Source organism: Bacteroidales bacterium (assembly GCA_035299085.1).
In the GTDB taxonomy this organism is placed as follows: domain Bacteria; phylum Bacteroidota; class Bacteroidia; order Bacteroidales; family UBA10428; genus UBA5072.
Map to the genome: position 1 here is coordinate 1 of DATGXG010000014.1, position 57,671 is coordinate 57,671.

Here is a 57,671-nt window from a genome sequence, read left to right on the forward strand (position 1 = left end):
TGTAAAAAAAAGGGATGACAAGGAAAATATTTATTTCACTCATAGCATTTGTTTCAGTCGCACTGCCGGTTAAAAGCCAGACTGCCTGGGAAAAGGATATCCGCCAGTTCGAAAAGCTTGATTCGGCTGAAACATATTCCCCTAATGCTGTATTGTTTGCCGGCAGTTCGAGTATCCGGTTATGGTCGACCATAAAACGGGATATGGCCCCGTATGAAATCATTCAGCGGGGTTTCGGAGGTTCGAAGCTGAGTGACCTTGTTGTTTATGCCGACAGGATTATTGCGCCTCATCCCTGCAGCGCCGTTGTGCTGTTTGTTGCCAATGACATCACGGGGAGTGCCGATGATAAAACTCCGCAACAGGTGGCTGATTTATTCAGCCAGGTATTGCAGATCATCCGGAAATCGCATCCGAAAACCCCTGTGTTCTGGATTGAGATAACACCGACGCCGTCGAGGTGGAAGGTTTGGGATAAGGCAACTGAAGCAAACCAGATTATTAAAAATATGTGTGATAAAAAGAATAACACCTATTATATAGCCACCAGCCAGGCGTTTATTGGAAAGGACAGATTGCCTGTAAAAGATTATTTCATGCCGGATATGCTGCATCTTAATGAACAGGGATATAAGATATGGAGCGGTGTGATTAAGAAGAGGCTGGGGGAGGTTGTGCATCCTTAGATAAGGCGTCATTGCGAGGAGCGTACAAATCATTGATTATAGTAGAATTATTAGTCGACGAAGCAATCTGCCTGAACAGGAAGGGCGCTGCAAAGAGATAGAGTTGTTGAGGTAAATGTCCTGGTAAAGTAATGCCTGTGCGGACAGATTGCTTCGTCGACAATTAATAGATCAATAATCATAAATTCTACATGCTCCTCGCAATGACGATCTCTTTTTTGCAATTTTTTTTCTCATCTAGTTGCATTTGATAAAAAAACATCTACCTTTGCAAGCCAATTTTGAAGAAAAAAGAATTACAAATAAAGCATAAATGCCAACGATTCAGCAATTAGTAAGAAAGGGCAGATCAACGATCGAGGATAAAAGTAAGGCTCCGGCATTAAACTCTTGTCCCCAAAAACGAGGTGTTTGTACCCGTGTTTATACAACCACGCCCAAGAAACCTAACTCAGCTATGCGTAAGGTAGCCAGGGTAAGGCTTCAGCATGGAATTGAAGTTACAGCTTACATTCCGGGTGAAGGTCATAATCTGCAGGAACACTCCATCGTTATGATCCGCGGCGGCAGGGTAAAGGATTTACCGGGCGTTCGTTACCATATCATCAGGGGTGCTCTTGATACCTCCGGAGTAGAAGGACGCAACCAGCGCCGTTCGAAATATGGCACAAAAAGACCTAAAAAATAAGTTTTTGAATAGACCAATACAATGAGAAAGTCTAAACCAAAAAAAAGAATATTGTTACCGGATCCGAAGTACAATGATACACTGGTAACACGTTTTGTGAACAATATGATGATTCAGGGTAAGAAGAGCACAGCCTATGATGTTTTTTACGAAGCTCTTGACCTGGTTGCCAAAAAAGCAAAGGATATTGAAAGTTCACCGCTTGACATCTGGAAAAAAGCGTTGGAAAATATAACACCTCAGGTTGAGGTAAAAAGTCGCAGGGTTGGTGGTGCCACATTCCAGGTTCCCACGGAAATCCGTCCCGACAGGAAGATCTCGATCAGCATGAAGAACCTGATTCTTTATTCACAGAAAAGAACCGGCAATTCAATGAGCGATAAGCTCGCTGCTGAAATACTTGCCGCCTTTAAAGAAGAAGGCGCAGCATTTAAAAAGAAAGAAGATACTCATAAAATGGCAGAAGCTAACAAGGCATTTGCGCATTTCAGGTTCTAGTAAAAGGATATTTGACATTGCGGTTTAGCCTATAGTTACACTAGCTGATAATTAGTGCGAGAATGAATTTTGATTTGAATTATACCAGGAATATTGGCATTATGGCCCATATAGACGCCGGTAAGACTACCACTACCGAGCGCATCCTGTTCTATACTGGTATAACTCACCGGATAGGGGAGGTACACGAAGGCACAGCCACCATGGACTGGATGGTGCAGGAGCAGGAAAGAGGAATTACGATAACATCCGCTGCCACTACGGCGTTTTGGGATTATCAGAACAAGAATTACAAAATCAACATTATAGATACCCCGGGTCACGTTGACTTCACTGTTGAAGTGGAAAGGTCATTGCGTGTACTCGATGGTTGCATTGCGGTTTTTTGTGCTGTAGGCGGTGTTCAGCCCCAGTCGGAAACCGTATGGCGTCAGGCTAACAAGTATAATGTTCCGCGTATTGCATTCATCAACAAGATGGACCGCACAGGCGCCGACTTTTTCCATGTTGTAAAACAGATTAAGGAGAAGCTCGGTTCCAATCCCGTTCCCATGCAGATCCCCATTGGTTCTGAAGATAATTTCAAGGGACTTGTTGATTTGATTGAGCGTCGTGCTATCGTTTGGGTTCCTGATGAAAAACTCGGAATGAGGTATGAGTATACCGAAATTCCCGAAGATATGATTGAACTTGTTGAGGAATGGCGCGAGAAGCTGATCGAGGCAGTATGTTATACCGACGATGATCTTCTTGAAAGATTCCTTGAAGACAGGACTTCAATCACAGTTGAGGAATTTATGGAACATACCCGTAATGCCGTCATCAGCCAGCAGGTTGTACCGGTATTATGCGGTGCTTCATTCAAAAATAAAGGTATTCAGCGGCTTCTTGATGCCATTTGCGCATTATTGCCTAGTCCGCTTGATATCCCCACGGTTAAGGGACACAATCCTTACACCGATAAAACCGAAGAACGCAAGGCCGACGAAAACGAGCCGCTCACTGCTCTGGCTTTCAAAATTGCAACCGATCCCTATGTAGGCCGTCTGACCTACCTCCGGGTTTACTCGGGTGCCATTGATGCCGGAATGCAGGTGTTGAATCCGCGTACAGGTAAAAAAGAAAGAATTAACCGGTTATACCAGATGCATGCGAACAAGCAGAATCCGCGCGACAGGATTGAAGCCGGAGACATCTGCGGTGTGGTTGGTTTAAAGGAAGTGGTTACCGGTGATACACTTTGCGATTTGAAGAGTCCCGTGTACCTGGAGAGCATGACATTCCCCGATCCCGTTATCGGAGTTGCCATTGAGCCCAAAACACAGGCCGATGTTGACAAGCTTGGAAACGCGCTTGCTAAGCTTTCGGAAGAAGATCCTACGTTCAAGGTGAAGGTAGATGAAGATTCAGGTCAGACCGTTATCAGCGGAATGGGGGAATTGCATCTTGAGATCCTGATGGACAGGCTTAAACGTGAATTCGGCGTAGAATGCAGCCAGGGTGCTCCGCAGGTGGCATACAAGGAAGCTCTTACGAGCCCCGTTAAACATCGCGAAATATTCAAAAAACAAACCGGTGGCCGCGGTAAATTTGCCGACATCCAGTTTGAACTGGCCCCTGCAGAAAAAGGCGTTACAGGGCTTGTATTTATTGATGAAATCAAAGGCGGTAATATTCCGCGTGAATATATTCCCTCCATTGAAAAAGGTTTCCGTGAGGCCATGCGCAACGGTGTTCTTGCCGGTTTCGCCATGGACAGCCTCCAGGTGACTATTAAGGATGGTTCATTCCATCCGGTTGACTCCGATTCATTCTCATTTGAGATTTGCGCCAGGCAGGGTTTCAAGCACGGGCTCAAAAAGGGAAAGGTTACTTTACTTGAACCAATTATGAAGGTTGAAGTGGTAACGCCCGAAGAGTATATGGGTGACATCATCGGCGATTTTAACCGCAGGCGCGGTCAGATTACCGGAATGGAATCGCAGGCTTCATTGAGAATTATACTGGCCAATGTGCCCCTGGCCGAGATGTTTGGTTACGTAACCGTACTTCGCACTCTCTCGTCAGGCAGGGCTACCTCCACCATGGAGTTCTCGCACTACGATGCGGTTCCTCCCTCATTGGCAGCTGAAGTAATTGAAAAGATAACAGGTACTAAGATTTTAGTATAAAGATTGTAAGACCAACATAAATGAGCCAGAAAATCAGAATTAAGCTTAAATCGTATGATCACAATCTCGTTGACAAGTCAGCAGAGAAAATTGTGAAGACGGTTAAGACTACAGGTGCTGTGGTTAGCGGCCCGATTCCCCTGCCCACACATAAAAGGATTTTTACCGTATTACGGTCGCCTTTTGTGAATAAGAAATCAAGAGAGCAATTTCAGCTTTCATCGCACAAACGGTTGCTGGATATTTACAGTTCCACGCCCAAGACCATTGATGCGCTGATGAAATTAGAATTGCCCAGTGGTGTGGAAGTTGAAATCAAAGTCTGAACCATTTAATTAGGAAGAAATGCCAGGATTAGTTGGAAAGAAGGTCGGAATGACCTCAATATTCGATGAGAACGGTGTGAATGTTCCCTGCACGGTTCTCGAAGTTGGTCCCTGTACCGTTACACAGGTTAAGACCAAGGAAACTGACGGCTATAAAGCATTACAGCTTGCCTTCGACGATAAGAAGGAAAAGAATACACCTGCCGCCATGAAGGGTCATTTTAAGAAAGCCAACGCCACCCCCAAGAGGAAAGTGGTTGAGCTTACCGGTTTCATTCGCGACTGGAAGCTGGGTGATGTGATCACCGTTGATTATTTCAAGGATGACGAATGGCTTGATGTAACCTCAGTTTCTAAAGGTAAGGGATTCCAGGGTGTTGTAACGCGTCACGGTTTTGGTGGTATCGGTGATTCCACTCACGGACAACACGACAGGTCGAGAGCACCCGGTTCTTTGGGCGGATCATCATGGCCTTCACGCGTTCTGAGAGGCATGCGTATGGCCGGCCAAACCGGAAGCAAGAATGTAAAAGTTCTCAACCTGAAAGTGGTTAAGATCATTCCCGAAAATAATCTCTTATTATTAAAAGGATCAATACCGGGGGCAAAAGGATCCTACGTAATTATTGAAAGTCCCGACAGAACATAATAAACTGTGAACAATGGAATTAGCAGTATTGAATAAAACAGGAAAGGAAACCGGCCGTAAGGTTGAGCTTAAGGAAACCATTTTTTCCATTGAGCCCAATGACCACGCCATATACCTGGACGTGAAACAGCATCTGGCCAATAAACGCCAGGGTACTCATAAATCGAAAGAGCGCAATGAAGTATCGGGAAGTACCCGTAAGCTGAAAAAACAAAAAGGCACAGGCGGTGCCCGTGCAGGAAGTATCAAAAATCCTTTGTTCACCGGTGGTGGCAGGGTATTTGGTCCTCAGCCCCGTGATTATGATTTCAAGCTTAATAAGAAGGTAAAACAACTGGCCCGTAAGTCGGCTCTCACTTACAAAGCAAGGAACAATGAAATCGTGGTTCTGGAAGACTTCACATTGGAAGCTCCTAAGACAAAGGACTATGTAGCCTTTCTTACCGACCTGAAAATCGACGGTAAAAAGTCGTTAGTAGTTCTGAATGAACCAAATAAAAATATATATTTGTCGTCCCGGAATTTATCTGGCACAAGAGTCGTAACTGCTTCGGAATTAACTACTTACGATATCCTAAATAGCACTTCTCTTGTATTTTTTGAGAGTTCACTCGACAATATTCAGAAGAGTCTGTAACCGTCTAAAAGTTTAGAAATGGATATTATTGTAAAGCCGGTAGTAACTGAAAAGATGAATGCCCAGGCAGAAGGCCTGAAGAAATATGGCTTCATCGTAAATAAGAAGGCCAACAAAGTACAGATAAAAAAGGCCGTTGAAGATCTTTATGGCGTTACGGTCGAGTCGGTTAATACCATGTATTATGCCGGAAAACGCAAAGCAAGATTTACCCGTACCGGATATGTAGCCGGACAAAGAAATGCTTTCAAAAAAGCAGTGATCACCTTGCGGGAGGGCGATGTAATAGACTTTTATAGCAATATTTAATAGTATATTATGGCTGTAAGAAAATTAAAACCTGTAACACCGGGTCAGCGACACGCAGTTGTTGCTTCCTTTGACGACATCACCAGCAGTACACCGGTCAAATCGCTGATGAGGCCACTGCAGAAATCTGGTGGCCGCAACAGTGACGGTAAAATGACAATGAGGTACCTTGGCGGTGGCCATAAAAAGATGTACCGTATCATTGACTTCATCAGGAATAAAGACGGAATGAACGCAACGGTAAAGACGATCGAATACGATCCGAACCGTTCCGCACGCATTGCACTTGTTGTATATGAAGATGGTGAAAAGCGCTATATTATTGCACCTGCCGGTTTAAAGGTTGGTCAGGAAATCCGTTCGGGATCCGGTGTGGCTCCTGAAATCGGAAACTGTCTGACACTGGGTGAAATTCCCCTGGGTACTCTTGTACACAATATCGAGCTTCAGCCTGGCAAGGGTGGTGCAATGGCACGCAGTGCAGGATCTTATGCACAGCTTACCTCACGCGACGGAAAGTATGCCATTGTGAAGCTTCCTTCAGGTGAATCGAGAATGATTCTTGTAACCTGCAGGGCTACTATCGGCACGGTTTCCAATCCTGATCACGGTCTTGTAAGATCAGGCAAAGCCGGTCGCACACGCTGGCTGGGTCGCAGACCCCGTGTTCGCGGTGTAGCCATGAACCCGGTTGACCATCCAATGGGCGGTGGTGAAGGTAAGGCATCCGGCGGACATCCAAGGTCACGCAAAGGTTTGTATGCAAAAGGCATGAAAACCCGCAGGAAAAAGAATCCTACAACAAGGTTCATCATTGAAAAACGGAAAAAATAATTGACTTTATATTATGAGCAGGTCATTAAAAAAAGGTCCCTTTATTGAATTCAAGCTCGAAAAACGCGTGCTTGATATGAATAAGTCCGGCAAGAAATCAGTTATCAAAACATGGTCGAGGCGGTCGCTGATCTCTCCCGATTTCGTAGGGCATACCATTGCTGTGCATAACGGTAACAAGTTTATCCCGGTATATGTAACTGAAAACATGGTAGGACACCGTCTGGGCGAGTTTTCACCCACACGTACCTTCAGGGGCCATGCAGGAAGATCCAAGGAATAATAGAAATCCATTAAAATAAATATCAATGGGTGCACGTAAGCGAATAGCAGCAGACCAACGAAAAGAAGAAAACAAGACAAAAGCAATGGCAGTTCTGAACAACTGCCCGAGTTCACCGCGTAAAATGCGCCTGGTTGTAGATATGATCAGGGGTGTTGAAGTGAACAGAGCACTTGATATTCTTCGTTACAGCACAAAAGAGCCTTCTAAGAAAGTTGAAAAGCTTTTATTGTCGGCCATAGCCAACTGGCAGAAAAAAAATGAAGATGCAAGGGTTGAAAAGTCGAACCTCTTTGTAAAGGAAGTATTTGTTGATGGCGGCCGCCAGTTAAAGAGGCTGCGCCCGGCACCCCAGGGAAGAGGTTACAGGATCCGTAAACGTTCGAATCATGTGACGATCATACTCGACAGTCTGGTAAATATAGAGGAAGCACAAACTGAAGTAAAACAATCTAATTAATGGGACAGAAAGTCAATCCGATTAGCAATCGCCTCGGAATCATCAAAGGTTGGGATTCCAATTGGTACGGCGGAAGAAATTATTCCGAAAAACTGGTCGAAGATTACAAGATCAGGGAATATCTGACTGCCAGGTTGGCAAAGGCCAGCATTTCCAAGATCGTTATCGAGCGTACGCTGAAACTGATCACGGTTACTGTCAACACGGCCCGTCCGGGTATCATTATTGGAAAAGGCGGACAAGAGGTTGATAAGCTCAAGGAAGAATTGAAGAAGATCACAAGCAAGGAAGTTCAAATCAATATATTTGAAGTAAAAAGGCCCGAACTTGACGCTGTTATTGTTGCCAACAACGTGGCAAGGCAGCTCGAAGGTAAGGTTTCTTACCGCCGTGCGATCAAGATGGCAATTGCTTCAACCATCCGCATGGGTGCTGAGGGAATTAAGGTGCAGGTGTCAGGCCGCTTAGGTGGTGCTGAAATGGCCAGGACCGAGATTATCAAGGAAGGAAGAATTCCTCTGCATACATTCCGTGCTGACATTGATTATGCACTGGGTGAGGCACTCACAAAAGTCGGACTGATTGGTGTGAAGGTTTGGATATGCAAAGGTGAGATTTACGGAAAACGTGATCTTGCTCCGAACATCGGCGCCAAATCAGCCAAACCGAAGAGCAATTTTAAAAAAGGTCGCAGAAAATAAGTGGTTTACACGATATAACAGGATAACATTATGTTACAACCGAAAAAATCAAAATTCAGGAGGCAGCAGAAGGGCAGAATGAAAGGCAATGCCCAGAGAGGTCATGACCTTGCCTTCGGATCGTTTGGGATCAAGGCTCTTGATAAAGCATGGATCACAGGACGGCAGATTGAAGCAGCCCGTCAGGCTGTAACCCGCCATATGAAACGTGAAGGACAGATCTGGATCAGGATATTTCCCGACAAGCCGATCACCAAGAAGCCTGCTGAAGTACGTATGGGTAAAGGTAAAGGCGCTCCCGAAGGATTCGTTGCTCCGGTAACCCCGGGACGTATTCTCATCGAAGCTGACGGTGTTCCTTTTGATGTAGCCAAAGAAGCTCTCCGGCTGGCTGCTCAGAAGCTCCCCATTGCCACCAAGTTTATCATCCGCAGAGATTACGTCGAAATTTAATTAACATAGTTCATGAAGACTTCCGAGATACGCGAATTATCCGCCAAAGAAATTGAAGAGCGGATTGAAAATGAAAAAACACTCATTTTCAAGCAGCAAATGAACCATGCCATTTCTCCCCTTGACAACCCTATGAAAATAAGGGAAACCAGGAGAAACATTGCCCGGCTGGAAACCATACTTCGTCAGAAACAGAAAGAAGCCAAGTAAAATGGAAAACAGAAATTTAAGGAAAGAAAGGGTCGGTATTGTTGTAAGTAACAAGATGGACAAAACCATCGTGGTAGCTGAAAAACGTAAGGTTAAGCACCCCATTTATGGTAAATTCATCAACCGTACCACCAAGTTCATGGCCCATGATGACAGTAACAACTGCAATATCGGCGACACTGTAAAAATCATGGAAACCCGTCCGCTGAGCAAAAATAAAACCTGGAGAGTAGTTGAAATCATCGAAAGAGCTAAATAACCATGATACAGCAAGAAAGTAGATTAACGGTTGCGGATAACAGCGGTGCAAAAGAAGTACTTTGTATCCGTGTACTCGGTGGCACAGGCAGAAGGTATGCCTCTGTCGGCGACAAGATCGTAGTGACCGTAAAAAGCGCCCTTCCTGCAAGCGAAGTTAAAAAAGGAACCGTAAGCAAGGCGGTAGTGGTACGTACAAGCAAGGAAATCAGGAGACCTGACGGATCATATATCAGGTTCGATGACAATGCCTGTGTACTGCTTAACAATGCCGATGAAATCAGAGGCACCCGTATCTTTGGTCCCGTTGCCAGGGAACTGCGTGACAAGTATATGAAAATTGTATCACTTGCGCCTGAAGTGTTATAATACTTAAAAATCAATTCAATGCAGAAGAAACTCAATATCAAGAAAGGCGATACCGTTTTCGTAAATGCCGGTGAAAATAAAGGTCAGCAGGGAAGAGTCCTTGAAGTGATCCGTAAAACCGACCGCGCCATTGTTGAAGGTATCAACCTGGTTAGCAAACATACCAAGCCGAATGCAAAAAGCCCACAGGGCGGTATTGTTAAGAAAGAAGCACCAGTGCATATTTCAAATCTTATGGTCGTTGATCCGGCTTCAGGAAAGCCAACCCGCGTTGGACGCAGGTTAAACGACAAGGGATCGCTTGTAAGATATTCAAAAAAATCAGGAGAGGAGATTAAGTAATGGCTCATATACCTAACCTCAGAACAAAGTACCAGGAAGAGATTATCCCGGCACTTACAAAAGAGTTCAGCTACCACACTGTTATGCAGGTGCCGAAGCTTGAGAAGATCGTGATCAACCAGGGAGTAGGACAGGCAGTAACCGATAAGAAAATCGTGGACACAGCTGCTGAAGAACTCACCATGATAACCGGTCAGAAAGCCATTCAGACCATGTCGCGCAAGGACATCAGTAACTTCAAGCTGAGGCGCAAAATGCCCATCGGTGTAAAGGTTACCCTCCGCCGCGACACCATGTATGAATTCCTCGAAAGACTGATTTCAGTTGCTCTTCCCCGCATCAGGGATTTCAAGGGCATCAACAGCAAATTCGACGGCAAGGGAAATTATACTCTTGGAATCACCGAACAGATTATTTTCCCGGAGATCGACATCGACAAGATCAGCAAGATCCTGGGTATGGAAATAACCTTTGTAACATCGGCCAGGTCTGATGAAGAAGCTTTTGCCCTGTTACGCGAATTTGGATTACCATTTAAGAATACTAAAAAGAGTTAATATATATGGCTAAAGAATCATTGAAAGCCCGCGAAGTAAAGCGCAAGCAGCTTGTTGAGAAATTTGCTGCCAAAAGAGCCAAGCTGAAAGCTGAAGGTGACTTCCAGGAACTGAGCCGCCTGCCCAGGAACTCTAACCCCATTCGGTTACATAACCGTTGCAAACTCACAGGAAGACCAAAAGGCTATATCCGCCAGTTCGGAATCAGCAGAATAGTGTTCAGGGAGCTTGCTTCAAAGGGATTAATTCCCGGTGTAAAAAAGGCCAGCTGGTAATAAAGAATCAAGAGAAAATTATACAGAAATGACAGATCCGATAGCAGATTATTTGACCCGGTTGAGGAACGCGATTTCCGCCCGTCATAAAGTGGTTGAAATACCGTCATCCAACCTGAAAAAGAACCTCACGAAGATTCTTTTCGACAAAGGTTATATACTGAATTATAAGTTTGTCGATGAAGACAAAAAACAGGGAAGCATCAAGATAGCCCTGAAATATCATGCTGAAACCAAGCAGCCCGCCATTCGTTCACTCGAGCGGGTCAGTTCACCGGGCCTTCGCAGGTACGTCGGTTCTGAAGAACTTCCCAGGGTATTAAATGGTCTTGGCATTGCCATCGTTTCCACTTCCAGGGGTGTGATGACCGATAAGGAAGCACGGAATCTGAATATTGGCGGCGAAGTATTGTGTTACGTTTATTAACGGAGGAATTATCAATGTCACGAATTGGAAAACTGCCGATTAAATTGCCCCAGGGCGTAACGGCAACTGTAAAGCCCGATAATACGGTTTCAGTGAAAGGCCCGAAAGGTGAACTTAGCCAGGCTATCGATCCTGATATCAAGGTCGATGTAAAAGACGGCATCGTAAATGTTGAGCGTCCTACAGAGCAAAAGCGTCATAAAGCCATGCACGGCTTGTACCGCGCTCTGATCAACAATATGGTACACGGAGTTTCACAGGGATATGAAATCAAAATGGAAGTAGTGGGTGTAGGTTACAAGGCTGAAGCAAAAGGCCAGATCCTTGAACTCAGCCTCGGTTATTCCCATGATATTCATTTCCAGGTTCCTGATGAAGTAAAAGTGGAAGCCAAAACCGAAAGAAGAAGTAACCCGGTTATAACACTCACCAGCAATGACAAACAGCTGATCGGACAGGTAGCTGCAAAGATCAGGTCATTCCGTGAACCCGAACCCTATAAAGGTAAAGGTATTAAATTCGTGGGCGAAGTGCTCAGGAAGAAGGCCGGTAAATCTGCAACAGCCAAATAATACATAAAAAACTGAAGTATGGCTTTAACAAAAATTGAACGCAGGAAAAGAATAAAAATGCGTATCCGTAAAGAGCTTTACGGAACAAAGGAAGTTCCCCGCCTGACGGTTTTCAGGAGCAACAAGCAGATCTATATTCAGATCATTGACGACTCCGAGGGAAAAACATTGTTATCTGTTTCCTCAACGGTTAAGGAAATTGCCGAAAAGAAAGGGTTAACCAAGGTTGATCAGGCTAAGCTGGTTGGTAAACTGGCCGCTGAAAAATCAAAGGAAAGCGGAATCACCTCGGTGATATTCGACCGCAATGGTTACCTGTATCACGGTAGAGTAAAAGCACTGGCTGAAGCTGCCAGGGAAGGTGGACTTAAATTTTAACTATTATTATGTCAAACGTAAGCATTAGAAGAGTAAAGACTACAGACCTCGATCTGAAAGACCGTCTGGTTAGTATTCAACGTGTGACCAAGGTTACAAAAGGAGGTCGGACCTTCAGTTTCTCTGCCATTGTTGTGGTTGGCAATGAAGACGGCATAGTAGGTTACGGATTGGGTAAAGCCAATGAGGTTACCACAGCCATTGCCAAAGGCGTAGAGGATGCAAAAAAGAATCTTATCAAGGTTCCGGTATATAAAGGTACTATTCCTCACGAACAGCTTGCCAAATACGGCGGTGCACAAGTATTCCTGAAACCCGCATCAAGCGGTACAGGTGTTAAGGCCGGCGGTGCTATGCGCGCTGTTCTTGAAAGTGTGGGAGTGCATGACGTGCTTGCCAAATCGAAAGGTTCATCAAACCCCCATAATTTGGTAAAAGCAACTTTCAATGCACTGCTGCTTATGCGTGATGCCTATACCATCGCACAGCATCGCGGTATCACTATGGACAAGGTATTTAACGGTTAATGCAGACAATTATACCAATGGCTAAAATACGAATCACACAGGTTAGAAGCAGGATTCACTGCACCAAAAGGCAAAAACTCAATCTTGATGCCCTTGGACTCAGAAAACTTAATGCATCTGTAGAGCATGAAGCTACTCCCCAGATCTTAGGTATGGTGAACAAAGCAAAACATTTGGTTACAGTAACAGAACTCTAATTTTAAAGATATTTTACTACTATGGATCTTAGTAATTTAAAACCAGCCAAAGGATCAATCAAGAAGAGCAAGCGACTCGGCCGCGGCCAGGGATCAGGAAGAGGCGGAACTTCTGCAAGAGGTCATAAAGGCGGACAATCAAGATCAGGGTATACCCGGAAGATTGGTTTTGAAGGAGGACAGATGCCTTTGCAGCGCCGTGTTCCGAAATTCGGTTTCAATAACATCAGCCGCAAAGAATACAAGGGCATTAATATTTCTACCCTTCAGACACTTGCTGATTCCAGGAAATTATCAGCCATTGATGTTCAGACCCTTGCTGAGGCAGGTCTGATTTCAAGGAACGATCTTGTGAAGATTCTGGGTAACGGTACTCTCACCGCTAAACTCGATGTAAAAGCTCATGCGTTCTCTAAATCAGCCAAAGCCGCAATCGAAGCTTTACAGGGAACAGCAACCATAATCTGATACCCTCATGAAATCATTTATCCAGACACTAAAGAACATTTACAAGATTGAGGAACTGCGGACAAGGATTCTTTATACCTTGTTTATCATTCTCGTTTACAGGCTCGGATCAAAAATCGTTTTACCCGGTGTTGATCCCGCCATGCTTGAAGCATTTGCATCAAGAACACAGCAGGGAGTCCTCGGATTGCTTGATATGTTTTCAGGAGGTGCTTTCTCAAGGGCATCTATTTTCGCATTGGGAATCATGCCCTATATCTCGGCATCCATTATCATTCAGCTGCTCACTATAGCGGTCCCTTACTTCCAGCGTATGCAGAAGGAAGGTGAAAGCGGACGCCGCAAGATGAACCAGATTACACGCTATCTTACCGTGGTTGTGCTTGTTCTCCAGGCACCCGCTTATCTTACACAGATTCCGGTAGATGCCAGGGTTCTCAAGCCGGTAATGTTCCAGTTCTCTTCCATAGCCATTCTAACGGCCGGTACAATTTTTGTCATGTGGCTGGGCGAACGTATAACAGAAAAAGGTATCGGTAACGGTATTTCTCTGATCATTATGATTGGTATTATTGCCCGCCTTCCTTTCGCGTTGTCGAGCGAACTTACCGATCGACTGAACGGTCAGGGCGGCCTTGTTGCTTTCCTGGTTGAAATTGTTTTCCTGCTGGTGGTTATTGCGGTGAGCATACTCCTTGTGCAGGGAACCCGCAGAATACCGGTACAATATGCCAAACGTATCGTAGGCAATAAACAGTATGGCGGCGTTCGTCAGTATATCCCTCTTAAGGTAAATGCTGCCGGTGTTATGCCCATTATCTTTGCCCAGGCCATCATGTTTCTCCCGCTCTCTTTTGCCCGTTACACAGGCAACGGAGCCATGAGCAACTTTTTGGCGGCCTTTTCACGGTACACCAGTGTTTGGTACAATGTCATTTTTGCGCTGTTAATCATACTTTTTACGTATTTTTACACCGCAATTATCATGAATCCGACCCAGATGGCGGAGGATATGAAGAAAAACGGCGGTTTTATACCGGGTGTAAAACCCGGAAAAAAGACAAGCGAGTTTATTGATTCGGTCATGTCGAAAATTACATTACCCGGTTCAATATTCCTGGCAATTGTTGCAATCCTTCCGGCCTTCGCGGGTTTGGTGGGAATACAGCAAAGTTTTGCCCAATTCTTCGGAGGCACATCGCTTCTGATTCTTGTGGGCGTTGTGCTGGATACTCTGCAGCAGATAGAAAGCCATTTGCTGATGAGGCATTATGACGGACTGATGAAGTCGGGTCGTGTAAAAGGAAGAGCAGGCGGTATCGCCTCTTCCATGTAAAAAACAGGTTGAAGTTCTTTGATGATTCATTATAAAACAGCGGAAGAAATCGAATTGCTAAGAGCAAGCAATTTGCTGGTCTCCAAAGCCCTGGCTGAGGTTGCCAAGCGAATTGCACCCGGTGTGACCACACTGGAGCTCGACAACGTAGCCGAACAGTTCATTCGCGACAATCATGCCATACCGGCATTCCTGGGATATAAAGGATACCCGAAAACCCTGTGCACTTCGGTGAATCAACAGGTAGTTCACGGAATCCCTTCAGGATATACATTGAAAGATGGCGACATCGTTTCGGTTGATTGCGGCGCGCTTTTCCAGGGCTATTATGGCGATTCGGCATATACATTTGCTGTCGGAGAAATTCCCGAACGTGTTAAGCTGTTGCTGAAAACTACCCGCGAGTCGCTTTTCAAAGGCATCGAACAGGCCATTGACGGTAAACGGGTTGGTGATATAAGCAACGCGGTACAGGAACACTGTGAACTTCAGAAGTTTTCTGTTGTTCGTGAGATGGTCGGACACGGAATAGGGAAGGGATTGCATGAAGCACCTGAAGTGCCTAACTACGGCAAACGCGGACACGGTCCAAGATTGCAGAGCGGCATGGTGATCTGTATCGAACCCATGATCAACATGGGAAAAAAAGACATCACACAGGATTCAGACGGTTGGACAATCCAGACAGCAGACAGGCAACCTTCAGCCCATTTTGAATTGTGTGTGGCTATAGGAAAAATCAAAGCCGATATTCTTTCAACATTTGAATACATTGAAGCAGTATATAAAAATTAAAACCGCGAAGATCATATATGTCAAAACAACCATCCATTGAACAAGATGGAGTGATTAAGGAAGCTCTTTCAAATGCAATGTTCCGCGTGGAATTGCAGAACGGGCACATAATTACGGCTCACATATCAGGGAAAATGAGGATGCACTATATCAAGATCCTTCCCGGCGATAAAGTGAGGGTTGAGATGTCACCCTATGATCTTACAAAAGGTAGAATAACATTCAGGTACAAATAATTTACTGATCAACATGAAAGTAAAAACATCCATTAAGAAACGCACTGCCGACTGCAAAATCGTACGCAGAAAGGGACGTTTATACGTGATTAACAAAAAGAATCCCAAGTATAAACAGCGCCAGGGCTGATAACATTGTTAACATTTTAATTATATAAAAATTATATGGCTAGAATCGTTGGTGTCGATTTACCAAAGAATAAAAGGGGTGAAATAGGCCTGACCTATATTTTCGGTCTGGGACGCAGCTCAGCACAGAAAATTCTGGAAAAAGCAGGCGTTGACAGGAATGTAAAAGTAAAAGACTGGACTGATGAGCAGGTTAACCTGATCAGAAAAGTGATCAATGAAAATTACAAGGTGGAAGGTGAACTTCGTTCGAATGTTCAGCTGAATATTAAACGCCTGATGGACATTGGTTGCTACCGGGGAGTCAGACATCGTCTGGGACTGCCTGTAAGAGGCCAGAGTACGAAAAACAATGCCCGTACCCGTAAAGGTCGCAGGAAAACTGTTGCTAACAAAAAGAAGGCTACCAAATAAGGAATAAATTATGGCAAAGAAAGCTGGAATTACAAAAAAGAAAGTTGTTAAGGTTGACCCTGTAGGCCAGGCACACGTGCATGCCTCATTCAACAACATCATCATTTCACTTACAAACAGCCAGGGACAGGTTATATCCTGGGCCTCTGCAGGTAAAATGGGCTTTAAGGGTTCAAAAAAGAACACTCCTTATGCTGCCCAGGTAGCCGCTGCAGATTGTGCAAAAGCAGCATTTGACATGGGCCTTCGCAAGGTAAAAGCTTTTGTTAAAGGTCCCGGCGCCGGCAGGGAATCAGCTATCAGAACCATTCATACAGCAGGTATAGAGGTTACTGAAATCGTTGATGTTACTCCTCTTCCTCATAACGGTTGCAGGGCACCCGGAAGAAGAAGGGTATAATTGAATTCGGCAATATATTAGAGAATAATAATTTACTTTAACAATGGCAAGATATACTGGACCTAAAACCAAGATAGCAAGAAAATTTGGAGATCCCATTTACGGACCGGATAAGAGTTACGATAAGAAGAATTATCCCCCGGGACAACATGGTGCCAATAAGAAAAGAAAGAAATCATCAGAATACGGCATTCAGCTTCGTGAAAAGCAGAAAGCCAAATATACTTACGGCGTGCTCGAAAGACAGTTTGCAAACCTTTTCGATAAAGCACAGCGCAGCAAGGGTGTTACCGGTGAGGTATTGCTCCAGCTTCTCGAATCACGTCTCGACAACGTGGTTTTCAGGCTTGGCATTTCACCTTCACGTTCAGGTGCCCGTCAGCTTGTTTCACACCGTCATATAACCGTTAACGGTGAAGTGGTTAACATCCCTTCATTCTCCGTTAAACCCGGTGACATTGTGGGCGTTCGTGAAAAATCAAAATCTCTCGAAGTCATTCATAATTCCCTTGGTTCACGCAGGGTTAACGTAACCTGGCTCGAGTGGGACGGTGCACAGATGGCCGGTAAGCTCATCAACCGCCCCGAACGCGACCAGATTCCGGAAACCATTAAGGAACAGTTGATCGTTGAGTTGTATTCCAAGTAATAGAATAGAAGAATATTCTAATAATCGAAATCTTAAATAAACAATATGGCCATATTAGCTTTTCAGAAGCCCGATAAGGTGATTATGATCGAATCGGACGACAGGTTCGGTAAGTTCGAATTTCGTCCGCTGGAACCCGGATACGGTATTACCATCGGTAATTCCCTTCGCAGGATCCTTCTTTCATCCCTTGAGGGTTACGCGATAACAGCTATCAAAATTGACGGAGTTGAACATGAGTTTGCCTCCATCACCGGCGTCATTGAGGATGTGGTTGAAATCATCCTCAATCTGAAACAGATCAGGTTCAAACGCCTGGCAGACGACGTGAATGATGAAAAAATAATGGTGACACTGTCGGACCAGACTTCATTCAAAGCCGGTGACCTGAACCGTTTCCTCAGCAACTTCGAAGTGCTGAATCCCGAACTGGTGATCTGCCATATGGAAAAGGATGTGGAACTCCGCATGGAATTCCATGTAAACAAGGGCAGGGGATATGTTCCGGCAGAAGAGAACAAACCCTTTGATGCCGAATTCGGTCTCATTCCTATCGATTCTATCTTCACACCCATTAAGAATGTGAAGTATTCAGTTGAAAATTACCGCGTAGAGCAGAAAACCGACTATGAAAAACTCCTTATGGAAATTCTTACCGATGGTTCGATCCATCCGAAAGACGCCCTCAAGGAAGCAGCTAAAATTCTGATCTACCACTTCATGCTCTTCTCCGATGAAAAGATCACTCTTGATTCCGAAGAAAGAGCCGCCAACGAGGAATTCGATGAAGAAGTTCTCCATATGAGGCAACTGCTCAAAACCAAACTCGTTGATCTTGACCTTTCAGTCAGGGCACTGAACTGCCTTAAAGCTGCTGAAGTTGAAACTCTTGGTGATCTTGTTAAATTTAACAAAAACGACCTCCTGAAATTCAGGAATTTCGGTAAGAAATCGCTCACTGAGCTTGATGAACTGCTCGAAACCATGAATCTTTCATTTGGGATGGATATTGCCAAGTATAAGCTCGACAGAGATTAATTTTAACCTTACAGGGAACAAAAGAGATACCCACTGATTAAATTTTAGGATTATCATGCGACATAATAATACAAATAATAATTTAGGACGAAAAAGCGCTCACCGTAAGGCTATGCTTTCGAACATGGCATCTTCACTGATACTTCACAAGCGCATTAAAACCACCACTGCCAAAGCAAGGGCATTGAGGGTTTTCATTGAGCCGATTCTTACCAAATCGAAAGAGGATTCAACGCATTCACGCCGGTTGGCTTTCACCTACCTGCAGGATAAGGATGCCGTTTCAACTCTCTTCAGGGATGTATCGCCGAAGATTGCTGACAGACCGGGTGGATATACCCGTATTCTGAAAATCGGAGCCCGCGCTGGTGACGCTGCTGATATGTGCTATATCGAGCTCGTTGATTTCAACGAAGCCATGCTGGGTGCAACCGCAGCTGCCGAAACCAAGACAACCCGCCGCAGCCGCAGAGGTTCAAAGAAAGGTACCGCTGAAGCCAAGCCCGCCGCTGAAAAGGAACCGAAAGCTGCAAAAAAAGCAGCTCCCAAAGCAGCCGCTAAGGAAGAAAAGGCTCCCGAACAGCCCGCAGAAGGCGATGCAACAGAAACAAAAGAATAATTTCTAAAGCCTAAAAATAAACTATCATGGGACAAATAGCACATGTTCATGCACGTGAAATCCTTGATTCAAGAGGTAATCCTACTATTGAAGTTGAAGTGATTCTCGAAAGCGGTTTTGTCGGCCGTGCCGCTGTTCCGTCAGGAGCATCCACAGGTGAAAACGAAGCCCTCGAACTTCGTGACGGCGACAAGAAAAGATACCTTGGAAAAGGCGTTCTTAAAGCCGTTGATAATGTTAATAACATCATTGCAAAAGAAATCATCGGCATGAATGCCCTTGACCAGGTTGCCATTGATAAAAAAATGCTCGCTCTCGACGGAACAAAAACCAAGAGCAAGCTCGGTGCCAACGCTATCCTCGGTGTTTCACTGGCCACGGCAAAAGCTGCCGCCATGTTTCATGATATGCCACTGTACCGCTATATCGGAGGTGTAAACGCTAAAGTTCTCCCCGTTCCGATGATGAACATCATTAACGGTGGTTCGCACAGCGATGCCCCCATTGCATTCCAGGAATTCATGATCCGCCCCATCGGCGCTCCCAGTTTCCGCGAAGGCCTCCGCATGGGCGCTGAAGTTTTCCATTCATTGAAAAAAGTATTAAAAGAACGGGGTCTCAGCACTGCAGTTGGCGATGAAGGTGGTTTCGCACCCACTCTCAAAGGCACTGAAGATGCTCTCGAATCCATTATAAAAGCTATTGAAGCAGCCGGCTACAAACCCGGACGTGCTTCCGAAGGCGGACAGGTTTCAATCGGCCTCGACTGTGCAGCTTCCGAATTCTACGAAAACGGCAAATACAACTATGCCAAATTCGAAGGACCAAACGGTGCAGTTCGTTCATCTGCCGAACAGGTTGCTTTCCTCGAAAGCCTGATTAACAAATATCCCATTGACTCGGTTGAAGACGGAATGTCGGAACACGACTGGGATGGCTGGAAACTGCTTACCGAAAAAGTCGGCAGCCGCTGCCAGCTCGTTGGTGATGATTTATTTGTAACCAATGTTGAATTCCTTAAGAAAGGTATCGATATGGGTTGCGCCAATTCAATCCTGATCAAGGTTAACCAGATCGGATCACTCACCGAAACTCTTGATGCTATCGAAATGGCACACAGAGCTGGTTATACAACGGTCACTTCACACCGCTCGGGCGAAACTGAAGATGCCACTATCGCTGACATCGCAGTAGCTACCAATTCGGGTCAGATAAAGACCGGTTCACTGAGCCGCTCCGACCGTATGGCCAAGTACAACCAGCTTCTCCGCATTGAGGAAGAACTGGGCGATCTGGCGATTTACGGATATAAGAAGTAATACTAAGCCGTCATTACGCCTGCACAGGCAATACGCAATAAGTAGAACAACATCAAGGGCTGTCCAACAGGACAGCCTTTTTTATTTTCGGCTTAAGCCACCCAAATTACGGTTTACATCATCTGAACTATTGCCCGGGCTTTTGTTCTAACTGGTATTGACATCCCCTTATATATTAACTAACTTTAGTTAGAATATCCGGAAAGTCCGCCACTGATGGTTAGGGTTCTTGGATAATTTTCTGACGCCCTTTCAGGGCTGAAGAAGGATTTCGGCCAATTACACAGGGTTACACCCTGTGCTGGGTTATGCCGCCCTTTCAGGGCTATTCATAAGAATTATCTGGTGAATAAAGAGTCAACCTGAAAGGGTGAAATATACAGGCACAGGGTTAAACCCTGTGTTTTCAGCCATTGCGTCCCTATCGTTCCTATGGTCCCTAACGTCCCTAAAACAAAAAAATGCTTAAATTTTATTTAACTTTTACTGTCTCACACTTAAACAAAACAACCGTTAGGCTGTTTTATTTTTAATGAACGAGTCCCTGGTTGTTCCTGATTCATTAAAACTAATTCATATTCCTAATTTAAAAATTATTTCCCATGGCCGGACTTAAGGAAACTCTCTACCGAAAGATTCAGACCTGGCGCCCCAGGATTAAGAATCTGATGGATGAGCACAGTGATGTTGTGGTGGACACCGTAACAATTGGAAAATTGTTGGGAGGCATGCGTGAACTGAAGTGCCTGGTGACCGACATTTCGTATCTCGATCCGAATGAAGGAATTCGGTACAGAAATTACACACTTCCTGAACTGTTCGCGAAACTTCCACGCCCCAAAGGCTCTGAAATGCCTTACGTAGAAGGTGTGTTTTATCTTCTTCTTACCGGCGATCTTCCCACCGAGGAAAATGTAGCCGATGTACTCGACGAATTCAAGAAACGGCGGGTTCTTCCCAGGTATATTATTGAAATCATCGATGCCTTTCCGAAGGGTACACCGCCTATGGTGATCTTTTCAGCGTCTATACTGGCCATGCACAGGGAATCATTTTTTGCAAGGAAATATGATGCAGGGCTTAAAAAGGAAGATTACTGGGATCCGACATATGAAGATGCCATGAACCTCCTGGCCAAGCTTCCCGAGATAGCAGCCTGTATTTATCATAAAGCATACCGTGAAGGCCACAGGGAATTTTCTGACCCCAACCTCGACATGGGAGCGAACTTTGCCCATATGCTGGGCATTCCCAAACCCTACGATGATGTATCAAGAATGCATTTCATATTGCACAGTGACCATGAAAGCGGCAACGTGAGTGCACACGCCGGGCATCTTGTTGCCAGTTCGCTTTCGGATATCTACCTGGCCATATCATCCATGATCAACGGCCTGGCTGGTCCGTTGCACGGACTTGCCAACCAGGAGGTGCTGCGCTGGTTACATGACCTGCGCGAAAAAGTCGGACAGGATGAGCCTACCGAGGAACAGGTGAAGAAATTCGTGTGGGATACCCTTAAATCGGGCCAGGTTATCCCCGGGTTCGGCCACGCCGTATTGCGCATCACCGATCCCCGTTATATGATACAGCGCGAATTCGCCCTGAAACACATGTCAGATGACCTTATATTCAAATATGTCGATCTGCTATATAAAGTGGTGCCTCCGATATTAAGGGAACAGGGTAAGGCAAAGAACCCCTGGCCGAATGTGGATGCACATTCCGGCGCCATTCAATGGCATTATGGAGTTAAAGAATACGATTTTTACACAGTATTGTTCGGAATAGGCCGTTCTATCGGTATTTGCGCAAATATTATATGGGACCGCGCCCTGAATTATCCGCTTGAGCGACCTAAATCGGTAACCACTGAAATGCTTGAAAAAATAGCCCTGGGACAAAAGGTGGAATTGGAATAGAAAGCCGCATGCTGTAAGTTTGCTATTGTATAAGAAATTAACTACTTTAATAGTTTCAAACTTACGGATTCATGCGGGCAGGCCGGCTTTATATTCTTTTTCTGAACTTGCTCATTGTCAATTTACTGCAAGCTCAGAACTATCTTGCTCCTGAAGTCCTTTCGGCAGGTGACGGTTTGTCCTCGAGACAGGTTAACTCTTTAACATTTGATAACGACGGCTTCTTGTGGGCCGGTACGAATAACGGGTTGAACCGGTATGATGGCTACCGGTTCACTCATTTTTTTACTCCTGCATCCGGAAACGGTTATCCGGGAATTCATCACATTATTAAGGTATTAACCGACGAATCGGGCAATATATGGTCGCTTAACAAGGGAGGAATAAATCGCATTGATAATCGCACAGGCGCTATAATAAAAATTCCGGTATCACAATTTGACAACCAGTATCCTAAAGATGCCGTATTGCGTGACGCCTGTTCGGCGGACGGAAATTTGTGGATCCTTACTGACCGGTCGCTTACGCTTGTTGATAAAAGTTTGACTGTATCAACCTATATCATCCCGCCCGAGCTGATGAGCGGTGTGAGCACAACATGCGTAGCTTCCGATTTGAGCCGCAATATATGGATAGGTACCAGCGGGGGCATTCTCCTTTATAACATTCCCGAAAATACTTTTAAGCAGGTGGTGGGAATTAATGAATCGGGGCTCTTGAGCAATAATACGGTGCAATGTCTTTTCTACGACGGTGAAAATGGAATGTGGGCCGGCACGCAAAACGGGCTTAACCGCATTGACGTCGACTATAATCCATATGCGTGGTATCCGGGAGGATCGCGTTTGGCAGTATCTCAGAACAGTATCACCGATATCCGGAGGATTGACAGTAAGCAGCTTATTATTGCATCATCCGGAGGTATAGTGCAATTCGACGAATCTTCAAGGGTGTTTTCCCGGATCAGTATACCACCTGATATTAAAGTCAGTTCAGTTACTGTGGACTCATTCGGGAATATCTGGGCAGGTGCCGCACAGGGAATCATAAAGATCCGGCGAGCTGAAATGGTTATCCGTAATTATAATTCAGCTTCCGAAGGTCTCAGGCTGGCTCACAATGATATTACCGCACTCAGGGTGTATGATAGGGATAACAAGCTGTTCACAGGTTACAGAAACGACGGGTTCAGTGTTGCCGATCTCAAAACCCTGAAGACCGAACATTTCAGCTCCATTGACGGTAGTCCTGTTAAAGGATTTTACCCATTCAAGCCCGAAGAGTACTTTGTGGTTTCCGAACATGATATTGAGGTATACATTGCGGGTGGCCGGCGGGCCAGTTTGTTCAGCCTCTACCCTTTTATGAACCGGGAACTGGTAAAAAATGTGAGGATCAATTGCCTTTTTTATAATAATGAAGCGGCCTTATGGCTTGGCACTTCAGACGGATTACAGAGTGTCCGGATCGACTCATCAAGGCATTATACGATTGAATCGGTTACGAAGAACGGTCAGCATATCCCTGTGGAACAAGTGTATGATATTGAGGATGACGCTGCAGGTAATCTCTGGCTCGGCACTGAAAACGGGTTAGTGTTATACAATCCCGTACATCACGAATATAACCGGTATACACCGTATGACGTTAACATACTGAATACCGATCAAAAAGCCGTTTACTCCATTGCTTCTGATAATGGATTTTTCTGGTTAGGTACTTCAATGGGAGCATACCGGTTCGATCTGAGATCAAAACAGTTTACAGCGCTTACCGATCGTCCTGAAGTCATGAATATGGTAATCACGGCGATCACAATGGACGAACAGGGGAACATCTGGCTCGGCACGGAAACCGGTTTATATGTCTATAACAAGGTCACCGAAGCAACCAGAAAACTGGATATCAGTGAGGGACTTGTGAATGAATCGTATTCGGCATTGGCGGGTGATTCAAAAGGAAATATCTATGTAGGAGGTCCGATGGGACTTTCCGTCGTTTCACCAGATACAGCCAGACTGAAAAAAGCCGCCTCTCATATAGCCATCACTGGAATCCGGTATACGAAGAATATTTCGGAAAACACCGAACTCTTTAACCGGGTAGCAGACACGATTACAATTCCGTGGAAAAGAATACCCGTTATAATTGAGTTTGCTGTGCTTAATCTTTCCCGTCCCGAACTGAATGAATACCGGTATAGTTTTGAGAAAAGCAAACGTGAACCCATATGGCATAGTTTGGGTAACCGGCATTTTATTCTTCTTGACAGGTATTCTCCCGGAAAATACAGGCTCAACATTTCAGGTGCCTTTACCGGTGACCAGGTAAGCCAGACTTCATTAATTGTCATTGTTGAAGCTCCTTACTGGAGATCCCGCCTTGGCTTGGGTGCCATGGTGCTTGCTGCAATGGTTCTTGTATTTCTTTTTGTACGCTTCTGGATCAGGCAATTCTTTAACCTTAGCCGTGAGAACCAGGAACGCGAAATGATTGCCCGGCAGATCATGTCGCAGAAAGAAGAGCTGACACTGAAAAACAAAGCCATTACCGACAGTATTAATTACGCCAAGCGTATTCAGACAGCCATGCTTCCGCCTTACAAACTGTTTAAATCCATATTTCCTTCTTCGTTCATCCTGTTTATGCCCAAAGACATCGTCAGCGGAGATTTTTACTGGGTGAACAAGGTGGGAAACCGCATTTTTGTGGCTGCAGTGGATTGCACCGGACATGGGGTACCGGGGGCTTTTATGTCGATCATCGGGTTTGAATTATTCAGGAAGATCACCAATATCGAAGGACTGACAAGGCCATCAGATATCCTGAACAGGCTGAACGACGATTTTCATGAGATTTTCAAAGATGTGGACAACGTGGTTTTGAGAGACGGAATGGATGTGGCCTTCTGTTCGATCGACAAGAAAGATATGATCCTTGAATTTGCAGGGGCTTTTAACCCGCTTTACCTGATACGCGACAATAAAATCATGGAGGTAAAAGGCGACAGGTTTGCCATAGGTCTTGATGAAACCAATTTCAGGGAACAAACCTTCAAGAATCACCTGATACCCATACAAAAAGGAGACATTATTTACATATTCTCCGATGGTTTTGCAGACCAGTTCGGCGGTCCCGACGGTAAGAAATACAAATACCGCCGTTTCAGGCACCTGCTGTTAAACCTGCACCAGCTCCCGATGGAAAAGCAGCATGAAATTCTTGAAAACAATGTAATGGAGTGGCGCGGGGAGCAGGATCAGGTGGATGATATTCTCGTTATTGGAATTAAAATTGACTTTTAAAAATGTGCTAATGTGCTAATGTGCTAATGTGCCAATTCAATATGCCAATTTGCCAATGGGTCAATGTGCCAATGAAAAACTGAGACACCTCATTAGCACATTAGCACATTACCTTATTAGCACATTAGTTTAGTCTTCAAGTAGCATCTTCATCTTATTCACAAGCACTTCAACCTGGAAAGGCTTACTGATGTAGTCATTCATGCCGGCGGCGAGACAGGTTTCTTTGTCGCCTGACAGAGCGTTGGCTGTTATGGCAATGATCGGAGTCTGTGTATTTGAAGTGGCTTCGAGTTCACGAATTTTCTTTGTGGCGGCGATACCGTTTATTACAGGCATCTGGATATCCATGAGGATGAGGTGATATTTTGTGGTGCCGAATTTATCAAGTGCGTCCTTTCCGTTATTGGCAATATCGATATTACGGACATGGTTTTTAAGTGAAAGAATAATGATTTTCTGGTTGATGGCATTATCTTCAACAAGCAGGATATTGGCATTCTTAAGCTCCACTTTGTTTTTACTCTGGATCAGCTGGGCTGTATCTTTATCGATCTCGGGTTTGGGAGCGCCTGTAATTCCTTTCTTCAGTTTAAAGCTGAATCTCAGGGTTGTCAGTCCGTTTGCAGTTTCAATCTTGAGTTCGCCGCCGTGATATTCGATAATTTTTTTGGCAATGGTGAAATCAATAAAATAGTCATCGGGTTGATAGGAGCCATCGCTAATCATTCCCGGCTCCGGATGAGCATAAAAGTTCCCGAAATCATCCGATTCAAGTCGGAGCTGAGGGCAGCGGATATTGAAAAAAAGATCCGATTCATGTTCCGAGTCGCTTAACAGGTCCACATCAATGTCAATCATCAGTTTACCCGAAGGATTGGCCTTTATGATGTTTTCGATAATATTGAGAAAGATCTGTTTGATGCGGATGGGGTCGCCAATGTATTGGTTTTTAATGTTTCTTGAAACTTTCAGATTCACATCAAGTCGGTCTTTATGCTGATCCTTGAACAACTTCAAAGTATTATCAATTGACGAATTCAAGTCGAAATTCACCATACTGCCGAGTTCCTTTTCTATCTTAACCTCAGAAACCTTGACAATGTTGTTGACTACATTGATAAGGTTGATTGTTGACGCCATAATGGTATCAAACAGATCCCTGAGTTCGGCGTCAAGTTTTGACCGGTTAACAAGGTTTGAGACCACTGTAAGGTTATTCAGCGGGGTCCTGATCTGGTGTGAAAGTTTTGAAAGGAAATCATCTTTCTGACGGGTTTCATTCCTTGATTCAATCAGGGATCTCTCCATGGATGAATAGTTATGCAATTTAAGGAACTCATTCATATAAACCAGGAGATGAATTACAGTATATGCACCCAGCAATTTAATGATCACAGGTAAACTATACAGGTGTTCAACATGAAGTTGTTTCTGAACTGAAAAAAATACAACGGCAAGAACAAAAAGGATAAATGAAATAAAATTTCCAAGGCTTAATCCGAACAGAGGGATGCAAAACGTCGGAAAAATGAGAATACAGTACATTTCAATACCTGTTGTATCTCCCTTGTAAAGCAGGTAAAAAATAGAAACGGCAGCTATACTGGTGATAGCTATCCTTGTAACATTAAGTTTTTTTGTTATGTTCAGAAAAATGAAAACGAGAATAAGACCTACGGATACGCAAAGGAAAAACCATGCAAGCGGGTAGTCACCTGATTTTAAAGTAATCACCGCATATACAAGCGAAGCAATGATTGACGTTATATTAATGAAATATACAATGAGAAGTTTATTTACAACGTCAAGATCCGCTTGTAATTCAAGCTTTTTCATAAGGCGTGCCAGCAGTCGGTATAGAGGATTCATTCGTTTATAGTATCAATAATGATGGTGGAATATTAACCCTGAAACTCATTATCTGAGTTAAATATAAGAATTATTCTGCTAAAATGAGCATTCAATCATACCGGATATTTGACACCTGAATGGCCCGATTTTTGAAAACGGATTTTGACATAAGATTCTTACGGTTCATAAATTAAGGCTATTTTTGTAATACGCTAAAGCATATGCAAATGTTTCTGATTCGCTTTATTAAAGCTCTTCCAGCTGTTGCTTTTCTGAATCTCTCATTTTTATTGTATGCTCAGGAAGCAGGTACAGTGAAATATACGCCTGACTTTAAATTCAAGGAAGGTATCTATCTTAATTTTGACCAGGTCAAACGGAACGCCCCGATTTTAAAATCGCGGATTATTACCCAGGTGGCTTATGACAACCCTGATTTTTTTGAGCTGATCCTTAAGGAAAAAAAATTGCAGTTGTTTGATGACCTGGGGTCGAAGCAGGAAATACAAACCAAAAATATATGGGGGTTTTCACGTAACGGAGTTTTATATATCAACCTGAATGACGGCTATTTCCGTATAACCATCGTGGGAAATATCTGTCACTTTGTGGCCAGTATGACTACCTATAATTCCGACAGGTACCCGTATTACGGATACGGTTACCCCTATTATTACTCACCTTATTACTCGCCCTATTATTCACCTTATTCTTCAGGAAGCTCAAATGTTGAGATGAAACAGTTCCTGCTCGATTTTAAGACGGGAAACGTGCTTGAGTATAATGAAGAGAGCGTGGAATTGCTGCTGATGCCCGATCCGCAACTTCATGATGAATTTGCATCTTTAAGCAAAAAGAAACGTAAACAGATGAAATTTCTTTACATCCGGAAGTTTAATGAAAAAAATCCCTTATATTTTCCTGTAAGTTAAAAATAACCGGTTATGAAAAAACTCTCACTTTTTGTTTTTCTGCTATGTGCAGTGTTACAGATGCGTGCACAGGGATATGTTCCTTCACGTGAAGATGTGAATACCTTTTTTACAACCAAGACCCTCGTTGTTCTCGAAGATAATCCGCTGATGGAATATAATTCCATTATTAAAAAAGTGATGCAGCAGGAATGGAACATCACACCATTTGAATTTATAAGCAACAAGGAATTTGAAAGCAAACGGATGGATGCACAGTATTCCTTTATTTATATGTCGAAAGTTCAGTTTGAAGCTGATAAGACCGATGCTTCCTACCGGTTTCTGAATCTTTCACTTGGCGGCGATTATTTCCGTCTGAATGAAATGCCCGATATCGCATCAGTTCCTCTTGCCTATTATGATGTGGATGAAGAAGGATATGCTTACAAGCTTGGAATTCTGGTTCGTTTCCTGCAAAATCATGCAAAGCTGATTCATGAACATCCGGAAATCATTTCGGCCAATGTTTTCAAGCACTATAATGATAATATAAAAGATATAAAGGGTAAAACTTTATACCTGCTTCAGGATGAACTGGCTCCACAGGTAAACACCGAGGCAAAAATTAAAAAGGTATATCCCTTTCCGTTTAAGCTTGTTAGCATGGAGGATATTGAAGAAGCCATTGCCGACCGCAATCCTGATGTCGTTTTCCTTCATAAAGTGGGACCTGAGGGAACTAAGCTTGATGCCCGTTGCTATAACGTGATCATTGGCGCTGCAGATGCCATGTTCTATTATTTCGATTATCACCGGATCAGCGACAAGAATCCGGATGGCTTCCTGGAATCCGATTTCAGGAATCTGGTTAAAAAGGAGCAATAATAACGTGTTGTATACGAAAATTTAGTATTTTCAGATCAGCAAATCATTACACAATTTGAATTCCGGAATTAAAATATCGGTCCTGCTGTTGCTCATTTTTTCACTGTGTATGGAGGTTGTGGCACAGGATGAGGCCAGGATGGATGCCCTGCTTAAGGAGGCAGACGTCTTGATAGCGTCCGGTAATTTACCGGCTGCTCTTGAAAAAACAAAACAGGCAGTTGATATTTCACCTTCGTATCATCCTGCGGCTATTAAAGAAATCAATATTCTGTTCCTGATGAAGGATGAGAAGCAATCCATCAATATGGTGGATGATGCCATCCGAAAGTATCCTGATGTGGCCGGTTACTATTATATGCGCGGGATCATCAATAATGGACGGGCCCGGTACAGTAAAGCGCTTGATGATTTTTCAAGGGCAATAGAACTCAATCAGCAGGATATCCTTTACAGGTGTTACCTGGGCCGGGGTGTAAGCTATTATAACCTTCTTGAATATGAAAATGCACTGGCTGACCTTGCAGTGTCAATCCAGAAAAATGATACGGTTGCCAGTGCCTATTATACACGGGGCATAGTGAATTACGATATCAAGGATTATGAAGCGGCTGCAGAGGATTTCCAGAAATCGCTTCAGTATTCCGAAGGCAATGCAGCGTTGTATTTCAACCTTGGGATGTCGTATTACCGGCTTGAACAAAAAGACAAAGCCTGTCCAAACTTCAATAAAGCCTGTACCCTGGGAAACACCAATGCCTGTCGCATGTCACTGATGGAATGCGCCAAGGCAATACCGAGCCCAAGTAAGAAGTAAGTAAGGTCGTCATTGCGAGGAGCCTGACAATGTTACAGCATAGGACAATGTAACTGCGACGAAGCAATCTGCCCGCACAGGAAGTCCATAGCTAAAAGCACCAAACGCAAATCATCAGTATATCTGAATTTTACATTGGTCTGTCTTTGGTAAGTACTGCCGGTGCGGGCAGATTGCTTCGTCGACTTTTGATCGTACTATAATCATTTATTGTTCACGCTCCTCGCAATGACGGGCGTTGTTCATCCAGTATCCAGTAACCAACATCCAGTATCCAGCATCCAGTATCCAGTATCCAACATCCAGCATCTGCCTTCTTTTTTACTATCTTTGGGCATGGACCTGTCAGTAATCATTGTCAATTACAACGTCAAATACTTTCTTGAGCAGTGCCTGCATTCGGTTATGAAAGCCATTGAAGGCATAAGGGCTGAGGTATTTGTTGTTGACAATCATTCGGCTGACGGTTCGGTACAAATGGTCCGTGATAAGTTTCCTGATGTTAAACTCATTGCCAACGCAGTGAATGCCGGTTTTGCAAAGGCCAATAACCAAGCGGTCAGGATGGCAACCGGACGTTATGTACTTTTGTTGAATCCCGATACCGTTGTGCAGGAGGATTCATTTACTTCGTGCATCAGTTATATGGATTCAAACCCTGATGCCGGATGCCTGGGCGTTAAAATGATAGACGGTAAGGGAAGATTTCTTCCCGAATCGAAAAGAGCTTTACCTACACCCGCAGTTGCCTTTTATAAAATCTTCGGTCTCTCGGCCCTTTTCCCCCATTCGCATCGTTTCGGAAAGTATCATTTAGGGTTTCTCGACAAGGATAAAATTCATGATGTGGATGTTATATCCGGCGCGTACATGTTTATGCGCCGCTCGGCGCTCGAGAAAACAGGGTTGCTCGATGAAACCTTTTTCATGTACGGTGAAGACATTGATATGTCGTACCGTTTCAATCTCGCCGGTTTCAGGAACGTGTATTATCCGCGAACAACAATTATCCATTACAAAGGCGAAAGCACACGAAAAGGAAGTATTAATTACGTGCTTGTTTTCTACAGGGCTATGATCATTTTTGCCCAAAAACATTTTAAGGGTAACTCATTTCGGCTTTATTCCTTTTTAATCCACCTGGCCATTTATTTCAGGGCCGGTTTTTCAATATTGACGAGGTTTATCTCCGGAACAATTACCGCGGTCTTCGATGCACTGCTGATCTATTGTGGTTTCCTGTTTATTCTTCCGTTATGGGAGCAGCATCATTTTGGTTACCGGGGTTATTATCCCTCTGAATATCTTAGCTTTGCTGTTCCCTCCTATATTTTCATCTGGCTGGTTTCAATCTACTTTACAACAGGCTATGATAAAAAAGTAAAATTAAATGACCTTGTCAGGGGTGTGCTTATGGGATCACTTGTGATCCTTGTGATCTATGCCCTTTTACCCGAAACATGGCGATTTTCAAGAGCTTTGATTGTTTTGGGAAGTTTTTGGGTGATTATTTCAACAATTTTAACAAGGTATTTGTTACATATCCTTAATAAAGGAGCTTTTTCACTTGAAATTTCCCGGAAAAAAAAGCGGATCATTATTATCGGCGATACCCAGGAGGGCGAAAGAGTGTATTCAATAATAAAGCAGACACAGGTTTTGCCTGAACTCGTAGGTTATGTTGATCCCTTCTCCGGGGGGAATATAAGATCAATTGGGCATCTCGATCAGATTGATGAGATTGTGAGAATAAACCAGGTAGACGAACTCATTTTTTGCTCAGCCTCAGTGAGTTCAGAGCAGATTATCCGCACCATGTTAAGGTTCAACGACAGCGGCCTGGAATTTAAAATAGCCCCTCCTGCAAGCCTTTCCGTGATCGGAAGCAATTCAATCGATACAACCGGTGAATTATATGTATTGCATTTCAACACCCTGTCGCGTAAGTCAAGCAGGCACAAAAAGCGGTTTCTTGATGTAGTGATCTCAATTCTTTTCCTTGTGTTCTCTCCTGTTATGCTGTTTATGGTAAGGAACAAGCCGGGTTATTTCAGAAATGCCTTCAGCGTGCTGGCGGGTTTCAGTTCGTGGGTGGGCTATTATGGCTCAACCGGGGGCGAGCATCCCGGACTTCCAAAAATTAAAAAGGGGATACTTACTCCGGTGGACGGCATGATCCCGGGTGCTGAACTGGTAAACCAGATGAATCTCTCATATGCCAAGGATTACAGGCTGACCAATGACCTGAGGATTATTGCACATAACCTAAAAAACCTGGGACAAGATAGTTCTTCTGTTAACCATACTGAAACCGCATTTGGAAAAGAAAGGAAAATATGAGCTTGTTTTGCCCGCAATGGGCGAAGGCATAATAGAGGCTACCATTACAAAATGGCTTGTTTCCGTGGGCCAGCATATAGTGAAAGATCAGCCCCTTGTTGAAGTGGCTACCGATAAAGTGGATTCGGAAATCCCGTCGCCTGTTGAAGGTTCAATAGGAAAACTGGTATATCGCGAAGGGGAAATACCGAAGGTGGGCGAAGTGATCGCCCTGATTGAAACAGCAGGCAGTGCTGCTGAAACCCTTGATATCACAGGTTCACGTATTTCATCCGGCTTAGCGGAATCCCAGGTAACAACATCCGCTCCGGCCCGCCAGTATAAAGAGGGAGAAGAGACACAAATTACGCCCTTAATCCGCATGCTGGCAAAACAAAGAGGGATTACATCTTCTGAACTGAGTTTGGTGCAGGGTACGGGTGAAGGGAATACCGTTACAAAAGACGACCTGAATCAGTATCTCATTAGCAGGCCGCTGCTTAACGGCGAATCCGGCAACCGGTTTATTCCTGTGAAGAGTGCTGAAACCCGGGCAACGCCTGAAATTATAAATGCCGGTGCGGATGATGAGGTGATTGAAATGGACAGGATGCGGAAGATCATTGCCTCACACATGACAGCCTCAAAGCAGATTGCCGCTCATGTTACATCATTCCTCGAGGCAGATGTCACAGCCCTTGTAAAATGGAGAGAAACTCATAAAGACGAATTTTATAAAAACGAAGGCACAAAATTCACTTACACTCCTGTATTTATTGAAGCCGTAGTGAGGGCACTTAAGCAATTTCCGCGAATTAACGTCACTGTCGCCGGGGATTCAATCATCATTCATAAAGGAATTCATATAGGGGTGGCCACAGCACTGGCTGACGGCAACCTGATAGTACCTGTAATCCGTAATGCCGACCGTGAGAATATCGGGGGACTGGCACGGCGGCTGACTGATTTGGCTGCAAGGGCCCGGAACGGTGGCCTTCTGCCGGAAGAGGTCAGGGGAGGCACGTTTACAATCACCAATATAGGTCAATATAACAATCTCACCGGTACACCGATAATTAATCAACCGGAGTCTGCAATCCTTGCTTTCGGCACCATTCTCAAAAAACCATGGGCAGTAAAAACACCTGAGGGTTATGGAGTGGCGGTACGTGACATTATGATGCTCGCGTTATCTTACGATCACCGTGTTATTGACGGGGCGCTTGGCGGAAGCTTCCTAAGTGCGGTGGCTAAATACCTGGAAGGGTTTGAAAACGTTTGAAAGGTTTCATGTTGTTTCATGTCAAAGTTGTTCCAAATGGTTCCAAATGGTTCCAAATGATACGCATTGCGATAAACAAAACAATATAAACGCGAAGCATGAAACGCGAAGCATGAAACAATATGAAACGCAAAGCGCAGTCTGTTGATAAATACCCCATCATAACTACCGGATCATACTTGCGTATATTGATTAATTATTAAATTTGTTTGTCATAATCATAATTATGAAACCCTATTCTGTATTCCAGCCAAAATTGATAGCTTTTATTTTTTTATTACTTCTTCCTGCAATGATATTTTGCCAGGATGAAGAAAAAATAAGAAGCTTATTTGTAGAGGCAGAATCCTATTTTCTTTTCGAAGAATATAAGGATGCTTTGCCGCTTTACCAGCGTATACTTGCCGTTAACCCCGATAACTACAACATCAGTTATAAAATTGGTATTTGTTACCTGAATGATAACTACCAGAAATCAAAATCGACAAGCTACCTTGAGAAAGCGGTCAAAGGAACCAGCGCTCAGAGCAAGCCTACAAGCTTCAAGGAAACCAAAGCCCCGCTTGAGGCGCTCTATTACCTGGGTAATGCGTACAGGGTGAATAACCGTCTTAAAGACGCAATTGAAGCGTATGAACAATTTAAGCTCGTGCTTGATCCCGCAGTCTATGATGTGGCTCTTGTGGATGAACAGATCAGCGCCTGTAAGATAGCTGCCGAACAGCAGCGGAATCCGATGTATTTTATTTCGAACAGCCTGGGAAATAAGATCAATGACCGTTTTGAAGAAAGCAATCCTGTTGTTTCAGGTGATGAGACAGTGATTGCATTTACCCGTAAACTCCAGTTCTATGATGCCGTGTTTGTAAGTCGCAAGGTTAACGGAGAATGGACCGACCCTGTGAATCTTACGCAGGATTTTGCCGTTGACGGCAATACATATACAACCGGGCTTTCATACGACGGTGATGATATTTACGTATACCGCAGTGATAATTTTGACGGCAATCTCTATACAAGCCATTATAAAAATGGCAAATGGTCCAAACTGGATAAGCTCAACGGGAATATTAACACCAAGTATTGGGAATCAGCTGCCTCGGTATCAAAGGACGGAAAAACGCTTTATTTCACCAGCAACCGTGAAGGCGGATATGGCGGTCTGGATATTTATAAATCCCAGAAAGGCCGGAATGGTGAATGGGGGCCTGCCGTAAATCTTGGTCCGGTTATCAATTCAAAATACAATGAGGAAACTCCGTTTATCACTGATGATGAAAGCACATTGTATTTCAGTTCGATGGGCCATTACAATATGGGTGGCTATGATATTTTCTACAGTACAAGGCTTGATAACGGACAGTGGTCTAAACCTGTAAACGCCGGGTATCCCCTGAATACAACCGCAGATGATATTTTCTTCTTTCCTCTTCGTGACGGTGCTTTTGCCTATTATTCAAAATATGATCCGGTCAATTCTCTGGGAATGGCGGATATATACAGACTTGAAGTTTTTACAGCACTGCATCCCAGGAAATTTATCCTGAACGGTGTGGCCCATGTTGACGGCAAAGTGAATCCTACATACACACGTTACACAGCCTCGCTGATTGACTCCCGCACAGGCAAAACAATTGATCAGATAAAGCTGAATCCGGATGGTACCTTTAAACTGGATGCCCTGGCAGGCGATTTTAAGCTTGAAATAAGCGGAGAAGGTATTGCTGATAAGACAGAAGCCCTTACAATACCGGTTAACAACCCGTCAAATATCATTGCTCATTCCTCATTGCTCACTCCATCATCTGAATCAACGGCTTCGGCAATTATTCCGCAACCGGTAATTGAAACTTTCGGTTACAAAGGACCTGAAATGAATATTCCGGTTGTTAGTTACAATGTAACGACCAATGAGCCCATTCCGATCCGCATCAATCTCGACAGGAATACAAAACTGAAAATCGCCACCATAATTGATGGCAAACTTGTTAAAAATGAAGCGATCAGCAACAGGCGTAACCATATTGTTTATATGTTTACACCTGAACCGGGCGTAAATACGCTGCATTTTACTCTTACTGATAATAAAGGTGACAGCACGGTAAGAGATGTAACCGTGATCTATACACCTGAGGAGAATATTGCAGCTCCGGTTATGGCAGAAAAGCAACCACCCCTTTCCGATAGCGACCGTTACTCGGGATTGAGTTCTCTTACCCGGGGAAAATTGCAGGATTACCTGAAAACACTGGATTTGACTCACTTCAAATCGATTTCAGAATTATATGATTTCCTTATTGCCCATTCCGGTGAAATCGGTTATTCCATTCAGGACGTGGACAACCTGATGATTAAATTCCTTTCGCAGAAAAACCTGAATTTCTTCTTTGATGAAATGAAAAAGCAGGCTTCGGACAGCCTGTCAAAATCGATTGAAAATACGAATCTTAAGGATAACGGGATTTACACTGCAGATGCATTTGTGGATCACCTCTATAGTAAAGCCGATAAAGCCGACAGTGTCAATTTTACACTGAATGACATCAGGGATGCACTTTATAAAATTGCCGCTCTTGACCGGAATCCGCATGAACTGCTGAACCTTTTCGAATCGTATGCTGAAGGTGAACTGGGAGTGAAATTGAAAACAATGAATGGTAACTGGAAAAATTACAGCACCACTCTCCAGGTTGCTGATGAAATATGGTCGGGCACATTGAAAAACGAATTTCCTGTTGAGCAACTCAAGTCAATGCTTAAGTTGGCTGCTGAAGATCTTAACATGAATTTCCTACAACAGGGCCTGATATTTATTTCATCCGATAATCTTAAGAATTCATTACTTGATCTCAACCTTGAATCAGCAGGCATAAGAAACTCACAGGACTTCATAACCCATATGCTTAATGATGCTGAAAAGGGCAAGTATTCTAAACGTGAACTTCTTGAAAACATTGAAAAGGTTAGAAATGATCCGTACTATTTTGTTGACCTCTTCAGGAAGATGCTGGTTGAAAAAGCCACAGGTTCGCTTAAAGAGTTCATCCAGGAAATTGATATCAGGGGACTTCAGATCAATACGTTTGAGCAACTTGTCGATTACCTGCTTAACCAGTCGCAGTTCCACGATTACAATCGTGAGATGGTGTACCAGCTTCTGATCGATCTTATCAATCCTAAAAATGTTGCTGAATTCATTGAGCTTTTAAGAAAGTATGCCGATAACCGTATCCTTGAAGCCATAAATGCCACAGATCCTTCGCAGTTCTCAAAACCTGTTGAAGTGATGCAATACCTTCTGTCGGTTGCTGATCAGTATAATTACACAGAAAGAGATCTTCTCAGGATACTCCTTAAAATGGTACTCAGCAAAGGTCCTTCTGCCGGCATGGTTGAAGAAAAGCAAGGCTGGCTGGCACGGATCGACAAGCCTGCACTGGTCACATCGCTGATTATTGTTAACGGCATTGTCATCCTGTTGCTCATTATATTCTTATTACGTCGCAAAAAGCGTAAAAATGAATAGAATTTATACTATTCTGTTACTGGTATTCCTGGTGCCATTTTCAGTGGAAGCACAAAAAATTGTGCCGAACCCTGATGACCTGTATTCGGATGCAACGGAATTCATAATTTCAGGAGATTATAATGAAGCTCTTTATATATTTCTGTCATTGCACGATAAAGGCTATAAAACAGCCAATATCTGCTACAAAATTGGCGAGTGCTATCTGAATATTGCCGGTGCTAAGACAAAGGCATTACCCTGGCTGGAAAAGGCCATTCAGAATCATTCTGACCGTTATAAAGGCACTTCGCTCCAGGAAGAATATGCTCCTTCAAAAGCGCTGTTGTATATGGGTATAGCCTGCCGGCTTAATTACGACTTCGACAGGGCGATCCGCTACTTCAATGATTATCTTAATACACTTGATGATACCGATGCAGACAACCGCAAACTGGTCGAATACCATATAGAGAGATGTCTGAATGCCCGGGAACTCATTGCTTCTCCGGCCTTGTTTAATACTGACACTTTACCCGATGTAATTAATACCGTTTATTCGAATTTCAATCCACTGGTTTCAACCGGTGAAAACAAGCTGTTTTATATGAATCAGCTTAAATTCTACGATGCGGTTATGCTGGCCGGTAAGATAAACGGCACATGGAATGAACCGGATAATCTTACACCAAAAATCCAGTCAGACGGGGATCATTATTTAACCGGTTTATCAGCTGACGGAACCACCTTACTGCTCACCGCTTATGATCCTTACAAGTCGGGTGAAATTTATATAACAAGGCAAACTGGCGAAGAATGGACTGCCCTGCAGAAAGTCGAAGGAAATGTTAATACTGTATTTAATGAAACACATGCCTCCTTGTCGCCGGATGGTAAAACACTTTATTTTACAAGCGACAGGAAAGGCGGTTATGGAGGGCTGGATATTTACATTAGTACAGCGGATGCAGACGGGAAGTGGCAGGAACCCCGGAATCTCGGGCCCCTGATAAACACCGCTTATAACGAAGAATCACCGTTTGTTTCATCCGACGGCAGCAAGCTTTATTTCAGTTCTCAGGGCCATTATAATATGGGTGGCTATGATGTATTTGTTTCCTCTAAAGACACCCATGGAAAATGGCTGTCACCTGTTAACATCGGTTATCCGCTTAATACTACGGATGATGATATGTTCTATTTCCCTCTGGATTCAGGATATGTTGCATACCAGTCGCGGTTTGAGGGCTCTTCAACACAGCAGGATATAGTCCGGCTTTTGGTTAAAGCATTTGGAAAACCCATACGCTTTTTGGTTGGCGGAAAAATGGATGTTATAGCTGATTCCGGCTTCCAGGCGGAAAACATAAGTGTTTCGTTTTTGAGCAAACCCCGTATGGATACCCTGGCTTCTGTAAGACTTAATCCAGATGGATCCTTTAGCCAGAAGGTTGCCTCAGGATCGTATCTTGTTAATTTCTCTGATCATTCAAACATACTGCTTTCAAAAAATCTGTCCATTCCGGATAATTTTCCCGGCAACAGACTGGTCCTAAGTGATAAAATTTCGGTGCCCCGATTGGAAAAGAAATGTGATACCCTTTACATATCCGATATCCGTTTTGGATTTGACCAGAGTAAACCCGATAAAAACAGCCTGTCCCAGCTTGATTCACTTATTTATGTCATGAGCCGGTATCCACAGTGCAATCTTGAAATTATCGGGTACACCGATGCAATTGGAGGCGACGCCTACAATCTGAAATTATCAAAAAACAGGGCCGGAAACATTAAGGATTATATGCTTACCCGCATAGCATCACAACGCATTATGGTTAACGGTTACGGTGAAAGCAATGCCGTGGCCCCCAATAATCATGCTGACGGAAGTGATTTCCCCGAAGCAAGGCAATTTAACCGTCGGGCGGAACTTATTCTTCTTAATCTTCCTGATTCTGTTTGCATAACAAAACTTATAGACATACCGTCTGAACTAAGGCTGAGGTAGACACGGGCATCCTCACCCACATTTCGCGAAGGTATTTTGGGTTACCTATCGTTAAATTATTAAATTTGCTATATTATAAAACCTCCGCACATGAAAACGGTTTTGTTAGTTTTTTTTATCCTTCTCCTCATCATTCCCCTTAAAGCTCAAGAAAAAAGCCCCGCTGAACTGAAAGAATTATTTTATGATGCGGAATTCTTTTTCGCCCAGGAAGAATACCTGGATGCTTTATACGATTACCAGTCAATTTACACCAGCGGATACAAGGATAACGCGAACATCAATTACCGTATGGGGATTTGTTATCTGAATATTCCCGGTCAGAAAGAAAAATCAATCGGATATCTCCTGGAAGCTGTTAAAAATACAGGCCGTAAATATAACGAATCGATCAATCAAAAAAATGCTCCGTTTGACGCCTGGCTTTTCCTTGGCAATGCATACAGGGTAAACAACAAGCTTTCCGATGCCATTGCTACCTATACTAAATACAAGGAGCTCGCCGGTTCAACAGAGGATATTAAATATGCCGACCAACAAATTACTGCCTGCAACACAGCCATTAAATTCATGGCGAATCCGGTGAGTGTGAAATTCACAAACCTGGGTGATTCAGTTAACGGAACGTCTTCAAATTTCAAAGCTGTTGTTTCTGGTAACGGTAAAGTGATATTGTATATGAATGAGCTGCCTTTTTATAATGCGGTTTATTTTTCCAAACTTACCCTTCACGGCTGGTCATCCCCTGTCAATATTACACCCCAGATTCAGTCCGACGGCGATCAGTACGTCACTTCAGTTTCATATGACGGTATGACGTTATACCTTACCCGTGAAGATCCCTTTAACAGCGACATTTTTGTAAGTCATTTCATCAATGGTGTGTGGTCGAAATCTGTTCCTGTTGCCGGAACTAACGTTAATACAAAGTTCTGGGAATCACATGCTTCTGTCTCAAAAGACGGTAGTACGCTCTTCTTTACAAGCAACCGTAAGGGTGGTTATGGTGAAATGGATATATACAAATCGGTGAGGCAGACTGACGGTAACTGGGGTGAACCGATAAACCTGGGCCCGAACGTCAATACTGCGCTTAATGAGGATACTCCTTTTATTACCGACAACGACAGTCTCCTTTACTTCAGTTCTCAGGGTCATGAGAATATGGGAGGATATGATATCTTTGTCTGCAAAACTGCTCCGGACGGCTGGTCAAGTCCCGAAAACATAGGTTATCCTGTAAATACAACCGATGATGATCTTTTCTTCTATCCATGGAATAATGATCATGTTGCCTTTGTTTCCCGTATCCTCGAAGACAGTCATGGAAAAGAAGATGTATACGCCTTGCAGAAAATTGGTGCACCGGATATCAATACAGTACTTGCCGATCATATCCGCTCAGAGCAGCCGAAGGTAAAAGAGGAAACTTCACCTTCTGTTGCACAGATACCGGTTGCCCAACCCGAAACCGCCCCTATAGTAAAGGCTGCTGAAACTCCCACCGCCGAAGTTGCTCCCGCTGCTAAGCCTGCTAATGTAAAGACAGTTCCCGAAGCGGAAACCATTATCCTCAAACCGGAGATAGAACTTGACCCTGTATATTTTGGGTTCGATAACTTCCTTGTAAATGATAACGGCAAACTGCAACTTCATAAAGTTTTCAGGTTTTTGCTTGACAACCCGGGAGCAAGTGTAAAACTTACGGGCCATGCCGATTCAAAGGGTCCTGAAGACTATAACCTGAAACTATCGCAAAAAAGAGCTGATGCAGCTAAAAAATACCTGACCGGGCTTGGAATTGACCCATCGCGAGTGGAAGCCATCGGCATGGGTGAAAGCGATTTTGCAGCGGTGAATGCAAATGCCGACGGAACGGACAATCCTGAAGGCAGACATTATAACAGGAGGGTTGAATACGAAATATCAAGCCCGAAGCCGGTGGATGTTCGTGTGACACCAGTACCTGAAAACCTTAAATACAAGAAGTAATTTCAAATGCGTATTCTTTTGGTTTTCATTTTCTTCCTGCTGGTCCTCCAGCTGAACTCACAGACCAGGGAACAGAAGAGGGAATACTTCGATGATGGCATTTATTTTTTAACAAGAAGCGATCCTGAAGAAGCTGCCTTTAACTTCAGGAAACTTGTTGATGCCTATCCCGAAAACAGTCATTTTAATTTTAAGCTCGGAGAATGTTATATGAATATTCCCGGCAGTGAGCAGCTTGCTGTACACTGTTTTGAAGTAGCCATTAAACATACAACCGATAAAAAGAAATATCGAGACCGCGACTTTGATGAAACCAAAGCACCACTTCATGCATGGTTTTATCTTGGCAATGTATATCGTATGGTGGGCCGGCTTGATGATGCCATGAACGCGTATAACACATTCATCAATTCACCTTTGTACTACGGTAATTACAACCTGAATGTGGTTGAAAATGAAATCAAGTCATGCGAACGTGCCAAAATTATCATGGACAGTCCCGTTGACGCTCTGATTGAACCGGAAGACAGCGTTGTCAACACGCCGGCATCCGAAGTGTATCCTGTAATTTCAGCCGACGGCAATTCCATGGTTTTTATACGTAAACTTAAGTTTTATGACGCCATCCTGTATGTAAGGAAAAACGGAACATCCTGGACACCTCCCGAAAATCTGAATCCGCTGATAGGTTCAGATGGCGAATTTTACCCTGTTTCGTTTTCACATGACGGGAATACACTCTACCTGGTGAGAAAAACACTTGAGAATAAAGACATTTATGTTTCATACAGGCAAAACAATATCTGGGGCAAAGCTGAATCCCTGGGCAACAATATCAATACGCTTGCCGAGGAAACATGGGCCTGCGAAACATCTGACGGAAAAGAACTGTGGTTTGCAAGCGCACGGAAAGGTGGTTTAGGCGGACTGGATATTTATTTTAGTATGCCGGGCAAGGACGGTAAATGGGGCAAGCCCCGCAATGCCGGAAAAATAATCAATACGGCCTTTGATGAGGATTGTCCGGCCCTTTCAATTGGCGACAGCGTGCTCTTTTTCAGTTCAAAAGGTCACTACAGTATGGGCGGTTTCGATATTTTCTATGTGATTAAAGACGGGAAAACGTGGAAAACGCCTGTTAACATAGGGTATCCCATTAACAACACACTGGATAATTATGGCTATTTACCGGAACAGAATGGAAAAGCCGGTGTTTATTCTTTTGTAAAACAATCAGAACCCGGAAATTCAGAAGATGTATACCGTGTTGTTCTGCGGTCAAATTATCCAATTCCGTGATGAAAGAAACAGAGATCATTCTCAGGGCTCCTGAACCGGCTGATGTGGATTTGTTATATAAGTGGGAAAATGATCCTGAAATCTGGAAAGTGAGCAACACCATCACGCCTTTCTCAAAATACATACTTGAAAAATATATCGAGAATGCTCATCTCGACATCTACCAGGTACGGCAGTTAAGGCTGATGATTGATGTAAAAACAGGAGATTCACGTGCCAGAACAATCGGAACCATTGACCTTTTCGACTTTGATCCTTACCACCTGAGGGCTGGTGTGGGCATTCTGATTGGTGACAGAAGCGACAGGAATAAGGGTTTTGCAACGCAGGCGCTGAAGCTTTTTGTTACTTATTGCTTTGAAACGTTGCAATTACATCAGCTATTTTGTAATATTACGACGAATAATGCGGATAGTCTCAGGCTTTTTAAAAAATGCGGATTCAGAGTGACCGGCCGGAAAGCCGACTGGTTAAAGACAAGCAAGGGATTTGTTGAAGAATTGATGCTTCAGCTGATTAATAAACCTGATACTGACCTTAAGATTACCAAACCATCCTGACCCGGACAGAGAGTATTCTTTGTTTTAAAATATGATTTTTTAAACGTGTTAAAATGGGGAGGATACCCGTTTTTGTAATAGTTGGAATTCTGTTTTTCAACCTGCCAAAATTACTGGCACAGGATGAATCTGCGATTCGCCCGATTATAAAGGCAGAAGATCAGAAAAAGCTCGATAAAGCTGCTGATTACAAATCCCAGGCCGATAAACTCACAGGTGAGGCCAATGATCTGAACATGCAGGTTTTCACGGTGCAGGGTGATCAAACCCTTGATCAGAAAGCTATTGACAAAAAAGTTAAACAACTTGAAGATCAGGCACTACAGAAACAGACTAACGCATCCGCATTATACGAAAAATGCAATGAAATAAAGTTTTCACTTTACAGGAAATACATTGATACGTTCTGGAAAACTCATCAAAACCAGGAATCGGATTATCTCAATGCAAAACTTCTTGAAGAACAGTCATCTGACAATTACTTTCAGGCTATAAGCTACCGTATTGAAGCCAAAAAAATGGACGGTTTTGCCCGGATTGAAAAACTCATCGAAGCGCTGAACCTTGAAAATCAGGCGATACAGAAGCAAATTACAGCACTGGCACAATATAATAATATAACGCTTGCGGAAACACCGGCTCTGGAGACTCCCGCAGCAGAGACGCAAAATGTTGCATCTGAGCAGGAAACACAATTGGATGCAGCTGAGCAGGAAATGCAATTGGATGCCTCTGTACCGGATACACAATCCATTACCCCTGTTGCGGCAGTTCCAAATCAATCCGAATCTCCAGCCAATGAGCAGGTCATTGAAGAGACATTCAAGCAGGAATCTGGAAAGATCAATGCATTAACCCCTTCCGATTCAGGTCTTCCGAACGGTGTAACGGTGAACCAGGCAATGATTGATTCTTACAACCAGTATATCTCAACAGGGCAAATGTCAGATACCGCTCTTTCCACAGGAGCTTTTGCAGGATTGAATTCTTTCGATCACGACAGGGTTTTGCAATTGTGGTATGATTATATTTATGGTAACGGCACCCTGGAAACTCCGGAAACCGCTGCGGTAGACTCTGCCGGTGAAACTGAAAAGCAGGTTACGGTGGTTACTCCTGAACGTACATCGCAGCCTGAAAAAGAAATTGGTATAGTAACCGATGAAAACGTTGGGAAACTTATTCCCGCCGATGATGAGGTGATTTACAGGGTTCAGGTTGCAGCCAACCGGAACCAGTTGTCACAACGTGCGCTCAGCCGGATGTATTACGGGAACAAGAACGTTGAAATGATTAATGAAAATGGATGGTACAAATATTCTGTCGGTGATTTCAACTCGTATGATGAAGCCAGCCGGTTCAGAAAGTCAAGCGGCATCAGCAGTGCCTTTGTAGTGGCATACAGAAAAGGTACAAGATTTAAAGCAACCCCGGTAAATGCTTCTGCAGATTCTGTTCCGGGTGCAGGTGAAATTATTTCTTCAGTCGGCGCAGCCAAATTACCGGGTGGTCTTATCTTCCGCATCCAGGTGGCAGCCTCCAGGGCGCCGCTTACGGTCAGCCAGCTGAAGATAATTTACAGCGGCAGTTATCCAGTCGAAATGATTCGTGAGGACAGATGGTACAAATACCAGTTTATGGGTGTCAGGAATTATTCGGATGCCGTCGAAATCGTAAAGAATGTCAATTCAACCGGTGCATTTATAGTGGCTTATGAAGACGGTGTAAAAATAAACCTGGCCGATGCGGTCAGAAAGAACAAAAATCAGATTAAATCAGGCGAAAGGCGTGATGATGCCATGGATGTTGAATATCATGTTCAGCTTGCTGCATCGCGACTGGCGCTGCCTGCAAATGAAATATCCATGCTGTGGGGTAATCCCGAAAATATTGCCGTAGTGTATGAAGAAGGTTGGTACAAATACCACATTAAGGCTGGAAATTCTGTTGAGGAGGCTGAACGCGTTAAAGCCGACTGTAAGATTCCTGGTGCCTTTATTACGGCTTATCGAAAAGCAACCAAAATCACGTATTACCAAGCTTTACACAAGAAAAACTAAAACGCTAACTTTAAATACTTGGCTATGAAAATCAGTTTTACAAAGTTCATTACATCCTGGGCACACATGGTGCTCATTACTTCCTTATTGCTTTCTTCCTGCATATCACAGAATAAGGTTAAGTTACTGCAGGAAAAAACGGCTAAGCAGGCTACCACCGAATTTGCCAATGCAAAAAATACAACGTACAGGCTTCAGACAGGTGACCACTTGTATATTGAGGTATACAGCGTGGATCCGAAAACCAGCAAATTTTTCCAGACCGACTTTCCCGATCTGATGAATCCTACCTACCTCTACCTTAAAAGTTATTCCGTGGATGAATTCGGATATATTAATTTTTCATTCGTGGACAAACTGTTTGTTAAAGGGCTTACTGTGGCTGAGGTAAAAGAGCAGATCCAAAAGACGCTAAACGAATATTTCAAGGAATCAAATGCCGTTGTGAAACTGGTGAACTTTGAAGTATCAGTAATCGGAGAAGTGAATAACCCCGGCAGTTTCACCATTTACAGGGACCAGCTTAACCTTTTCCAGGCACTCGGTTTGGCAGGTGGTATGAAAGATTTCGGAAATCCTAAAAAAATAAAACTGGTACGTCAGACTCAGACCGGTTCAAACCTGGTTGAACTTGATTTATCGGACAATAAAATCCTTGAGTCGCCCTATTTCTACATGCAACCGAATGACATCGTATATGTTGAGCCTTTAAACGCCAAGTCGTGGTCGTATTCAAGGTTTCCGTATGAAACAATTCTTGTGCTGATATCCACAGCTCTCGTAGGCTACAACATTCTTATAAAATAGGTCTCAAGCCGGAAAATGATGAGCGACGAGCGTTATGTTGATTTTGAGGCGGAGGATTCGATCGACATCAAGGCATTTCTGATAAAATGTCTTCGTTATTGGTATGTTTTCGGTGCAGTTTTGATAGTTGCCCTATGCATAGCCATAGTAATCAACCGGTTTAGCGAGCCGGTTTACAGGGTAACTTCGAGGCTGCTCATTAAGGACGAGGAAAATCCTCTCGACCCGCAAAACTTCATTGGCGCTTCTCTCTACGGCAATCCTTACAAGCTGCAGAATGAAATCGGGATGCTGCAGTCCAAAAGCCTTACCCGGCGTACACTGAAGAATCTTGATTTTTATGTTTCAAGCTTTGAAGAAACCCGCTTCAAATCAATTGATCTGTATAAAAGCGCCCCGTTTGTCATTCAGTTGGATACGGGTTTCGACCAGTCACTGGGCGTTAAATTTAATCTGAAATTTATAAACGATACCCTGCTTTATATAGATGCCCTTGAAAAGCAGGTGGTATCGCACAATTTCAGGACGAACAGCAATACGGGCATCATAGATAATTTTCACTTTTCCGATACGGTTGCTTTTGGTGAATTGTGCGGAAACCGGTACTGCCGGTTCAGGGTCATGCCAAATTTCCAGATGCTTCACCTGATAAAGGAACATCGCTTGTATTCATTCCGGATCAATAGCCTGTCACAGCTTGTAAATCAATACAGGATCAGTGACATTGAGGCCGAAAAAAACTCTTCAATCCTTAGTCTTTCCATCCGGTGCGGGAACATACAGGCAGGTACTGATTATCTGAATGAATTGGGCAGGGTTTTCCTTGAAAAAGGCCTCGAACGCGATGACCGTATTGCCACATCAACAATTAAATTCATTGATGACCAGCTGAAAGGAATTACCGATTCATTGCGTTTTTCCGAGGACAATTTGCAGCGGTTCAGGTCAACCAGGGGAGTTACAAACATCGACTACCAGGCTCAGCAGACTTATGAACAGATGGAGGAGCTTCGAAACCAGCAGGCACAGCTTATAGTCAAATCGAAATACTATAACTACCTGCGTGATTATCTTTTGAAAAACAACCAGGTAAACGACCTGATTGCTCCTTCATCCATGGATATCAATGACCCGCTTCTCAATAACCTGATTATAGAACTTACCCGTCTTTACGGTGAGCGAGCCGAAATGTCATTCAATTCAATCAGGGACAATCCATACCTGCAATCCCTTGAGGCAAAAATCACCGAAACAAAAAGGAACCTAATTGAGAATACGGACAACATTATTAAAGCTTCCGAAATATCGCTTAAAGAAATAGATTCCCGTATTTCAGGCATCGAATCGACTATTGATGAACTTCCGGCCAGCCAGCGCGAATATCTTGTCATTGAACGTAAATTCAAACTGAATGATGCCATTTACACCTACCTGCTAACCAAGCGCTCTGAAGTGCAAATATCAAAGGCTTCAAATGTTCCGTCGAATGAAATCCTGGATCAGGCTTCTTCAGATGATTTTGAGCTGGTATCTCCGAATACACGGATGAATTTTATTATTGCCTTCCTGCTTGGACTCTTTATTCCGGCCGTTTTTATCTATTTAAAAGATTATTTTAAAAACAAGATATCCGATAAGAATGAGATCCAGAAGCTGACATCGGTGCCTATTATTGGGCATATTCTTCATAATTCGTATAAAACCGGGTTGGTAGTGAATGCAGTTCCTTCATCTACAATTGCTGAATCGTTCAGGTCATTACGAACGAATTTCCAGTTCTTTACCAAGCCCGATGAAAAGAATATTATCCTGATCACTTCTATTATAAAAGGCGAGGGTAAAAGTTTTACATCGGTCAATCTGGGCAGTGTCTTTGCACAGGCAGGCAAGAAAGTGGTAATTCTTGATTTTGATCTTCGGAAAGCCAGGCTTGGACAGTATCTCGACATACAATCTGATGATGGACTGAGTCGTTTCCTGAGTAATCATATCAACCTTGAAAAGATCATTTTTCAATCAGGCATTGAAAATCTTGATGTGATACCTTCAGGTCCCATTCCTCCGAATCCGCTCGAACTGATTTCATCTGACAGAACTTCAGGGTTGTTTGAGGAACTTAAAAGGAGGTATGATGTGGTTCTTATTGATTCTCCTCCCATAGCTCTTGTTTCGGATGCATTGTTATTGCTACGCTTTGCCAATATCAGGCTGATTGTGGTACGGCAAAATTACACTCCCCGGTTGTTGTTTGAATCGGTGCTGCATGACCTTGAAAAGAGAGGCATTAATTCGTTGAACATTGTGCTGAATGACGACCGTGGGCCAATGAACGGCTATTACGGCTATTATGGCTATGGCGTCTATGGTTATGGCAATGAGGATGAAAAGAAGTCACTAAAACAACGAATCAGCGCTATTTTTGGACGATAACGGCCATCATGCTGCTATAGTCGGGAACATCATTCAGAAAGGCGTATTGCCTGTTCTGAAGATTAATCATGCAGCAGTAATGTTTAACCCCATTAGTGATGAGCATATAATTCGCTTTGTGCCTGTTATTATAACGGCCAGCCTGGTCGAAAACCTGCTGGTTGATTTCAACTCCGGGGGCTTTGCATTCAACAATCATCATGGGGTTACCCAGGTTGTTGTATATCAGCAGATCATAACGCTGGCGATTCCTGTTTTGATTGAAGCCTTTTTCGATGGATATCAGGTTGCGCGGAAAATTTTTTACCTGCACAAGAAAATTGATAACATGCTGCCTTACCCATTCTTCGGGGGTTAGCAACACAAACCGCCTTCGTATTTCATCAAAAATGTATTTTTTACCCCTGTCTTCCTTTAACCGGAACAAATATGTTGGTAAATTTAGCGGTTCCATTGAGAGGGGTTTATATTACAGTAAATATAAAGATTTGCATCATTAATCCATCAAAGAGGGATGACTTTTGAGGCAATAATGACTGAACTTAAGGCCGGGCAATACAAACCGGTTTATTTTCTTATGGGCGAGGAACCCTGGTTCATCGACGCCATAACTGATTATATTGTACAAAACGCATTAAGTGAGGCAGACAGGGCTTTCAACCAGCTGATCTTATATGGCAGGGATACCGATATGGGTACTATAATAAACTCAGCCAGGCGTTATCCCATGATGGCCACGCGACAGCTGATTGTCGTAAAAGAAGCCCAGCAAATGAAAAACATGGAGGGACTTGAAAGTTATCTCTCGGCACCCATGCCAACTACCATATTGTTATTTGCCTACAAATACAAAAAACTGGATAAGCGGACAAAAACTGCCAAAATTCTCAATGATAAGTTCGTTTTATTCGAGGCTGAAAAAATAAGGGAAGATAAGGTAGCTGCATGGATACTGGGCCACCTTAAAAGCAGGGGTTACCAGATTGAAGGAAAAGCGGCCACCCTGCTTGTTGATTTCCTGGGAAATGATCTTTCGAAAATCGTTAATGAACTTGATAAGCTCATGATTGTGCTGCCCGAAGGATCACGGCAGATCACATCGGATATTATTGAAAAAAACATAGGTATCAGTAAGGATTATAATAATTTTGAGCTAAACCGGGCCCTTGTTGCAAACAACGTATTGAAAGCCAATCGGATAATTCGCTATTTTTCGGATAATCCGAAAAATAACCCGTTTATCCTCACTCTTGCTTCCCTGTTTTATTATTTTACCAAGGTATTGTTGTATCATGGTTTGACCGATAAAAGCAGCGCTGCTGTTGCACGTGAACTTGGGATAAATCCTTATTTTGTCACAGAATACCAGCAGGCGGCCCGATTATTTCCGCTTTCGAAAACAAAGCAGATCATTTCATGGTTACGTGAATATGACCTCAAAGCAAAAGGGGCATCGCCTGCATCTGAGGGTGATTTATTAAAAGAATTGATTTACAAAATTTTACATTAACGAATACCTGTGCGCCAATGATTACCTATATATTGATTGCCTTTACCGCATTAGTTTCAATACCTGCTTTTAAAAACAACGACTGGTTTTACAAGCTTCAGTTTAATCCTTACCAGGTGTACCATCGCCGCCAATGGTACAGGTTATTTACACACGGCCTACTGCATGCAAACTGGACGCATCTTCTTGTCAATATGCTGGTGCTGTTCTTTTTCGGTCCCCGGGTGGATTATTATATTCAGCAGTATTTCGATCCAAGGCTGGCCGTGTGGCACAATGCCATTTTCCTGGTTTACTATTTTGCCGCTATTGGAATTGCTTCCCTAACGAGTTTGTTCCGCCATAAAGATGACCCGTGGTACAATGCGGTAGGCGCATCAGGAGCCGTTTCGGCTGTGTTATTTACTTTTATCTTTTTCAATCCCTGGGAACTGATTTATTTTTATGGTGTCATACCTGTTCCAGGAATCATAATGGGGGTGCTTTACCTGATCTATTCACATTACATGAGCCGACGCGAAAGCGACAACGTAAATCATGATGCCCATCTGTCGGGTGCGTTGTTCGGCTTTGTTTTCCCGCTCCTGATCGATATCAGCCTGATTCACGGTTTTATTGCCCGCCTGGCCAACGTTTCTTTCTAAGAGCTAATTCATCTGCGGGTTCTCAGGAAAATTTGACCACATCTGGAATTTTTTTCCGAGCCGTGTCAGTGTTTTATTCCAGTAATACTTGCTCATCGGGCTCATGATCTCCTCAGGGCGTATATCAGCAACTACCCAGGCATTATCGGTGAGTTCTTCATCCAGCTGGTTAGCCTGCCAGCCGCTATACCCAAGAAAGAACCGGATGTTCTCATTCGTAAGCATCTTCGACTCAAGCAGCCTTTTTATAACGGCAAATTCGCCACCCCAGTAGATATTATCGACAACTTTCACACTACCGGGGATGATATCACCCATGGTGTGTATATAATGCAAAGTATTTGTCTGTACCGGACCTCCCAGAGAAACAATAGCATTAACCGGTGGAAAATCGGACATCACTTCATTAACTTTCATGTTAATGGGCTTATTCAGCACAAATCCAACGGTTCCCTCTTCGTTGTGCTCAGTTATCAGTACAATGGAACGCTTAAAATAATTATCCATCAGAAAAGGCTCAGAGATGAGAATCCGGCCCTTCTGAGGTGAAAGCGTGTTCCCTGTCTGAAAAAAATCATAATGGATCTGCATAACATAAATCTTTACTTATGACTGATCAAAATTCATTCCATAGATCACTATAGGACAAATTTATAGTGACCTGTTGACTATTTTTCCCACAGACGTCTCAATTAGTCAGAATTTTTGAACAATTTTCACTACGTGAATTTAACCTGACAAATGTCATAATACTGGCAGCAAACTTTTTTAAAATTTTTCGAATCGGTTTAATTTTAGGTTTATTGAAGAAGGGGCTTCTCCAGGCCCCTTTCTTTTTTTACGTGATGAAAGCCTGCCTTTAATAGCTGTTGAATATTTTGCTATCTTGGGCAAAAATTGACAGAATATGAGATCAGCGCTATACATGCTTTTGCTTGCTTTTACTCTTTGTTTTTCATGTAATAAGTCCGAAAAGATTGAATACAACAAAGATGGTACAATAAGCAAAAAAACAATTTATACAAGTGACGACCGGAAGAACTATCGCCAGGTAGAATATCGCCAGGGAAAGGCCATTTCTGCAATTCGTGAATTCACTAACGGAATTCCCGACGGACGAAATTTCGATTATTACCCCAATGGCAATATAAAAACGGTTTTTTATTATGATATGGGCCGGCTCAACAGTATTGCAAGATCTTATGATGAACAGGGACTGCTTACCGATAAAGGACTTTTTATTAATGATAGCCTTGTAGTGAAAGAGGAATATTTCTATAAGGATGACCTCACAAAAGTTAACATTTTTTCAAAAAATACGGGAACCTTTCAGGAAGCCGGAACTCTGCTGTATAATAAAAGCGGCCAGGCAGGCCTGACCAACTCATTGTATTTTATTATAGCATCATCCGACTCAATTCCTGTGGGCGATAGTTTGAATGTACTTGTCAATTTCATTGCACATAAGGAGAAAGGCTCACGGATTGCAATTACATTAGGCCAGCTTGATGAAAAGCTGGCGTTCCTCACAAAAGAAAAAACATTTATAAGTGATTCCCTGTCGCTTTCTTTTCGTTTTAAACCAAAAAAGAAAGGATATAACCTCATACTTGGAAAATTGCTTTATACCACCGCAAAACCTGAAGCGCAGGTCAGGGAGTATGTGTTTTACCATGATTTCCTTGCCTATTAATACAATATGATCTCCTTTGATTCTGATATTCTTCGTTGTCCGCTCACCGGGGAGGATCTGCACTTAATCACAGGAGTTGAACTCACCGACATACTCAGTCGGTCGGGCGCACATACAGGAGAAGCACAAGCTTTCAAACAAGGTTATCAAAATACATCAGGTACATGGTTTTACCCTATAATGGATGACATCATCCTGTTATTACCGGTTTATGCCTTGTTCACAGGAACCGGTAAGGATGAAAGACAATCCATGCCTTTCGATAAAAAGAGAGTGTTCGAATACTACAACCAGATCAGTTACGATATCCGAGGGGGTCTTAAAGTATACAGTGACACCAACAGGTGGGTAGACTACCGGGAAGTGACGCGTAACTATATCAGGCATTCTTTTACCCGGGCAGGAAAATTCCTGGGCGGCGGAAAATACCTGCTTGATATAGCTTCCGGGCCTATCGGGCTTCCGGAATATGTGGCTCTTTCTGATTCGTTTGAATACCGGATATGTGCTGATATTTCGGTAAACGCACTGATACAGGCAAGGCAGAATTACAGTCACCGTAAGGGAATATATATTTGCGCCGATATAACCAATATTCCGCTGAAAGAGAATTCATGCGATGCGGTGCTGTGCCAGCATACATTATATCACATTCCGCGCGACGAACAGGCTACCGCTGTTAATGAAATGTACAGGGTTTTAAAGCAAGATTCAAGCCTGGCTATTGTGTATAGCATGTTTTACCGCAGCTGGTTTATGAATATTACACTACTGCCGGTCCAGTTGTACCGTATAGCCCGTCATTTCGGAGGCAAGGCCTGGGTTAGGTTAATTGGCATTAAACCAAGACTTTATTTTTATCCGCACAGTCTTTCATGGTTCAGAAGAAATTTCACTTTTGGTCATAAAGCTGAAATACACTGCTGGAGAAGCACAAATAAGTATTTCCTGAATACCTATATACACAAGAAATTGTGGGGCGAAAAAATTCTCGAAAAACTCATGAAACTTGAAGATGCGAATAACCGATTTCTCGCCCGTCATGGAGAATACCCTCTTATAATTATTAAAAAGTAATTATATGAAACCGTTTTTCCTTTTGATGCTATGCGCCTTACAGGCCATAAACCTGTTTGCTCAGCCGATGCCATACCTGGATAAGCAATCCACCCGAACCCGGATGATGGTTGACGGAAAGCCTTTTCTTATGCTGGCCGGTGAATTGGGAAATTCAAGTTCGTCAAGTGCCCGCTATATGCGCCCGATATGGTCCGACCTCAAAAAAATGCATCTGAATTCAGTATTGATCCCTGCTTACTGGGAGATGATCGAACCTGAAGAAGGGAAATTTAATTTCGAACTGATCGATAGTATGATTATGGGTGCACGAAGCAGGCACCTTAAAATTGTGTTCCTTTGGTTTGGCTCATGGAAGAACAGTATGTCGTGTTACGCTCCTCAATGGGTTAAGGAAAATCAGCAGCGTTTTCCACGGGCAAGGATGCATGACGGATCTCCTGTTGAAATTCTTACACCGTTTAGTAACGAAAACCTGGAGGCTGATATAAATGCCTTTACCGCCTTCATGCAACATATTAAGGATACCGATAAAGACCGAACCGTGATCATGATCCAGGTTGAAAATGAAATCGGGATGATTCCGGATGCACGCGACTATTGTGACCTTGCTGAAAGAGCATTCAATGAACAGGTTCCTGCCGGGCTATTGAAACTGGGAAATAAAAAGCAAGGTTCATGGGAAGAGGTCTTTGGTAAAGGACTTCAGACCGATGAGCTTTTTATGGCCTGGCACTTTGCTCAATATACCGGGAAAGTCGCTGAAGCAGGAAAAAGCATATATAACCTGCCGATGTATGTAAATGCTGCGCTCATAAGACAGGGTTATAAACCCGGGCAGTATCCCAGCGCGGGACCTTTGCCTCATCTTATCGATATCTGGAAGGCTGCTGCTCCATCAATCGATTTGTTTTCACCTGATATTTATTTCAGGAATTTTACCGAATGGGCTGCCCGTTACGACCTTCCTGGCAACCCGCTTTTCATTCCCGAAGTGGGAAATACACAAAGCATGGCACAGGCTTTTTATGCTTTCGGAAAACATAATGCAATCGGGTACAGTCCTTTTTCAATCGAATCCGTCTCCGACCCGGCCACAAACCAGATTTGCCGGGCCTATTCCCTGCTTGAACAGTTATCGCCGCTTATCCTGGAAAACCAGGGCACAGGGACCATGCAGGGTTTTTTACTGGACAGTGCATTGCAGGTTGTAAAGATCAGGCTTGGCAAATACCTGTTCACGGTAAAACATGAATATAGCTGGGCTTACGCAATAAAAACCGAAGGCGAAACTCCGCGTAACGGAGGACTAATCATCATGCTGGGGCCCGATGAATTTGTGATTGCCGGTACAGGTGTCATTGTAACGTTTGAATCTGTGGCCGACAAATCCCTTGCAGGAATCGGCACCCTGGATGAAGTACAGTACTTGGATGGAAAATGGATTTATGGCCGCAGGATGAATGGGGATCAGAGCCACCAGGGCAGGCACATGCATTTGCCCGGCGGAGACTTTACCATGCAAAAAGTAAATTTGTACCTGTATAAATAAAACGCATCGGTTGGAAATTCACTCGTGAAATGAACCCTCATAGCTCAGCGTTGTTTTATATCTTTGCTTTTCTATTTTACATTTATGCTTCAACTTATCATAATAGCATCCGCAATTGTTGGTCTGTCACTGATTTTACTGGGTATTAACATATACGTTTTTGGAAAAAAGTTTCCCGAAACCGAAGTGGGGAAAAATAAAAATATGATAAGGCTGGGTCTTACCTGTCCTTCTTGCGAAGAAAGAGCCAGGTACCGCAACTTGCGACCTGCCAGGATTAATGCAAAAACTCTGCGACCCGACTGGAAACTTTTAAAGAACTAAACGGGTTTGAAGTATATGATTACTGCGAATTCGCTTTCGAACCGACTGGTAAACCAAACGATTTCAAAAGAAGAAATAATCAGTGATTTCCGCCTTGCTTTAGTAAGCCGGCAATGCAGCCTGCTTGGACGCAAAGAAGTTCTTACCGGAAAGGCAAAATTCGGCATATTCGGAGATGGCAAGGAAATAGCCCAGATAGCTCTTGCAAAGCAGTTTAAAAAGGGCGACTGGCGTTCGGGGTATTACCGTGATCAGACTTTTATGATGGCTACGGGATTACTAACCGTTCAGCAGTTCTTTGCCCAGTTATACGGAACTACTGACAGCGAACTGAATCCGGGAAATGCCGGAAGGTCCTTTAACAATCATTTTGCCACCCACAATGTGGACGAATCAGGCGAATGGCTTGACCTGACAGGTCAGAAGAATTCGGCAGCCGATTTATCGCCAACGGCCGGTCATATGCCCAGGCTGCTTGGACTGGCACTGGCATCCAGGCTTTACAGGCAGAATCCGGAACTTAAACAATTCAAGGGAATAAGCATTAACGGCAACGAAGTGGCTTTTGGCACCATAGGTGATGCAAGCACCTCTGAGGGCGCTTTTTTTGAAACCATGAATGCTGCGGGAGTACTCCAGATACCTCTTGCAGTGGCAGTATGGGATGACGGCTATGGTATTTCGGTTCCAACTTCGGTTCAGACAATTAAATCAAGTATCTCCAAAGCGCTGAGGGGATTTGAAAAGGGTGAGGGGAATACAGGTTTTCTGATTTATGAAGTGAAAGGCTGGGATTATTACCGGCTGATTGAAGTGTTTGCTGAAGGAGTTGCAGTTTGCAGGCGTGAACATACGCCTGTGCTTTTTCATGTAAATGAACTCACACAGCCACAGGGTCACTCTACTTCAGGTTCTCATGAACGGTACAAATCGGAAGCCCGCCTTTCCTGGGAAGCTGAGAACGACTGCCTGGTAATAATGGAAAACATGTTGTTGAAGGAAGGCATCCTCAGCCAGGAAGCAATCGATGAATTGAAAGACATTGTGGCGGTTGAAGTGGAAGATACACGGTTGAAAGCCTGGAACGAATACCAGTCGTTTATCCGCGAAGAGAAAACATCGTTGCTTTCTATAATCGAGAACAGGTCGTGTACATGCAAAAGAGAGGGAATTGACAAAATACAATTGTATGCCAACAACCTCAGGCTGATAGAAAATCCCATCCGAAGGGATAACCTGAGTACGGCCAATAAAATTCTCAGGTACATATGCCACGATTGTCCCCAAAGAGCGCCGCTGAAAGAAGGGATGAAAAAGTGGATATCCTCCAATCTTCTTGACGGTTTCGAAAAATACAGCTCCCGGTTGTATAATGAAACAAAATATTCGGCAGTTGAAGTAAAACCGGTCTTACCGGTATATTCGGAGAATTCCCCTGTAATTGCAGGTCGCGAGGTAATCCGGAATAATTTCGACGCCCTTTTTGCCAAATATCCTTTCCTGGTTGCTTTTGGTGAAGATGTAGGCCGGATAGGAGGCGTCAATCAAACCTATGAAGGATTGCAGAAAAAATACGGCGAATATCGGGTTTTTGACACCGGAATCCGGGAAGCGGCAATTGCCGGTAAGGGAATAGGCCTGGCATTAAGAGGATTCCGGCCTATTGCCGAAATTCAGTATTTCGATTACCTACTTTATGCACTGCAGGCATTAAGCGATGATCTGGCCACATTGCACTGGCGTACAGCAGGGAGCCAGATAGCACCTCTGATTATAAGCACCCGTGGTCACAGGCTTGAAGGGATATGGCATTCGGGGTCTCCTCTTAGCATGGTAATCAATTCAATTCGGGGAATCCATGTTTGTGTGCCCAGGAATATGACCCAGGCTGCAGGTTTTTATAATACACTGCTCGAAGGACGGGACCCGGCGCTTGTCATTGAACCGTTGAATGCCTACCGTCTGAAAGAAGTCATGCCTGATAATCCCGGAGAGTTCAGGGTTCCTCTTGGTATACCTGAAATTCTCGAGGAAGGCGATGATATAACGCTGGTTACATACGGTTCATGTGTCAGAATCGCCCAGGATGCCTGCCGTCAGCTGAATGATTTTAATATACATGTGGAACTTATTGATGTGCAGACATTACTGCCCTTTGATCTGAAGGAGATCATTGCTGAATCGGTCAAGAAAACACGCAAGGTTGTCTTTTTTGATGAGGATGTTCCGGGAGGCGCCACTGCGTTTATGATGCAGCAGGTAGTGGAGGGACAGGGAGTATGGAAATACCTGGATACGCCACCGGTTACTTTGTCGGCACGAGAACACAGGCCTGCCTATACTACCGACGGGGACTATTTTTCCAATCCCAACTCAGAGGATGTTTTTGAAACGGTATACCAGGTGATGCACCGGGCAGATCCGGAACGATATCCGGATTTGGGAGTGTAATCAGGTTGGGCTCAGGCTTTGCCTGAGTCCAAATATGCAATTGGGCAAAGCCTGATTTAAAAATAGGCATACTGAAAAACTATCGTTGGAATTGGCGGTCAGACGAAGTTGAAAACTTCGCCTAGCTCACAAGAACTCGTAAACTGCTTAACCCCTAAACTCCTTAGCCCCTTAACGCCTGAACTCCTAAACCTCTAAACCTCTAAACAGCTATTACTTAAATCTTTCCTCTAAAAAGCTTTTCAGTTCTC

At 43.7% G+C, this 57,671-nt stretch carries 60 protein-coding genes (1 of these 60 running past the window's edge); 56 read left to right on the forward strand and 4 right to left on the reverse strand.

Annotation, left to right across the window (positions count from 1 at the left end; translation table 11 throughout):
* Positions 1 to 14 precede the first annotated feature (14 nt).
* From VK179_03555 to VK179_03730, 36 genes are all read left to right on the forward strand, one after another.
* Entirely contained in the window at positions 15 to 686 is a 672-nt protein-coding gene (locus VK179_03555; GenBank protein ID HLO57789.1) for a GDSL-type esterase/lipase family protein, read from the forward strand.
* 313 nt (positions 687 to 999) lie between these two features.
* Positions 1,000 to 1,374: a 30S ribosomal protein S12 gene (gene rpsL / locus VK179_03560; protein HLO57790.1), complete on the forward strand. Its 375-nt coding sequence runs from the start codon at positions 1,000 to 1,002 to the stop codon at positions 1,372 to 1,374.
* A 21-nt stretch (positions 1,375 to 1,395) separates the two neighbouring features.
* On the forward strand, positions 1,396 to 1,872 hold the full coding sequence (gene rpsG, locus VK179_03565; GenBank protein ID HLO57791.1) for a 30S ribosomal protein S7: 477 nt from the start codon (positions 1,396 to 1,398) through the stop codon (positions 1,870 to 1,872).
* 62 nt (positions 1,873 to 1,934) lie between these two features.
* Positions 1,935 to 4,043 (forward strand): elongation factor G, encoded by a 2,109-nt coding sequence (fusA, locus tag VK179_03570; GenBank protein ID HLO57792.1) that lies wholly within the window; start codon positions 1,935 to 1,937, stop codon positions 4,041 to 4,043.
* 20 nt (positions 4,044 to 4,063) lie between these two features.
* Positions 4,064 to 4,369, forward strand: coding sequence for a 30S ribosomal protein S10 (gene rpsJ, locus VK179_03575; protein HLO57793.1), 306 nt, complete (start codon positions 4,064 to 4,066; stop codon positions 4,367 to 4,369).
* Between the two features lie 19 nt (positions 4,370 to 4,388).
* A complete protein-coding gene (rplC, locus tag VK179_03580) occupies positions 4,389 to 5,018 on the forward strand; it encodes a 50S ribosomal protein L3 (protein HLO57794.1) in 630 nt (209 codons plus the stop codon).
* Positions 5,019 to 5,031: 13 nt separating this feature from the next.
* Entirely contained in the window at positions 5,032 to 5,655 is a 624-nt protein-coding gene (rplD, locus tag VK179_03585; protein HLO57795.1) for a 50S ribosomal protein L4, read from the forward strand.
* An 18-nt stretch (positions 5,656 to 5,673) separates the two neighbouring features.
* Positions 5,674 to 5,964 (forward strand): 50S ribosomal protein L23, encoded by a 291-nt coding sequence (rplW, locus tag VK179_03590; GenBank protein HLO57796.1) that lies wholly within the window; start codon positions 5,674 to 5,676, stop codon positions 5,962 to 5,964.
* Between the two features lie 9 nt (positions 5,965 to 5,973).
* Positions 5,974 to 6,798: a 50S ribosomal protein L2 gene (gene rplB / locus VK179_03595; GenBank protein ID HLO57797.1), complete on the forward strand. Its 825-nt coding sequence runs from the start codon at positions 5,974 to 5,976 to the stop codon at positions 6,796 to 6,798.
* 13 nt (positions 6,799 to 6,811) lie between these two features.
* Positions 6,812 to 7,081, forward strand: a complete 270-nt coding sequence (gene rpsS, locus VK179_03600; protein HLO57798.1) for a 30S ribosomal protein S19 — start codon at positions 6,812 to 6,814, stop codon at positions 7,079 to 7,081.
* Between the two features lie 25 nt (positions 7,082 to 7,106).
* Positions 7,107 to 7,541, forward strand: a complete 435-nt coding sequence (gene rplV / locus VK179_03605) for a 50S ribosomal protein L22 (GenBank protein ID HLO57799.1) — start codon at positions 7,107 to 7,109, stop codon at positions 7,539 to 7,541.
* The gene (gene rpsC / locus VK179_03610; GenBank protein ID HLO57800.1) at positions 7,541 to 8,242 is read left to right on the forward strand and encodes a 30S ribosomal protein S3; all 702 of its coding nucleotides are present in this window, start codon (positions 7,541 to 7,543) and stop codon (positions 8,240 to 8,242) included. Before rplV ends, rpsC begins: the two co-directional genes overlap by 1 nt.
* 30 nt (positions 8,243 to 8,272) lie before the next feature.
* Positions 8,273 to 8,695 carry a 50S ribosomal protein L16 gene (gene rplP, locus VK179_03615; GenBank protein ID HLO57801.1) on the forward strand — a complete coding sequence of 141 codons (423 nt, stop codon included), beginning with the start codon at positions 8,273 to 8,275 and terminating at the stop codon, positions 8,693 to 8,695.
* Between the two features lie 12 nt (positions 8,696 to 8,707).
* A complete protein-coding gene (gene rpmC / locus VK179_03620) occupies positions 8,708 to 8,905 on the forward strand; it encodes a 50S ribosomal protein L29 (GenBank protein HLO57802.1) in 198 nt (65 codons plus the stop codon).
* Between the two features lies 1 nt (position 8,906).
* Positions 8,907 to 9,164: a 30S ribosomal protein S17 gene (gene rpsQ / locus VK179_03625; protein HLO57803.1), complete on the forward strand. Its 258-nt coding sequence runs from the start codon at positions 8,907 to 8,909 to the stop codon at positions 9,162 to 9,164.
* A gap of 2 nt (positions 9,165 to 9,166) precedes the next feature.
* Complete coding sequence (rplN, locus tag VK179_03630) at positions 9,167 to 9,532, forward strand: 50S ribosomal protein L14 (GenBank protein ID HLO57804.1); 366 nt, start codon at positions 9,167 to 9,169, stop codon at positions 9,530 to 9,532.
* 18 nt (positions 9,533 to 9,550) lie between these two features.
* A complete protein-coding gene (gene rplX / locus VK179_03635; GenBank protein ID HLO57805.1) occupies positions 9,551 to 9,874 on the forward strand; it encodes a 50S ribosomal protein L24 in 324 nt (107 codons plus the stop codon).
* Positions 9,874 to 10,431: a 50S ribosomal protein L5 gene (gene rplE / locus VK179_03640; protein HLO57806.1), complete on the forward strand. Its 558-nt coding sequence runs from the start codon at positions 9,874 to 9,876 to the stop codon at positions 10,429 to 10,431. The genes rplX and rplE overlap by 1 nt, the downstream gene beginning before the upstream one ends.
* A gap of 5 nt (positions 10,432 to 10,436) precedes the next feature.
* Complete coding sequence (gene rpsN, locus VK179_03645; protein ID HLO57807.1) at positions 10,437 to 10,706, forward strand: 30S ribosomal protein S14; 270 nt, start codon at positions 10,437 to 10,439, stop codon at positions 10,704 to 10,706.
* 28 nt (positions 10,707 to 10,734) lie between these two features.
* Entirely contained in the window at positions 10,735 to 11,133 is a 399-nt protein-coding gene (gene rpsH / locus VK179_03650) for a 30S ribosomal protein S8 (GenBank protein HLO57808.1), read from the forward strand.
* 14 nt (positions 11,134 to 11,147) lie between these two features.
* Entirely contained in the window at positions 11,148 to 11,705 is a 558-nt protein-coding gene (gene rplF, locus VK179_03655) for a 50S ribosomal protein L6 (GenBank protein ID HLO57809.1), read from the forward strand.
* Positions 11,706 to 11,723: 18 nt separating this feature from the next.
* Positions 11,724 to 12,083, forward strand: coding sequence for a 50S ribosomal protein L18 (gene rplR, locus VK179_03660; GenBank protein ID HLO57810.1), 360 nt, complete (start codon positions 11,724 to 11,726; stop codon positions 12,081 to 12,083).
* Between the two features lie 8 nt (positions 12,084 to 12,091).
* Complete coding sequence (rpsE, locus tag VK179_03665; GenBank protein HLO57811.1) at positions 12,092 to 12,610, forward strand: 30S ribosomal protein S5; 519 nt, start codon at positions 12,092 to 12,094, stop codon at positions 12,608 to 12,610.
* 17 nt (positions 12,611 to 12,627) lie between these two features.
* Positions 12,628 to 12,807 carry a 50S ribosomal protein L30 gene (gene rpmD, locus VK179_03670; protein HLO57812.1) on the forward strand — a complete coding sequence of 60 codons (180 nt, stop codon included), beginning with the start codon at positions 12,628 to 12,630 and terminating at the stop codon, positions 12,805 to 12,807.
* A 21-nt stretch (positions 12,808 to 12,828) separates the two neighbouring features.
* Positions 12,829 to 13,275, forward strand: coding sequence for a 50S ribosomal protein L15 (rplO, locus tag VK179_03675; GenBank protein HLO57813.1), 447 nt, complete (start codon positions 12,829 to 12,831; stop codon positions 13,273 to 13,275).
* Between the two features lie 7 nt (positions 13,276 to 13,282).
* Positions 13,283 to 14,611 carry a preprotein translocase subunit SecY gene (gene secY / locus VK179_03680; protein HLO57814.1) on the forward strand — a complete coding sequence of 443 codons (1,329 nt, stop codon included), beginning with the start codon at positions 13,283 to 13,285 and terminating at the stop codon, positions 14,609 to 14,611.
* Positions 14,612 to 14,632: 21 nt separating this feature from the next.
* Positions 14,633 to 15,406: a type I methionyl aminopeptidase gene (gene map / locus VK179_03685; GenBank protein HLO57815.1), complete on the forward strand. Its 774-nt coding sequence runs from the start codon at positions 14,633 to 14,635 to the stop codon at positions 15,404 to 15,406.
* Between the two features lie 17 nt (positions 15,407 to 15,423).
* Positions 15,424 to 15,642 (forward strand): translation initiation factor IF-1, encoded by a 219-nt coding sequence (gene infA / locus VK179_03690; protein ID HLO57816.1) that lies wholly within the window; start codon positions 15,424 to 15,426, stop codon positions 15,640 to 15,642.
* Positions 15,643 to 15,807: 165 nt separating this feature from the next.
* Positions 15,808 to 16,185, forward strand: coding sequence for a 30S ribosomal protein S13 (gene rpsM / locus VK179_03695; GenBank protein ID HLO57817.1), 378 nt, complete (start codon positions 15,808 to 15,810; stop codon positions 16,183 to 16,185).
* 10 nt (positions 16,186 to 16,195) lie between these two features.
* Positions 16,196 to 16,585, forward strand: a complete 390-nt coding sequence (gene rpsK / locus VK179_03700; protein HLO57818.1) for a 30S ribosomal protein S11 — start codon at positions 16,196 to 16,198, stop codon at positions 16,583 to 16,585.
* A gap of 43 nt (positions 16,586 to 16,628) precedes the next feature.
* Positions 16,629 to 17,234 carry a 30S ribosomal protein S4 gene (rpsD, locus tag VK179_03705; protein HLO57819.1) on the forward strand — a complete coding sequence of 202 codons (606 nt, stop codon included), beginning with the start codon at positions 16,629 to 16,631 and terminating at the stop codon, positions 17,232 to 17,234.
* Positions 17,235 to 17,279: 45 nt separating this feature from the next.
* Positions 17,280 to 18,272, forward strand: coding sequence for a DNA-directed RNA polymerase subunit alpha (locus VK179_03710; protein ID HLO57820.1), 993 nt, complete (start codon positions 17,280 to 17,282; stop codon positions 18,270 to 18,272).
* Positions 18,273 to 18,327: 55 nt separating this feature from the next.
* A complete protein-coding gene (rplQ, locus tag VK179_03715) occupies positions 18,328 to 18,891 on the forward strand; it encodes a 50S ribosomal protein L17 (GenBank protein HLO57821.1) in 564 nt (187 codons plus the stop codon).
* Positions 18,892 to 18,917: 26 nt separating this feature from the next.
* The gene (gene eno / locus VK179_03720; GenBank protein ID HLO57822.1) at positions 18,918 to 20,210 is read left to right on the forward strand and encodes a phosphopyruvate hydratase; all 1,293 of its coding nucleotides are present in this window, start codon (positions 18,918 to 18,920) and stop codon (positions 20,208 to 20,210) included.
* 602 nt (positions 20,211 to 20,812) lie between these two features.
* Positions 20,813 to 22,132: a citrate (Si)-synthase gene (locus VK179_03725; GenBank protein ID HLO57823.1), complete on the forward strand. Its 1,320-nt coding sequence runs from the start codon at positions 20,813 to 20,815 to the stop codon at positions 22,130 to 22,132.
* Between the two features lie 71 nt (positions 22,133 to 22,203).
* Complete coding sequence (locus VK179_03730; GenBank protein ID HLO57824.1) at positions 22,204 to 25,437, forward strand: two-component regulator propeller domain-containing protein; 3,234 nt, start codon at positions 22,204 to 22,206, stop codon at positions 25,435 to 25,437.
* 129 nt (positions 25,438 to 25,566) lie between these two features.
* Here the strand turns inward: VK179_03730 and VK179_03735 are convergent, their stop codons facing one another.
* On the reverse strand, positions 25,567 to 27,309 hold the full coding sequence (locus tag VK179_03735; protein HLO57825.1) for a response regulator: 1,743 nt from the start codon (positions 27,307 to 27,309) through the stop codon (positions 25,567 to 25,569).
* Positions 27,310 to 27,518: 209 nt separating this feature from the next.
* Between VK179_03735 and VK179_03740 the strand changes: the two genes are divergently transcribed.
* The 13 genes from VK179_03740 to VK179_03800 all read left to right on the forward strand — a co-directional run bounded on the left by VK179_03740 (position 27,519) and on the right by VK179_03800 (position 48,169).
* Positions 27,519 to 28,223 (forward strand): hypothetical protein, encoded by a 705-nt coding sequence (locus VK179_03740; GenBank protein ID HLO57826.1) that lies wholly within the window; start codon positions 27,519 to 27,521, stop codon positions 28,221 to 28,223.
* A 12-nt stretch (positions 28,224 to 28,235) separates the two neighbouring features.
* Complete coding sequence (locus tag VK179_03745) at positions 28,236 to 29,090, forward strand: hypothetical protein (GenBank protein ID HLO57827.1); 855 nt, start codon at positions 28,236 to 28,238, stop codon at positions 29,088 to 29,090.
* 55 nt (positions 29,091 to 29,145) lie between these two features.
* Complete coding sequence (locus VK179_03750; protein ID HLO57828.1) at positions 29,146 to 29,907, forward strand: tetratricopeptide repeat protein; 762 nt, start codon at positions 29,146 to 29,148, stop codon at positions 29,905 to 29,907.
* Positions 29,908 to 30,243: 336 nt separating this feature from the next.
* Entirely contained in the window at positions 30,244 to 32,247 is a 2,004-nt protein-coding gene (locus VK179_03755) for a glycosyltransferase (protein ID HLO57829.1), read from the forward strand.
* Positions 32,225 to 33,508 carry a dihydrolipoamide acetyltransferase family protein gene (locus tag VK179_03760; GenBank protein HLO57830.1) on the forward strand — a complete coding sequence of 428 codons (1,284 nt, stop codon included), beginning with the start codon at positions 32,225 to 32,227 and terminating at the stop codon, positions 33,506 to 33,508. The genes VK179_03755 and VK179_03760 overlap by 23 nt, the downstream gene beginning before the upstream one ends.
* 226 nt (positions 33,509 to 33,734) lie before the next feature.
* Positions 33,735 to 37,034 (forward strand): tetratricopeptide repeat protein, encoded by a 3,300-nt coding sequence (locus tag VK179_03765; protein ID HLO57831.1) that lies wholly within the window; start codon positions 33,735 to 33,737, stop codon positions 37,032 to 37,034.
* Entirely contained in the window at positions 37,027 to 39,021 is a 1,995-nt protein-coding gene (locus VK179_03770; GenBank protein HLO57832.1) for an OmpA family protein, read from the forward strand. The genes VK179_03765 and VK179_03770 overlap by 8 nt, the downstream gene beginning before the upstream one ends.
* 90 nt (positions 39,022 to 39,111) lie before the next feature.
* Positions 39,112 to 41,013 carry an OmpA family protein gene (locus VK179_03775; GenBank protein HLO57833.1) on the forward strand — a complete coding sequence of 634 codons (1,902 nt, stop codon included), beginning with the start codon at positions 39,112 to 39,114 and terminating at the stop codon, positions 41,011 to 41,013.
* A 6-nt stretch (positions 41,014 to 41,019) separates the two neighbouring features.
* Entirely contained in the window at positions 41,020 to 42,312 is a 1,293-nt protein-coding gene (locus VK179_03780; GenBank protein HLO57834.1) for a hypothetical protein, read from the forward strand.
* Positions 42,312 to 42,872 (forward strand): GNAT family N-acetyltransferase, encoded by a 561-nt coding sequence (locus VK179_03785; GenBank protein HLO57835.1) that lies wholly within the window; start codon positions 42,312 to 42,314, stop codon positions 42,870 to 42,872. The genes VK179_03780 and VK179_03785 overlap by 1 nt, the downstream gene beginning before the upstream one ends.
* A 53-nt stretch (positions 42,873 to 42,925) precedes the next feature.
* The gene (locus tag VK179_03790) at positions 42,926 to 44,932 is read left to right on the forward strand and encodes an SPOR domain-containing protein (GenBank protein ID HLO57836.1); all 2,007 of its coding nucleotides are present in this window, start codon (positions 42,926 to 42,928) and stop codon (positions 44,930 to 44,932) included.
* A gap of 24 nt (positions 44,933 to 44,956) precedes the next feature.
* Positions 44,957 to 45,739: a polysaccharide biosynthesis/export family protein gene (locus VK179_03795; GenBank protein HLO57837.1), complete on the forward strand. Its 783-nt coding sequence runs from the start codon at positions 44,957 to 44,959 to the stop codon at positions 45,737 to 45,739.
* Between the two features lie 15 nt (positions 45,740 to 45,754).
* Positions 45,755 to 48,169, forward strand: coding sequence for a polysaccharide biosynthesis tyrosine autokinase (locus VK179_03800; GenBank protein ID HLO57838.1), 2,415 nt, complete (start codon positions 45,755 to 45,757; stop codon positions 48,167 to 48,169).
* On the opposite strand, the gene VK179_03805 is transcribed toward VK179_03800, so the two are convergent.
* On the reverse strand, positions 48,153 to 48,623 hold the full coding sequence (locus VK179_03805) for a type I restriction enzyme HsdR N-terminal domain-containing protein (protein HLO57839.1): 471 nt from the start codon (positions 48,621 to 48,623) through the stop codon (positions 48,153 to 48,155). The two genes, VK179_03800 and VK179_03805, sit on opposite strands and share 17 nt — an antisense overlap.
* A 60-nt stretch (positions 48,624 to 48,683) precedes the next feature.
* Here VK179_03805 and holA point away from each other — a divergent pair, with 60 nt between their 5' ends.
* Complete coding sequence (holA, locus tag VK179_03810; GenBank protein ID HLO57840.1) at positions 48,684 to 49,679, forward strand: DNA polymerase III subunit delta; 996 nt, start codon at positions 48,684 to 48,686, stop codon at positions 49,677 to 49,679.
* Positions 49,680 to 49,696: 17 nt separating this feature from the next.
* Positions 49,697 to 50,323, forward strand: coding sequence for a rhomboid family intramembrane serine protease (locus VK179_03815; GenBank protein HLO57841.1), 627 nt, complete (start codon positions 49,697 to 49,699; stop codon positions 50,321 to 50,323).
* A gap of 3 nt (positions 50,324 to 50,326) precedes the next feature.
* On the opposite strand, the gene VK179_03820 is transcribed toward VK179_03815, so the two are convergent.
* Positions 50,327 to 50,914, reverse strand: coding sequence for a YqgE/AlgH family protein (locus VK179_03820; GenBank protein HLO57842.1), 588 nt, complete (start codon positions 50,912 to 50,914; stop codon positions 50,327 to 50,329).
* Between the two features lie 316 nt (positions 50,915 to 51,230).
* On the opposite strand from VK179_03820, the gene VK179_03825 reads away from it, so the two are divergent.
* The 5 genes from VK179_03825 to VK179_03845 all read left to right on the forward strand — a co-directional run bounded on the left by VK179_03825 (position 51,231) and on the right by VK179_03845 (position 57,420).
* Complete coding sequence (locus VK179_03825) at positions 51,231 to 52,016, forward strand: hypothetical protein (GenBank protein ID HLO57843.1); 786 nt, start codon at positions 51,231 to 51,233, stop codon at positions 52,014 to 52,016.
* A gap of 6 nt (positions 52,017 to 52,022) precedes the next feature.
* The gene (locus VK179_03830; protein ID HLO57844.1) at positions 52,023 to 53,093 is read left to right on the forward strand and encodes a class I SAM-dependent methyltransferase; all 1,071 of its coding nucleotides are present in this window, start codon (positions 52,023 to 52,025) and stop codon (positions 53,091 to 53,093) included.
* A gap of 4 nt (positions 53,094 to 53,097) precedes the next feature.
* On the forward strand, positions 53,098 to 54,645 hold the full coding sequence (locus VK179_03835) for a DUF5597 domain-containing protein (protein ID HLO57845.1): 1,548 nt from the start codon (positions 53,098 to 53,100) through the stop codon (positions 54,643 to 54,645).
* A gap of 84 nt (positions 54,646 to 54,729) precedes the next feature.
* Positions 54,730 to 54,969, forward strand: coding sequence for a hypothetical protein (locus VK179_03840; GenBank protein ID HLO57846.1), 240 nt, complete (start codon positions 54,730 to 54,732; stop codon positions 54,967 to 54,969).
* Between the two features lie 15 nt (positions 54,970 to 54,984).
* Positions 54,985 to 57,420, forward strand: a complete 2,436-nt coding sequence (locus VK179_03845) for a thiamine pyrophosphate-dependent enzyme (protein HLO57847.1) — start codon at positions 54,985 to 54,987, stop codon at positions 57,418 to 57,420.
* Positions 57,421 to 57,633: 213 nt separating this feature from the next.
* Here VK179_03845 and thrH read toward each other — a convergent pair whose 3' ends face one another.
* On the reverse strand, positions 57,634 to 57,671 hold the final stretch of the coding sequence (gene thrH, locus VK179_03850; GenBank protein HLO57848.1) for a bifunctional phosphoserine phosphatase/homoserine phosphotransferase ThrH. 574 nt of this gene lie beyond the right edge of the window; 38 of the gene's 612 nt are visible here — the last part of the coding sequence; its start codon lies off the right edge, out of view; it ends in the stop codon at positions 57,634 to 57,636.

Coding starts and splice junctions, on each gene's coding strand:
- VK179_03555 (HLO57789.1), top strand. CDS start 15: ATGACAAGGAAAATATTTATTTCACTCATAGCATTTGTTTCAGTCGCA.
- rpsL (HLO57790.1), top strand. CDS start 1,000: ATGCCAACGATTCAGCAATTAGTAAGAAAGGGCAGATCAACGATCGAG.
- rpsG (HLO57791.1), top strand. CDS start 1,396: ATGAGAAAGTCTAAACCAAAAAAAAGAATATTGTTACCGGATCCGAAG.
- fusA (HLO57792.1), top strand. CDS start 1,935: ATGAATTTTGATTTGAATTATACCAGGAATATTGGCATTATGGCCCAT.
- rpsJ (HLO57793.1), top strand. CDS start 4,064: ATGAGCCAGAAAATCAGAATTAAGCTTAAATCGTATGATCACAATCTC.
- rplC (HLO57794.1), top strand. CDS start 4,389: ATGCCAGGATTAGTTGGAAAGAAGGTCGGAATGACCTCAATATTCGAT.
- rplD (HLO57795.1), top strand. CDS start 5,032: ATGGAATTAGCAGTATTGAATAAAACAGGAAAGGAAACCGGCCGTAAG.
- rplW (HLO57796.1), top strand. CDS start 5,674: ATGGATATTATTGTAAAGCCGGTAGTAACTGAAAAGATGAATGCCCAG.
- rplB (HLO57797.1), top strand. CDS start 5,974: ATGGCTGTAAGAAAATTAAAACCTGTAACACCGGGTCAGCGACACGCA.
- rpsS (HLO57798.1), top strand. CDS start 6,812: ATGAGCAGGTCATTAAAAAAAGGTCCCTTTATTGAATTCAAGCTCGAA.
- rplV (HLO57799.1), top strand. CDS start 7,107: ATGGGTGCACGTAAGCGAATAGCAGCAGACCAACGAAAAGAAGAAAAC.
- rpsC (HLO57800.1), top strand. CDS start 7,541: ATGGGACAGAAAGTCAATCCGATTAGCAATCGCCTCGGAATCATCAAA.
- rplP (HLO57801.1), top strand. CDS start 8,273: ATGTTACAACCGAAAAAATCAAAATTCAGGAGGCAGCAGAAGGGCAGA.
- rpmC (HLO57802.1), top strand. CDS start 8,708: ATGAAGACTTCCGAGATACGCGAATTATCCGCCAAAGAAATTGAAGAG.
- rpsQ (HLO57803.1), top strand. CDS start 8,907: ATGGAAAACAGAAATTTAAGGAAAGAAAGGGTCGGTATTGTTGTAAGT.
- rplN (HLO57804.1), top strand. CDS start 9,167: ATGATACAGCAAGAAAGTAGATTAACGGTTGCGGATAACAGCGGTGCA.
- rplX (HLO57805.1), top strand. CDS start 9,551: ATGCAGAAGAAACTCAATATCAAGAAAGGCGATACCGTTTTCGTAAAT.
- rplE (HLO57806.1), top strand. CDS start 9,874: ATGGCTCATATACCTAACCTCAGAACAAAGTACCAGGAAGAGATTATC.
- rpsN (HLO57807.1), top strand. CDS start 10,437: ATGGCTAAAGAATCATTGAAAGCCCGCGAAGTAAAGCGCAAGCAGCTT.
- rpsH (HLO57808.1), top strand. CDS start 10,735: ATGACAGATCCGATAGCAGATTATTTGACCCGGTTGAGGAACGCGATT.
- rplF (HLO57809.1), top strand. CDS start 11,148: ATGTCACGAATTGGAAAACTGCCGATTAAATTGCCCCAGGGCGTAACG.
- rplR (HLO57810.1), top strand. CDS start 11,724: ATGGCTTTAACAAAAATTGAACGCAGGAAAAGAATAAAAATGCGTATC.
- rpsE (HLO57811.1), top strand. CDS start 12,092: ATGTCAAACGTAAGCATTAGAAGAGTAAAGACTACAGACCTCGATCTG.
- rpmD (HLO57812.1), top strand. CDS start 12,628: ATGGCTAAAATACGAATCACACAGGTTAGAAGCAGGATTCACTGCACC.
- rplO (HLO57813.1), top strand. CDS start 12,829: ATGGATCTTAGTAATTTAAAACCAGCCAAAGGATCAATCAAGAAGAGC.
- secY (HLO57814.1), top strand. CDS start 13,283: ATGAAATCATTTATCCAGACACTAAAGAACATTTACAAGATTGAGGAA.
- map (HLO57815.1), top strand. CDS start 14,633: ATGATTCATTATAAAACAGCGGAAGAAATCGAATTGCTAAGAGCAAGC.
- infA (HLO57816.1), top strand. CDS start 15,424: ATGTCAAAACAACCATCCATTGAACAAGATGGAGTGATTAAGGAAGCT.
- rpsM (HLO57817.1), top strand. CDS start 15,808: ATGGCTAGAATCGTTGGTGTCGATTTACCAAAGAATAAAAGGGGTGAA.
- rpsK (HLO57818.1), top strand. CDS start 16,196: ATGGCAAAGAAAGCTGGAATTACAAAAAAGAAAGTTGTTAAGGTTGAC.
- rpsD (HLO57819.1), top strand. CDS start 16,629: ATGGCAAGATATACTGGACCTAAAACCAAGATAGCAAGAAAATTTGGA.
- VK179_03710 (HLO57820.1), top strand. CDS start 17,280: ATGGCCATATTAGCTTTTCAGAAGCCCGATAAGGTGATTATGATCGAA.
- rplQ (HLO57821.1), top strand. CDS start 18,328: ATGCGACATAATAATACAAATAATAATTTAGGACGAAAAAGCGCTCAC.
- eno (HLO57822.1), top strand. CDS start 18,918: ATGGGACAAATAGCACATGTTCATGCACGTGAAATCCTTGATTCAAGA.
- VK179_03725 (HLO57823.1), top strand. CDS start 20,813: ATGGCCGGACTTAAGGAAACTCTCTACCGAAAGATTCAGACCTGGCGC.
- VK179_03730 (HLO57824.1), top strand. CDS start 22,204: ATGCGGGCAGGCCGGCTTTATATTCTTTTTCTGAACTTGCTCATTGTC.
- VK179_03735 (HLO57825.1), bottom strand. CDS start 27,309: ATGAATCCTCTATACCGACTGCTGGCACGCCTTATGAAAAAGCTTGAA.
- VK179_03740 (HLO57826.1), top strand. CDS start 27,519: ATGTTTCTGATTCGCTTTATTAAAGCTCTTCCAGCTGTTGCTTTTCTG.
- VK179_03745 (HLO57827.1), top strand. CDS start 28,236: ATGAAAAAACTCTCACTTTTTGTTTTTCTGCTATGTGCAGTGTTACAG.
- VK179_03755 (HLO57829.1), top strand. CDS start 30,244: ATGGACCTGTCAGTAATCATTGTCAATTACAACGTCAAATACTTTCTT.
- VK179_03765 (HLO57831.1), top strand. CDS start 33,735: ATGAAACCCTATTCTGTATTCCAGCCAAAATTGATAGCTTTTATTTTT.
- VK179_03770 (HLO57832.1), top strand. CDS start 37,027: ATGAATAGAATTTATACTATTCTGTTACTGGTATTCCTGGTGCCATTT.
- VK179_03775 (HLO57833.1), top strand. CDS start 39,112: ATGAAAACGGTTTTGTTAGTTTTTTTTATCCTTCTCCTCATCATTCCC.
- VK179_03780 (HLO57834.1), top strand. CDS start 41,020: ATGCGTATTCTTTTGGTTTTCATTTTCTTCCTGCTGGTCCTCCAGCTG.
- VK179_03785 (HLO57835.1), top strand. CDS start 42,312: ATGAAAGAAACAGAGATCATTCTCAGGGCTCCTGAACCGGCTGATGTG.
- VK179_03790 (HLO57836.1), top strand. CDS start 42,926: ATGGGGAGGATACCCGTTTTTGTAATAGTTGGAATTCTGTTTTTCAAC.
- VK179_03795 (HLO57837.1), top strand. CDS start 44,957: ATGAAAATCAGTTTTACAAAGTTCATTACATCCTGGGCACACATGGTG.
- VK179_03800 (HLO57838.1), top strand. CDS start 45,755: ATGATGAGCGACGAGCGTTATGTTGATTTTGAGGCGGAGGATTCGATC.
- VK179_03805 (HLO57839.1), bottom strand. CDS start 48,623: ATGGAACCGCTAAATTTACCAACATATTTGTTCCGGTTAAAGGAAGAC.
- holA (HLO57840.1), top strand. CDS start 48,684: ATGACTTTTGAGGCAATAATGACTGAACTTAAGGCCGGGCAATACAAA.
- VK179_03815 (HLO57841.1), top strand. CDS start 49,697: ATGATTACCTATATATTGATTGCCTTTACCGCATTAGTTTCAATACCT.
- VK179_03820 (HLO57842.1), bottom strand. CDS start 50,914: ATGCAGATCCATTATGATTTTTTTCAGACAGGGAACACGCTTTCACCT.
- VK179_03825 (HLO57843.1), top strand. CDS start 51,231: ATGAGATCAGCGCTATACATGCTTTTGCTTGCTTTTACTCTTTGTTTT.
- VK179_03830 (HLO57844.1), top strand. CDS start 52,023: ATGATCTCCTTTGATTCTGATATTCTTCGTTGTCCGCTCACCGGGGAG.
- VK179_03835 (HLO57845.1), top strand. CDS start 53,098: ATGAAACCGTTTTTCCTTTTGATGCTATGCGCCTTACAGGCCATAAAC.
- VK179_03840 (HLO57846.1), top strand. CDS start 54,730: ATGCTTCAACTTATCATAATAGCATCCGCAATTGTTGGTCTGTCACTG.
- VK179_03845 (HLO57847.1), top strand. CDS start 54,985: ATGATTACTGCGAATTCGCTTTCGAACCGACTGGTAAACCAAACGATT.